Source organism: Pseudomonas sp. PICF141, assembly GCF_002286815.1.
GTDB lineage: Bacteria > Pseudomonadota > Gammaproteobacteria > Pseudomonadales > Pseudomonadaceae > Aquipseudomonas.
The window spans coordinates 1-54,831 of sequence record NZ_MUNM01000068.1; the positions used below are offsets into that span (position 1 = coordinate 1).

A 54,831-nucleotide genomic window follows, 5' to 3' on the forward strand; every position below is an offset into this window, starting at 1 on the left:
AAGGGTGATTAGCTCAGCTGGGAGAGCGTCTGCCTTACAAGCAGAATGTCGGCGGTTCGATCCCGTCATCACCCACCACTTACTTTCAACGCTACGCGCAGCGGTAGTTCAGTCGGTTAGAATACCGGCCTGTCACGCCGGGGGTCGCGGGTTCGAGTCCCGTCCGCTGCGCCATATTCGGTATCTGGAACGCTGAACGCCAGATCACCACAGAAAGCCCGCTTAATGCGGGCTTTTTGCTGTCTGGGATTTGGCTTTGTGCTGACCTTTCACTGAAAAGCGATCTGTTCGGTCATGCCAGTTTTTCCATCATGCCTTACGCCTCAGGCCTCACGCCTTGTAGCAGCTGCCGAAGGCTGCGTTCGGCTGCGTAGCAGTCGTAAAGCAGACCTCGGTGTGTCAGGCAGACTTCGTCAGCCGATTTCACGACTGCTTCGCAGCCGAACGCAGGCTTCGCCAGCTGCTACAGATCTCATTCCGGCTTAAGTGTCTTGTTCATTGTTCGGCATTGCGACTGTGCCGATAGTCGCTGACGGCCTCATACACCGCTTTGCGCAACCGGTTGATCCCGCCAATCGGCCTATGGGCTTCAAGGCCGAACCATGGATTGAACGACAGGTTGTCGCATTGCAGGTTCAGCGCCGGCGTGTCGAAATCCTGAGCAGGCAGTTTGATCCGGGCTACGGTTTCATAGGGCGCGTCGCTTTCGCTCCATTCGATACTGGTATCTTCAATGGGCATGTACTTGCCCGCATCCTGACGCTGGATCTGTAAGACGAAACACGCTGGCACCCGATCGGTCGATAACTGCTGGTTCAGCGCACTGCGCAGAAAGTTTGGCAAGTTTTGATTTTGTGTGGGTAGCGCGTAGGCCGGGCAGCTATCGGGATCCGGCATCACACGGAATTTAGCGTTGGCATCACCGAACTTGTACGGCGAAACCGAAAAGTAAGTGGTCTGCGTCGGGCTTGTCGGGGCAGGGGAGAGCGTCGCCAGCGCAATGAACAGATGGCGAACCTGCCACGTGCGTGGGTCCCAGCCCGGGAAGAACGCCATCGCCTTTTTGCCATCAGCTTGAGCGGCCACATTCTGACGATACTCAGCGACATCGCTGACAAAGAAATTCGGATGGTTGAACATCACGAAGTCCTGTTCGCTGCGCCCTTGTCGGTCACTCAGCAACTGTTTGCCAGGCACATCAAGCAGTTTGATCGCCATGCCCCGAGCATCGCGGATGCTATCGAACTGCGGATACGCATTGCCGTTGGACAGCCGGATCGTCGCTTGCCAGGTTTTGCCCGGTTCGCTGAACACGCCTTGGCGTAACTCAGCCGTCAAATCCGACAGCACCTGTACCTCGGCCTTCACGCAGCCATGGGCCTTGGCATGGGCATCGCGCAGGTAACGGGTGCTTTCACGGTGTTGATCGACGATACGCACGGCCGTCTGGATGATGTCCTGGGTCATTGCTGCTTCGCCGTCCGGAATCAGTTCTTCAGCCGATACCGGGCCGCGATGCTGCCAGGCAGACCAGGCCATGATCAGCGCCCAGCCGAGCAGGCCCAGACCCAACAACCACAGCAGGGTTTTGCCCAGGAAGGCGCCCAGGCGCAACCAGAGAGTGATCAGCATGGGTCAATCCTTTTGACTGAGGCGGCGATCGGGCAACTGCGACTCCATCGGGCCGCCCAACACTTTCAGGTATTCCAGCAGCGCCCAGCGTTCCTCCGGCTGCAGCAGGCGACCAATGACGCCATTGCCGCGATCACCTGCGCGGAACTCGTGGCCGGTGTTGTGATTACCGGTAATGCGCGTGTCGAATACAAAACCGTTGGTGAAGGCTTCGGTGCGATAGCCCAGATGTTTAGGGTCATATTCGAAAGTGCCCTTGTAGAACGTGGTAGCGCGTTCACTTTGTGGCGAGAGCAATTGATAAAGGCTGGGTACCGAACCGTTGTGCAGGAATGGCGGCGTGGCCCAGACGCCCGCCAAAGGTCGGGCTTTGTAGCTACGCAACTCCTGCACGCCGATCGGCAGGCCGAATCCATCCAGGTCCGGGCGCTCTGCGGGTGTCACATTGGCTGCGCGGTAGGCCTGGTTGCCCACGAAAGCAGTGACGTAAGCCAGTCCCTTGGCCACGGACAATTGGCTCATATCCAAGGGTTCTGTGGGTTTGGGATGCAGTTGTACGTCCAGTTGCGCAAGCTCCGCCGGGTCCCACTGTAAAGCCGTCAAATCGAAGCGGTGATCGGCAATGTTGTTGGCGGCGCCGGGGTCTGTGCCGATGACCTCCACAGGCAGCAACTTCAAATGTTGCACGGGTCTGCCGTCGCTTTGGGTCACACGGGGGACATGACATCCTGCGCAGTTTTCAGCGAACAGTTCGCGGCCTTTTGCGGCCAGGGGCATGTCAATGTGGCCCAACAGGGCTTCCGGCCAGACGGGCGGTTTGAGTCGCTGCAAGGTTTGCTCGATCCGATGCAGATCGCGCACCCGGACGCTGGAGGGGTAGCGGTCGTCGCCCTTGAGCGGCTGTCCGCTGCTGTCGAAGAAATTCAGCGTGGCGCCCACACCCAGGGCCTCACCGATATTACGGGCCATCGGTTGCTGCGCCGAACCGTTCCACTGCACCCAGTCGAAGGTCCACATGTCCCACAGTTGCGGGTAGTCCACCGGAGCGTTGGCCACCCGGTAGTTGGCGGGTGAAATCGCGTCGCCAAAGCTGGCGTTGGCAATACGCCCGAAAGCATCGGTGCGGCCCGGGCCTTCTTCAGTGGGATAGAGGCCGCGATGGGTGTCGTTCCAGGCCACTTTCAAGAAAGTATCGAGTGAAACTTTGAAATCCTGGCGCAGTTGTTGATGCCGTGCCTCGTAGTCCTGACCCAAAACGTTGCGGGCGAAACGTTCGAATTTCCAGGGGTTGTAGTAAGTCGAGGCGAGACTGGCCACCAGTGCCTGACCGAAACTGCCACCCCGAAGGGTCGGGACACTGGAGGGCAATACATGCTGGGCCGAGCCGCCATCGATGCGCACAGCCTGGCCATTGAAGCGTAGTTCGCCGGTATGGCAGGCGGCGCATGTGATGTCCAGGAATTCGTCCTGGCTGCCGGGGTTTTGATGACGGGCAAAACCGACGGGCAAGTTACCGGGATTGCTCGACGTGGCTTTCTGGCTCGGGTCGATCAGAAAACCAAAGCGTGCCAGGTATTCAGGAGCGGCGAATCGTTCTTGTGAGAAGGGCAATTCCAGGGCGTTGAACCAGTCATAGCGCAAGCCTTTGACCTGGGTACCCTGAGGGGTGAAGTAGTAAGCCTGTCGGTCGGCGGCACTCCATTGCTCCAGGTAATTTACCTGTTGCGCGGGTGACCAGGCTGGCAATTTCGGGTTGGCGACGTAATACAGCACGACGGCGAGGCCCAGCCCCAGCAAGACTGCGATCAGAATCAGCAAGCGGAATATGAGGCGCACGATAAACATCCTTGTCAGTTTGTTAGCTCCCTTATGCCTCAGCTCACGAAGTGCGGCAAGAGGCCATTACGCCAGAGTCTGTGGGAACCGGCGCTTGAGTCCGTAAGAGCGAAATGACAGAAGCTTCATCCTTCTATAGCTAAAATGCGTTTAAACACCTGAACTTATCAGACGTTTCCTGCTCTCATGCCGGTAGCCATTGGTCGTGGCGGCCTGATAAGCTCGCGGCTTTACTCGATTGCCCTTTAGGCGCATGAACAAGGAAATAGCATGAAACAGCATCGGTTGGCGGCGGCGGTGGCCCTGGTTGGCCTGGTACTTGCGGGTTGTGATTCGCAGACCAGCGTAGAGCTGAAAACCCCGGCGCAAAAAGCTTCCTACGGTATCGGCCTGAACATGGGCAAAAGCCTGGCTCAGGAAGGCATGGATGACCTGGATTCCAAAGCGGTAGCCCAGGGCATCGAAGATGCCGTCGGCAAGAAAGAACAGAAGCTGAAAGATGAAGAGCTGGTTGAAGCCTTCGCTGCATTGCAAAAGCGTGCTGAAGAGCGTTTGGCCAAGATGAGCGAAGAGTCGGCAGCCGCTGGCAAGAAATTCCTCGAAGAGAACGGCAAGAAAGCGGGTGTCACCACCACAGCTTCCGGCCTGCAATACGAAGTGATCAAAAAAGCCGATGGCGCTCAGCCTAAGCCGACTGACGTAGTGACTGTTCACTACACCGGTAAGCTGACCAATGGCACCGTTTTCGACAGTTCCGTCGAGCGCGGCAGCCCGATCGATCTGCCGGTCAGCGGTGTGATTCCGGGTTGGGTCGAAGGCCTGCAACTGATGCACGTTGGCGAGAAGTACAAATTGTACATCCCTAGCGAACTGGCTTACGGCGCTCAAAGCCCAAGCCCGGCGATTCCAGCCAACTCGGTGCTGGTATTCGACCTGGAGCTGCTGGCCATCAAGGATCCAGCCAAACAAGACGCCCCTCAGTAATTCGCGTCTGCTTTACAAACAACGCCTCGCTTATGCGGGGCGTTGTTGCATCTGGCGTTCAGTGGAGGTAAACAAAGCGAACGGATGCGGTACGCTGAAGTCATAGCCAGTGAGAGCGCTCGAGCTAGACGGGCCAGAACGCCAAGTCAATGAAATCTTGGGTTTTTTTATGTGAGTAAAAAACGCCCGATCTGAGTCAGGCCCTTATGAAACGGGGCTTTCAGCGTAGAAATGCAGCTCTGTTCACAAGGTTATCCACAATTTGTGTGGATAACATTTCAGTGGGAGTAATAAATGAAAACGCCCTGGAATTTTGCTCGTTTCCTGCCTCTGGCTGGACGCCTGCTCGCCCGTGGTCGTTTGCCGACCCTGCTGTTCGCGGTTGCCAGCAAAGGTGCCAGTCAGGGCAATCGTCTGGGCAAGCTCAAAGACGATCTGCGCCTGTTGCAGGCTCTTTGCCTGGCTTACTGGCGTGGCGAATACCGGGCCATCAGCCCGAAAGCACTGGTTTCAGTGGTGGCCGGCCTGATGTATTTCCTGAGCCCCGTCGATGCGATCCCGGATTTACTTCCCATGTTTGGCATGCTCGACGACATTGCCGTGCTGGCCTGGTTGATGAAAGTCCTTGATGACGAGCTCAATGCCTTCCGCGCCTGGCGCAAACGTCAGCCGCCGGAGAAGCTCGCGGTCGTCGAACGCTTGCCTGATACCTCTGAACAATTACAGCTGCAGGGACCGAAAAAAAACTGAGTCCATTCAGAATCCTCCACATATTCATACCGCCCCGCGACCTTGGTCGCTGTTAGGATTACACTTCTAAGGAAAAGCGCCGACTCGCTAAGTGTCGTTGTCCTACGGGGTGGTCATGGATATTCAGATAATTACACGCGAAGGCGAGCCCGAATATGCGGTTCTGCCATGGGCTCAGTATCAGGCTCTACTGAAAGCAGCAGGCATCAAGCAACAACCACCGCGTGACGCCACAGTGCCTCCCGCGGCGGCACCAGACCAGATTCTTCCGGGTCTGGATCAACTACGCAATTTGCGCGAAGGGAAGGGCATCGCCATTGAGGCGCTCGCCCGCACGGTAGGCATCAGCCCGTCATATCTCGCCTTGATCGAAAGCGGAGAGCGTCAACCTGACGCTGCTATTCGCCGCAGCCTCGCCTGGGAATTGACGGTGCCAGGATGGAGGGATGAATCGTGAGCGTACGCATCAGTCGTCAACATTGGGATGGATTGTTGGGGGAGCTGGATCAGGCGCGTCGTCAGCGCCATCTTTTGACTTATCGGGCGTTGCTGGAGCGTTTGCAGCTCCCCACGCCAGCCATGCAAACTTTGACCGCAGCCCTTGAGCATTTGGCCGCGCTGGATGCCAGAGCCGAGCAGCCGTTGCGCAGCTCGTTGGTGATCAGCCAGGGCGCCAGCCGCTTGCCGCGCACCGGCTTCTTTGAATGTGTCGAGCGACTCGGGCGCTTCTCCGGACCGTCCGATGGCGTGGCTGCCGCATCCTGGCATGCCTCGGAAGTGGTGCGAGTGTTCGAATACGAGTACCCCGAATCGGCGGAAGCCTGAGTGTTTTTACGACTCAAGGCGCGGGCTGGTTACTGGCTGGCCCGCCGGTTGTTCCACTGGTCGTGGTTTGTGCGTCAACCGCGAGGCTGGAGCTGGCTCGAGGGCCAGTTTGCGCGTATGGCGAACCTGGGTGATGTCGGCGCCCAGAGCTTCTATGGCCACATTCTGACCTTTCGCGGCGTCGGTCTTTGGGCACGCGAGGAAGGTGTGCGATTACTGCGCCTGGCGGCGTTGGCGGGGGATGGCAAGGCGGCCTATCAGGTGGGCGTGATCTGCCTGGCCGGCACGCCGAGCAAGGCGCCGGATCCGGTGGAAGCGGCTCGCTGGTGGGAAATGGCGGCGAAGGCCGGGCATCCGTTGGCTGAACTCAAGTTGAAAGAGCTGGCGTCTCGTGGTGCTGCGGATTAAGCAATCAAGTGTCTGACAAATGAACGTGGCGAGGGGGGAAACCTACCGCCACGTTTGCGTTTCTGCCTGCTCGTAGATGGCGTAGCCACTAAAAGAATCGCCCTACATCAACATCATCCTTTCCCGACTTCTTTCCTGATTGATCCCCCGCAAAGTCTCGCGCGTTTATTGCCGTGTAGATCCATCGGAGATTTCCTTCAAGTTGTAGCGGATTGCATGAACTGGTGCGCGATGCGCTCCATCGATAGTCTTGGGGGTGTCACTGCAAATTCAGTGACAGGGCGTGGAAGCCCTTCTATCGTTAGGCGCATCAAGCGCCACCAGTGCGGCGTTTTTTATCGTCTGTGTTTTATGGTGGCTGTGCGCGGGGCGCTTTCGAGTGCGCCAGGTGCCTAACGTCCTGGTCTTCCACACCTGCGTACAGCCGCCACCTATTGCGTGGAAGTGATTTCTGGCGGCTCCAATCCATACGTTAGGAGCCAAACAATGACAGCAATTACCCCTGATCCACCCTACGAAAAACCAATTCCCCATCCCAAAAACCGCTTTATGGCGCTCACCAGCAATTGCAGTGACATGCCTACCCTGTTCGTCGATACCCATGCGCCGCTCGATGTTTTGTATGACGCTGCCGGCTATCGAATTCGTGCCGTCACCCAGGTGCTTGAGAACCTGTCCATGCGCGGCTCAGTCGAGTGTGATTCGATGATTCTCAGCGACTTTGCCTTGCTCTGTGCCATTCCATTGCGCGATGGGTGTGATGTGCTGGATGTGATTGGGCGGCGGTTGCGGGCTCGGCCTTCGGGCGATGTCTAGTGACGGATTAGTCTTGGAAATTTGTGGTGCCTGAGCGGGTCTCTTCGCGGGCAAGCCTCGCTCCTACGGGTTTTGTGTCGTTTGTAGATATGCGAACGACACAAAACCCGTAGGAGCGAGGCTTGCCCGCGAAGGCGTCAGATCAATCAGCGATGCCCAATGAGCAGTTCTTCTTCAGGTCCGGACACCGCCAGGCTATCAATCACATGCACGCTGTACCCTGGCACATTCTTCGCGTGATGCTTGGCTTGCGATGCCATCTCTGCCAATCGACTCGCATCGAGCCGTGCACAGGCTTGTGGTTGTAAATGCACCACACCGATGGACAGTGACAGCAGGGCAAATTCCTGTTTTACGCCCTGGCGGTTGGGGGCGATGAAGCAGCCGGCTTCCAGGTGTTCACTGCGGTAGAAGCGTCGGCATTGGCTGTGGAAGTCGTCCAGCAGTTGGTTCAGGCGTTTGCGCCAGTCTTCCGGGCCGAGTACCAGCAGGAAGTCGTCGCCGCCGATATGGCCGACGAAGTCGCGGGAAGGGTCGACGCGGTCGTTCAGGCATTGCGCCAGGCACAGTAGGACTTCATCCCCGCGACCGTAGCCGTAGATGTCGTTGAAGGGTTTGAAGCTGTCGATGTCGACGTAGCAGATCACCGATTCCCGTTCCTGTTGCAGCAGCCGTGTCAGGCATTGCTGGATGGGTACGTTGCCCGGTAGCAGGGTCAGCGGGTTGGCGTAGCGGGCTTGCTGGATTTTCAGTTCGGTAATCAGCTTGAGCACGTCGATTACCCGGCCCAGCCCCAAGTAGCCACCGTTGAGGGTGATGATGAAGTCTTCTTCGATGCGCTGGCGGGCGCGGCTGGTGATCAAGCGGCTGACCTGTTGCAGCGACTGGCTCAATTCCACAGCGAGGAAATCGTCGCTCATCAAACGGCTGATGGGCTTGCGGGCGAACAGGTCGGTGGCGAAGGGCTTGAGCAGGGCATCCGAGAGCGAATGACGGTGGACGATGCCACAGGGCTGGCCCTGTTTGTCGAGCACCGCCAGGGAGTTGAGGTTGGCCTGGCGGCGGAAGGCTTCCAGAACGGTGGCGGTCGGGGTGTCGCTGGTCACCGCTGGTTGGTCGTTGAGCAGGGCGCTGAGGTCGCTGACTTCCTCGCTCAGTATCGTGGCGACGCTGTTGGGTTTGGGCATCAAGGTCTGGGCATCGCGGGGCGGCTGCTCCTGGGGCCGGCAAAGCAGATAACCCTGGACCAGATCGACACCCATTTCGGTCAGCACGGCGAGTTCTTCCCGCAATTCGATGCCTTCAGCGATCACTTTTGCCCGGGAAGCCTTGGCGATCTGCAAGATTGAGCCAACGAATTCACGCTTGAGCGCGTCCTGATGAATGCCGTCGATAAAATGCCGATCGATTTTGACGTAGTCCGGGCGCAACTCAGACCAGAGTCGCAAGCTCGAATAACCGGCACCCAGATCATCCAGTGCAATGGAAAAGCCCATTGCCCGATAGTGATGCAGGGCGTTTTGCAGCAACTGGAAATCGTCGGTCGGGGTCTGTTCGGTGAGTTCGATGACCACCTGGCTCGGTGGGATGCCGAAATCCTGCAGCAGTTGCAGGGTGCGCCCAGGTTGGTGGGCGGCTTCGAGCAGGGATTCCGGGGATACGTTGAGGAAGAGTTTGCCGGGCAGTTGCTGCTCATTGAAACGACGGCAAGCATTTTGACGGCAAGCGATCTCCAGTTCGCTGAGACGACCGGCCTGGCGGGCTACCGCGAACAGGGCGACGGGGGAGTGCAGCGGACTGTTGGAAGGGCCGCGGCTGAGGGCTTCGTAACCGACGATACGTCGTTCAGAGAGGGAAATGATCGGCTGGAACAGGCTGTGCAAACCGCTTTGAGTCAATATCGAACTCAAGGCACTCAGCTGTTCGGTCGTGGTCATGGCGTTCTCTGGCGATAAAAAAAGGACCGGGTGCAAGCTGCACCCAGTCCTTTATTTCACGACAGAATGATGTCTGTTTGATGACGCTCCGGGGAGCGTCAGCATTAAATTGCCATCATCCTGACTGTAGCCACTTAGTGCTTGGCAACAGCGGTGTTGAGTTTCAAGTAATCCAGCAGAATCCGCCCGGTCTCGCTCAGATAAGCATCGTCTTCTGGCTTGGTTTTGTCCGGCTCGCCCGCGAGGGCATCTTCGTCTTCTTTCTTCAGCTCTTTGAGGGGTTCTTCGCCCTTGGCCTTGCGACGCAGGTTTTCCATGGCCAGTTGCTTGGCTTCGATATCGGCATGTTGTGCGCGACGCTCGGCTTCATTGAGGCTGACGGTTTTTTCGCTCATCAACTTCTGCGCCAGGGCCAGTTTGTCGCGGATATACACAAACTCCGCGTCCTTGGCTGTACGCATGTCATGCTCGGACTTGAGCTGCGTGATGTACGGTTTGAACGGGTCAAGCGCAGGCTTGATGGCCGCACGGATGGTGTCCCACGGCATGGCTTCCGGCAGGGCGCTTTCGCCGATTTCCTTGGTGTCGATGATCGACGGGTAATCGATGTCCGGCAGCACGCCCTGATGCTGGGTGCTTTGGCCGGAAACCCGGTAGAACTTGGCCAGGGTCAGTTTCAGTTCGCCATGGTTCAGCGGCTGAATGGTCTGCACGGTGCCTTTGCCGAAGGTCTGGCCGCCGATGACCAGCGCGCGGTGGTAGTCCTGCATGGCGCCGGCGAAAATCTCCGAAGCCGAGGCAGACAAACGGTTGACCAGCAACACCATCGGGCCTTTGTAGAACGCGCCCGGGTTTTCATCTTCCAGCACATCGACCCGGCCGTCGGCGTTCCGCACCAGTACGGTCGGACCTTTGTCGATGAACAGGCTGGTCAGCTCGGTGGCTTCCTGCAAGGAACCGCCGCCGTTGTTGCGCAGGTCGATGACCACGCCGTCGACCTTGTCTTTCTGCAACTCGGTCAGCAACTTCTTCACGTCGCGAGTGGTGCTCTTGTAGTCCGGATCGCCAGCACGGAAAGCCTTGAAGTCCAGGTAAAAGGCCGGGATCTCGATGACGCCGAGTTTGTAGTCCTTGCCATCCTGCTTGAGGTTGAGGACTGACTTTTTCACCGCCTGATCTTCGAGCTTCACCGCTTCGCGGGTAATCGGCACGATCTTGGTGGTCTGGTCGTTTGGCGCATTGCTGGCCGGAATCACTTCCAGGCGCACCACGGTGCCTTTGGGGCCACGAATCAGCTTGACCACTTCATCCAGGCGCCAGCCGACTACGTCGACCATTTCCTTGTTGCCTTGAGCCACGCCGATGATCTTGTCGGCCGGTGCAACCTGTTTGGTCTTGTCAGCCGGGCCGGCAGGTACCAGGCGCACGACTTTCACTTGATCGTTATCGCTCTGCAACACAGCGCCGATGCCCTCCAGGGACAGGCTCATGTTGATGTCGAAGTTTTCCGCGTTATCCGGCGACAGATAGTTGGTGTGCGGGTCGTAGGACATGGCGAAGGTGTTGATGTACGCCTGGAAGATGTCTTCCGCACGGGTCTGGTCCAGACGCGACAGCTGATTCTTGTATCGCTTGGTCAGGGTTTCCTGAATCTGCTTCGGCTCTTTGCCGGAGATCTTCATCCGCAGCACTTCGTCTTTGACGCGTTTGCGCCATAGATCGTCCAGCTCGGCGGTGGTCTTGAGCCAAGGGGCGTCCTTGCGATCGACCAGCAAGGTTTCCCTGGCGGTGAAGTCGATCTTGTCGACGCCCTTGTTCAGTTCGGCAAGGGCAAAGTCCAGACGCGCCTTGACGCGGTCCAGGTAGCGCTTGTAGATGGTGAACCCGGCGTTCAGGTCGCCGCTTTTGAGGTAGTCGTCAAACTGGGTTTTCCATTTGTCGAATTCGGCAATATCGCTGGCCATGAAATAACTGCGCGATGGATCCAGCAGCTTGATATAGCTGTCGTAGATGATCACGGAGCGCGCATCGTCGAGCGGTGGTTTGCTGTAATGGTGACGCTTGAGCAATTCGACGACGTTCAGACTGGCGATTACTTCGTCACGATCGGGCTGAAGCTTGTCCCAGCTGTTGGCTGCGAACGAATGGCTCGACATCGGCAAAAGACCGAGACCAATGACAAGAGCTAGGGCGGTGCTGGGGAGCAGATGCTTCATGCTGATTCGACGCGGGGACAATTGATAACGCATATTAGGCCGTCTTTGAAGTCGCCGGATCCACAAGGACCGGTCGCATAATGCAAAAAGCCCGGTGCTACAAGCTTCGGGCTCAGTCCAGACTCACTATGGAGGCACTGTGAAAGCATTGCAAGGCGTTGAGGGGCGAGTGGAGTGGGTTGAAGAGCCGAGTCCTACGTGCGATGTAGGACAAGTTCGCATTCGCGTGGCGGCAGCAGGACTTAATCGCGCCGATTTGTTACAGAAGGCGGGACTATATCCGCCCCCGCCGGGGGCCAGTCAAGTACTGGGTCTTGAGTGTTCGGGGGTGATCAGCGAGGTCGGTCCGGGCGCTTCCTGGAAGGTTGGCGATCGGGTTTGCGCCTTGCTGGCCGGGGGTGGGATGGCCGAAGAGGTAGTTGTCGACGGACGGCACGTGTTGCCGGTTCCCGACGGTTTGTCCCTGGCCGAGGCGGCGGCATTGCCGGAAGTGTATGCGACCGTTTGGCTGAATTTGTTTCAATTGGCTGCGCTCAAACCGGGTGAGAAAGTTCTCCTGCACGCCGGGGCCAGTGGAATCGGTTCAGCTGCCATTCAGCTGTGCAAGGCGTTTGGTAATCCGTGCTGGGTCAGCGTCGGTTCTGCCGAGCGTCTGGCCTATTGTGAAGCGTTGGGCGCGCAGGGCGGAGTGGTGCGCAACGGCGATCTGGACAGCTTGAATGATCTTGCGCCGTTCGACGTGATCCTCGATCCGGTGGGTGGCAGTTACGCGGCGTTGAATCTCAAGCTGCTGGCTCGCGATGGTCGTTGGGTGCTGATCGGTTTGATGGGCGGTCGTGAAGCGCAGCTGGATCTGGCGCAGGTACTGGCCAAGCGGTTGCATCTGCTGGGCTCGACCTTGCGCAACCGCGACGAGCAGTTCAAGGCCGATTTGTTCAGCGATCTTGGCCAGCATGTCTGGCCGCTGTTTGCCGAAGGGCGTTTGAGCCCGCAACTGGCCAGGACCTTTGCGATCAAGGATGCCGAAGCGGCGTTTGCGGAACTGGCGACCAATAAGGTGTCGGGCAAGTTGGTGCTGTTGATCGACGAAAGCCTGACCTGACATCGGGTTGGCAGCCAAAAGATCGCAGCCTCGCTTCGCTCGACAGCTCCTACAAATGGATTGTTTACACCTGTAGGAGCTGTCGAGCGAAGCGAGGCTGCGATCTTTTGCTTTTACTTCCAGATATGGATCGGCCAGCCGGCCTTTTCGGCGTGCTCGAGCAGCACCGGATCCGGATTCACCACATGCGGAAAGTCCACCTTCAGCAGCAGCGGCAAATCGTTGCGTGAGTCGGAATAGAAGCTCGCGCCTTCCAGGTTTTCCTCTTCGGCATCCAGCCATTCCAGCAATCGGGCGATCTTGCCTTCGCGGTAAGTCAGGGTGCCAACAGTGTTGCCGCTGTACACCCCATGCTGCAGTTCCAGCTCGATGCCGAGAATCTCGTCGATGCCCAACCGGTCGGCAATCGGCTTGACCAGATGCGTACCCGAGGCCGAGATCACCAGGATCCGGTCGCCAGCCTTGCGGTGGGCGGCGATGGCTTTGGTGGCGTCGCTGAAGATGATCGGTTCGATGAAGTCCTCTACCCAAGGCCCCACCAGATGCTCGAGTTCTTCCGGCGTGCGACCGATCATCGGTTCGAGGCTGAAGGTCATGTATTCCTCCATGCGCAACTTGCCGTGACTGTAAGCGTCCATCAGTTCGTTGTTCCGACGCATGAACGACTCGGGATCGACCCAGCCCAGGCGACCCATTTGCTCGCTCCAGAGGGTGGCGCAGTCGCCGTGGATCAGGGTTTCGTCCAGATCAAAAATTGCCAGGGCCATCGGGTTCTCTCTGAGAACAGCTGCAAGCTTCAAGCTTCAAGCTGCAAGAAGTGGATTTTGGTGATCAGCAGTCTACAACTTGAAGCTTATGGCTTGTAGCTTGCCGCTGCTTTCAAGCGACCTCCCGCAGGGCCTTCGGATCGATGGAAAGCGCCAGGCGTTGACCATCGGGATGCAAATCGGCCGCCGAGCGGTTCAGCACATCCACCACCAATTCCACGCCCCGGGCCTCGACCCGGTAGCGAATCACGTTGCCCAACAGGCTGTGGCTGCGGATCTGCGCGTCGAGTTCACCGTTGAGGCTCAGCTCGATGGCTTCCGGGCGAATGGCGAGGCGATGGGTGATCGGTCGTTGCAGCAATTTGCTGGCGCTTTCGGCGTCCAGCAGGTTGTAGTTGCCGATGAAGCCGGCGGCAAACACATCGACTGGCGCGGTGTAGAGGGTTTCGGCATCGCCGCTCTGTACGATCTTTCCCTCGTTCATCAGGAAGATTCGGTCAGACATGGTCAGGGCTTCTTCCTGATCGTGAGTGACGAAGATCGTGGTCAGGCCCAGTTCGCGCTGGATCTGGCGGATCTGTTCGCGCAGGTGCTTGCGAATCCGCGCATCGAGTGCCGACAGCGGTTCATCCAGCAACAACAACCGGGGTCGGGTCACCAACGAGCGAGCGAGGGCAACACGCTGGCACTGGCCGCCGGACAATTGATGTGGGTAACGCGCGGCGAAGTCTTTGAGCTCCACAAGTTGCAATACTTCGGCAACGCGCTTGTGGCTATCGTCGGTGTTGACCTTTTGCATGCGCAAGCCGAAGGCGACGTTTTGTTCCACGGTCATGTTCGGGAACAGCGCGTAACTCTGGAACACCATGCCGATTCCGCGTTTTTGCGGGCTCAGCGGGACGAGGTCCTGATCTTCCAGCAGGATCTTGCCGCCGTCCACCGAGGTCAGGCCGGCGATGCAACGCAGCAAGGTGGACTTGCCGCAACCGGACGGGCCGAGAAGCGTGACGAATTCACCTTTCTTGATTTCGCAGTTGATGTCGCTGAATACCGTGGTTCCAGAATAATTTTTCTGAAGGTGTCGGACGCTGACATAGCTCATTCGCTTTTGTCCTTGTTCAAGATATTGGCCGCCCAGGTCAGAACCAGCACAAAGAAGAAGTAGGAAATCACCACCGCACTGGTGAAATGGCCGCTGCTGTTACGCATGTTGTTGAGGTAGACCTGCAGGGTTTCGTAACGGGTGCCGACGAGAATGTTGGCGAACACGAACTCGCCGAACAGGAACGAGAACGACAGCAGCAACGCCACCATCAGACCCTTGCGCAGGTTCGGCATCACCACCAGGAATGCCGCTTGCCACGTGCTGGCGCCGAGCAGTTGCGCGGCGTCCATCAGGTCCCGCAGGTTGATTGCTTGCAGGTTATTGGTGATCGCCCGATACATGAACGGCAACGCCACGGTGAAGTAGCAACCGATCAGAATCCAAGGCGTACCGACCATCGCGATCGGCCCCGAGCCATAGAGCTGCAATAATCCCACCGACGACACCACCGGCGGCACCGCGAAGGGCAGCAGGATCAGAATGTTCATCAAGGCATCGAGTTTCGGGAAGTGGTAATGCACAACAAACAACAGCGGCAGAATCAGCACCACCGACAGAATCAACGAGCCGACACAGACCAGCAAGGACTGCCCGAACGCATCAAGAAAGCGCGGATCGCTCCACAGCTGGAGGTACCACTTGACGGTAAAACCGCTGGGCATGATCGTCGCGGACCAACTGCTGGAAATCGAGTAGATCAATGTCCCAAGCAGCGGCAGCAGCAGAATGGCAAACAGCAAATACACCACGACGCGGTGGTAAATACCGACGGGGCCCAGTTCAACGCGAGACATGGTAGCTCCTCTTCAACAGCAGCTGATGCACGATAGTCACCAGGGTCATCAACGTCACCAGCACCACGGCCAAGGCACTGGCCAGGTTCGGGTCCAGGGAAATGTCGCCGGAGACCATCGCCGCGATACGAATCGGCAATACGTTGAAGTTGCCTGTGGTCAGGGCGTAGACAGTGGCGTAGGCGCCGAGGGCGTTGGCCAGCAGGATGACGAAAGTACCGAGTAGCGCCGGGGTCAATACCGGCAAACCGATATGCCGCCAGAACTGCCAGCCATTGGCGCCGAGCAATTGCGCGGACTCGCGCCAGTCTTCGCGTAAGGCGTCGAAAGCCGGGTAGAGCAGCAGCACGCCCAAGGGAATCTGAAAGTAGGTGTAGAGAATGATCAGACCGGTTTTCGAGTACAGGTTGAAATCCTGAATGATCCCGGCCTGTTTGAGCATGATGGTGATGCTACCGTTGAACCCCAGCAAAATGATGAACGCGAAGGCCAGGGGTACGCCGGCGAAGTTGCTGGTCATGTTGGCGAAGGCGTTGACGAAGTTGCGCAGTTTCGAGTCGACCCGGCGCAAGGAGTAGGCGCCGAGTACGGCGATGATGATGCCGAACACGCTGGACCAGAAACTGATCTCGAGGCTGTGCTGAATGGCCTGCAAATAGAATTTCGAGTTGAAGATTTTGCTGAAGTTGGCCAGGCCCCAGCCGAATTCTTCCGATTCCAGGCTATTGATCATCACCCAGAGCAGCGGGGCGATCTGGAATATGAAGAAGAAAATCGCGAAGGGCACCAGGCACAGGGCGGCCAGCCATTTACCGCGGGTCATGGCGTTCAATTGAGCAGCTCCCGGCACACAGGTTTGTCGTGGGGCACGCCCAGCAGTTCACAGACGGTGCCACAGATTTCGGTCTGTTTCGGTGCGGCTTTTTGGTTGAGGCTGAAGGCATCTCCGAGGACGAACAGCGGCACTTCACGTTCTTCGGGCAGCAAGCCGTTGTGCGAGCGGTCGTTGTTCATGCCGTGGTCAGCCGTCACCATCACCTGATAACCGGCGTCGAGCCAGCCTTGCAGATAGTCGGCCAGAATGATGTCTGCCGAGCGGGCGCTGTTGCGATATTGCGGGGTATCGAGGCCGTGCTTGTGCCCGGCGTCGTCGATGTTCATGGGGTGGATCAATAAAAAATCTGGTGCATGGCGCAGGCGCAGGTTTTCCGCGTCGGCAAACAGGTGCGAGTCGGGGTAGTGATCGTTCCAGTAGAAGTGACCGTGCTGGATTGGCAGTTTGGGGTCGTCGGTGTGCCGATCCCGGGCGGCGACGAACGGCGAACGGTTATACAACTCGCTGACCCAGTGATACGCCGCAGCCGCGGTTTTCAGGCCGGCGTCGGTGGCGTAATGGTAGATGCTGCGCTGGGTGGACAGGCGCGAGACGTTGTTGTGAACGATACCGCTATCGATCGGCGTAACGCCGGTCAGGATGCATTCATAAAGCGGTCGGGACAGGGCCGGCAGCTCGCACTCCAGTTTGTAGAGTGCCGCGCGTCCTGCGCCAACGTAAGCCTGCAGATGCCCCATGGCGTGGCGCGCGACTTCGTAATTGAGGCCGTCGAGCACGACAAGGATGACGTTGTGTTTCATAGGGGCTGGGACTCCGCAAATATCGTCAAACCTGTAGGAGCGAGGCTTGCCCGCGAAGAGGGACTGACATTCAACATTGATGTTGGCTGACAGTCCGCCTTCGCGGGCAAGCCTCGCTCCTACAATCTGATCTCCATCAGATCCCCCGAATGGGATCTACCGTGTTACGGCATATTGATAATGACTTCTTCCTGCCACTTCTGCGGCAGCGACTTGGAGGTCTTTTCCCAGGCATCGGCGTCTTTGATCGGCGTGACCTTTTTGTACTGCTCGTTAGGCAGCAGTTTGGCCTTGACCTCTTGCGGCAATTTCAGATGCTCGGCGCGGATCGGACGGGCGTTGCCTTTCGCCAGATTGATTTGGCCGGCGTCGCTGAAGATGTATTCGCGAGTCAGCTTGGCGGCGTTCGGATGCTTCGCGTATTTGTTGATGATGGTGGTGTAACCGGAAATCACCGAGCCGTCGGATGGAATCAGCACGGTGTAGTCATCCGGATTCGCCATCTTGGCCTTGTAGCTCAGACCGTTGAAGTCCCAGACCACACCGACTTCGATTTCACCCTTTTCCATGGTGGCGATCGTCGGGTTGGCCATGGACAGGCGGCCTTGCTTGGCGATGTCGGCGAACAGCAACAGGGCTGGCTGAATGTTTTTTTCGTCACCACCGTTGGCGAGGGCGGCGGCCAGTACACCGTTGGCCGCCTGGGCCGCAGTGCTCACGTCACCGATAGAGACTTTGTACTTGCCAGTCTTGAGGTCGGCCCATTTGGTCGGTGCTTCAGAACCGTGCAGCAGTTTTTTGTTGATGATGAAGGCGATGCTGCCGGTATAGGCCAGTGCCCAGTTACCGTCCTTGTCCTTGGCCCAGTCCGGAATCTGTTCCCAGGTGGTGGGTTTGTAAGGTTGCACGACACCTTGCTTGACCGCGATCGGGCCGAACGCGGCACCGACGTCGCCGATGTCCGCCGTGGCGTTGTCTTTTTCGGCAGCGAACTTGGCGATTTCCTGGGCCGAGCTCATGTCGGTATCGATGTGTTTCAGGCCATATATTCTGGCCAGGTCTTCCCAGGTGCCTTTCCAGTTGGCCCAGTCATCGGGCATGCCGACGCTGTTGACTTCGCCTTCCGCTTTCGCAGCGGCTTCGAGGGTTTTCAGATCATCCGCCGCCATGGCGGCGGTGCACAGGGCAATGGTCGAGCCTAACAGTGATGCCAGGAAAAACTGTTTCATCCGAAGCTCCTTTGGGCGTTTTCAACGCTGCGATTGCGGTTATGTTGGTCTAGGTCAGCAATACCTGAGCCAATTTAGGCAGGCTGGATGACATTTTGATGTCGACAACCGGTCAGCCCGAATTTTCTGTGCTCGGATACGCGGCGTGCGAGATAAGCGTAGACCATGGCTAAAGAGCTGATATGAAAGGGACTTGGTCATAAAATTGCAGGTGTCTGGCGCAACCGTTCGGCGGCTTTGTCATCTGTCAGTCATGTGCAGTGCCTAGGCTTGCAGGCAGTTGAAGGAACCGATTTGAATCACGGTTCTGCCCTGAATCAGTGCTGGTCTAGTCCAGATAGGTAACGTTGATGCGCATCGAGACCACCAAAGCGGTGACCGCCATCGGGCAGGTTCTGCAGGAACAGCTCGACCATGGTCTGTTGGCGCCCGGGAGCAAACTGCCGGCAGAGCGCAAGCTCAGTGAGTTATTCGGTACCACGCGGATCACCGTGCGGGAGGCGTTACTGCAACTGGAGGCCCAGGGCCAGATCTACCGCGAGGAACGACGCGGCTGGTTCGTGTCGCCACCAAGGCTGGCTTACAACCTGATGCAGCGCAGCCACTTTCACGCGATGGTCAGTGCACAGGGGCGAGTGCCGTCCACCGAGGTGATTTCGGCCCGTTTGCAACCAGCGTCGGCGGCAGTGTGTGCCTGGTTACAATTGCCGGCGTTGTCGAGCGTGATCCAGATCTGCCGCTCGCGACGGATTGACGGGCGACTGGTGCTGTATGTGGAGCACTACCTCAACCCGCAATATTTTCCGGGGATTCTGGACTTCGATCTGAATCAGTCAATCACTGAACTGTATGCGCGGCATTACGACTTGCATTACGGGCGGGTGCGTTTCGAGATTGTGCCGACGGCCTTGTCGGTGGACGCCGCGGCGGCTTTACGGGTGTCGGTAGGCAGCCCGGGATTGCGGATTGCCCGGGTCAATTACGATCAGCACGAACGACTGATCGATTGTGACCTGGAGTTCTGGCGCCATGATGCGATTCATGTCGGGGTGGATGTGGTTTAGATCGCACATTCAACGGCACAGCCACTGCAACTGTGCAGACTGTACGCGAGCGAACACGGTCAACCCTGGATGAACCCATCAGCCAACATCAATGCGAGCCAGGCGCGAGGATTTATTCGTTGAGTTTGGCGAGGATCTTGTAGATCACAGTGGCGAGGATCATCAGCATGCCAACCCACATCGCGAACACACCGGCGTTCTTGTCGCGAAAGTTGAAGCCGATGGCCAGCATGATCATCCCGGAAAGAATCGGGATCAGCATGGCGTGGAACGAAGACAACGAGATCATGGTGACAGCCTTGTCGGAGAGGGTACTGCAAGTCTAGGCGGCTTTCGGACGAGCGGAGGTGATGCGTGTGTAGGAGCTGCCGAAGGCTGCGATCTTTTGATCTTTTTCAGCGCATGTGAAGACGCCAAAAGATCAAAATCAAAAGATCGCAGCCTTCGGCAGCTCCTACAGGGGGGCGTTCATCCTGTAAGGAGCTGATCTTTGAGGGCTAGGGCAATTCGCGGCAGGCGTAAAACGCGCTCAGCACTTTGACCAGATGCGCCAGGTCATGGCTGCCGCACAGCTCACGGATCGAGTGCATGGCGAACGTCGGCAAACCGATGTCCACGGTGCGCACGCCCAAGTGGCTGGCGGTGATCGGGCCGATGGTCGAGCCGCAGCCCATGTCGCTACGCACCACGAAGCTCTGCACCGGTACTTCTTCGGCCATGCACAAATGGCGGAAGAACCCGGCGGTTTCGCTGTTGGTGGCGTAGCGCTGGTTGCTGTTGACCTTGATCACCGGGCCGGCGTTGAGTTTCGGGCCGTGGTTGGCATCGTGCTTGTCCGCATAGTTGGGGTGCACGCCGTGGGCGTTGTCGGCCGAAACCAGCAGGGATTTCTGAATGGTCCGTACGAACTCATCTCCTTCGGGCAACAGACGACGCAGGGTTTGCTCAAGCATTGGACCGTCGGCGCCGCAGGCCGAGCAAGAACCGACTTCTTCATGATCGTTGCAGACCAGCACGCAGGTTTCATCGGTTTCGGCCGTCAGCAAAGCTTGCAGGCCGGCGTAGCACGACAGCAAGTTATCGAGGCGCGCCCCCGCAATGAAATCACCATGCAGGCCAATGACCGCTGCGCTTTGGGTGTCGTAGAAGCTCAGCTCATAATCGAGCACCACGTCAGCGTTCAGGCCGTGTTCGCGGGCCAGTTGGTCAGTGAGCACGGCGCGGAAATCCACGCGCTCGTCACCGGCGAATTGCGCGAGGATCGGCGGCAGTTCGGTCTGGGCATTGATCGCCCAGCCCATATTGGCTTCACGGTTGAGATGAATGGCCAGGTTGGGAATGATCGCGACCGGTGCCTTGAAGTCGATCAACTGGCTCTCGACCTTGCCGTCGCGGCGGAAGGTTACGCGACCGGCCAAAGACAGGTCACGGTCGAACCACGGTGCCAGCAGTGCGCCGCCATAGACTTCGACACCCAGTTGCCAGAAGCCCTGGCGTTGCAGTTCTGGCTGGGGTTTGACCCGCAGGCACGGGCTGTCAGTGTGCGCGCCGACCAGGCGGATGCCGCCGTGCAAGGGCGAATGACGGCCCATTTTGAATGCGACGATCGAAGAGTCGTTACGGGTGACGTAGTAACGACCATGGGCTTCGGTGGTCCATGGCTCGCGCTCGTCCAGGCGCATGAAACCGGCCGCTTCCAGACGCTGAACAAGACTGGCGGTGGCATGGAACGGGGTAGGGGAGGCCTTGAGGAAGTCGATCAGGCCTTGGTTCAACTCTTCGCGCATAAGTAGCTCCAGACAGCAGTGGCGCCAGTTTAACGTATTGAAAGCGCAAAGTGCGGTGGGCCTGTTCTTGGTGGCGTATGAGCTTAATGTGGCGAGGGAGCTTGCTGTGGCGAGGGGGCTTGCCCCCGTTCGGCTGCGAAGCAGTCGTAAATCCTGCAGATGCGGTTTAGCTGGTTTCAGGAGTGCTTCGCACTCCAACGGGGGCAAGCCCCCTCGCCACAAAAGCACGCTCATTGACTGTTAAAACGGTGCGGGGCACTCGAAGCGCAGGCGTTCGCCCGTCTGGGGATGAGTGAAACTGAGCATACTGGCGTGCAAACAAAGTCGTGGCCAGGCAGCCAAGGCTTGCTCATGGGCATAGAGCCCGTCACCCAATAGCGGGTGGCCGATGGAAAGCATGTGCACCCGCAACTGGTGAGAGCGGCCGGTGATCGGCGTCAGTTCGACGCGGCACCAGTCGCCACAACGCTCCAGCACCCGCCAGAAAGTCAAGGCATGCTTGCCAAGCTCGTGGTCCACCACATGGCGTGGCTTGGTCGGTGGGTCGTAGCGCAGGGGCAGGTCGATGCTGCCGCTGTCCAGTTCCGGTTGTCCCCAGCACAGGGCGGTGTAGGCCTTTTCGGTTTCGCGGTCGTGAAATTGCCGAGACAGCTCGCGATGCGTGTCCGGGTCACGGGCCAACAGAATGATACCGGACGTTTCCCAGTCCAGCCGATGGACGATTCGCGCTTCCGGGTAGCCGTTTTCTTGCAGGCGGGTAATCAGGCAATCCTTGTTGTCATCGGCCCGGCCGGGGACGGAGAGCAACAGGGTCGGTTTGTCCACCACCAGTACGGCGGCGTCCTGATGAATGATGCGGATGTTGGACAACGGCATTAAAACAGCCTCGTAACAAACGCCAACGGCGGCTCAGGCCCACGTCCCTGTAGGAGCGACCTGTGGCGAGGGGGCTTGCCCCCGTTGGGCTGCGAAGCAGCCCCAAAACTTCCGGTGTACCGAAGGTCCTGTGAGTGCTGCGCACTCAAACGGGGGCAAGCCCCCTCGTCACAGTTCGCCCCCAAACAGGAGCTGGAAAGCCTGAGCCGCCGTGGCTCCCGCCGGATCGACTCAGCGATCTGGCAGGGTGATATTGAGTTCCAGGATCGAGCAGCTGCCCTGGTTTTCCAGAGCGACGTGCACGTCATCGGACCCGATATTGACGTACTTGCGGATCACTTCCACCAGTTCCTTTTGCAAGGCTGGCAGATAATCCGGCGTACTGCGCTGGCCGCGTTCATGCGCCACGATGATCTGTAGACGCTCTTTCGCTACCGACGCGGTGCTGACCTTTTTACTGGCACGAAAGAAGTCAAAAAGGTTCATTACCTACCTCCAAAAAGTCGCTCGAAGAATCCCTTCTTCTCGACATCGAGGAAACGATGGTCCACGGTTTTACCCAGCAGACGATCAACGGCATCGCTGTACGCCTGACCGGCGTCGCTCTGGTCGTCGAGAATCACAGGGACGCCCTGGTTGGATGCCTTGAGGACGGCTTGCGATTCCGGAATCACACCCAGCAGGGTCACTGCGAGGATTTCCTTGACGTCTTCGACGCCCAGCATTTCACCGTTACTCACGCGTGTCGGGTTGTAGCGGGTCAGCAACAAGTGTTCCTTGATCGGGTCTTCGCCGTTTTCGGCGCGACGGGACTTGCTGGCCAACAGGCCCAGCATGCGGTCCGAGTCACGTACGGAGGAGACTTCCGGGTTGGTCACTACAATCGCTTCGTCAGCGAAGTACATGGCCAGGTGGGCGCCTTTCTCGATGCCCGCCGGAGAGTCGCAGACCACGAATTCGAAGTCTTCCTTGAGCTGCATCAGGACCTTTTCGACGCCTTCGACAGTCAGCGCGTCTTTGTCGCGAGTCTGACTGGCAGCCAGTACGTAGAGGTTTTCCAGACGCTTGTCTTTGATCAGGGCCTGTTGCAGGTTGGCTTCGCCGTTTACCACGTTGACGAAGTCATACACCACGCGGCGCTCGCAACCCATGATCAGGTCGAGGTTACGCAAGCCGACGTCGAAGTCGACGATAACTGTTTTGTGACCACGCAGAGCGAGGCCGGTACCGATAGCGGCGCTGGTGGTGGTCTTACCCACACCACCCTTGCCGGATGTAACCACGAGAATCTTGGCCAAGGTGTTTTACCCCTAAGGAAAAAGGACGTTTAGCCCCTGAAAAACATCTCTTGAAAAACTACTGCAGTCGGACAGCCTTGGCTGGAATCCGGTTCTGAGCGGCGCTTACCCCCGGTAAACACTGCTTTTGGCCTTTTTCCTACTTCGTTTGAGCCGTTTTCGCTACGTTTTAGAGATGCTTGGAAAATGCGGCAGTATCCGTTAAAGCCGAATGATGTTCAACACGTCGCCCGACAGGCTGACTTGCACGCCCGCGCCCCACAATGGATCACGACGCAAATCCTCGGAAACCTTGTAATGGCCGGCGATGGAGACCAGTTCAGCGGTCATTTGCTGGCAGAAAATCCTGGCTTTCGTGTCACCTTTGACGCCGGCCAAGACACGACCGCGCATCGCGCCGTATACATGGATGTTCCCGTCGGCGAGAAGTTCCGCCCCCGGGCTGACCGATGAAATCACCACCAGATCGCAACCCTGGGCATAAATCTGCTGGCCACCGCGTACGGGCGAGGTAATGATTTTGGTCGGTTTGATGGTCGGTTCCGGTGGTTTTTCCGGTTTTTTCACAACAGTGCCTTCGTGCGGGTCGAGCGGTCGCTCACGGGCGCCTGACGGCGGCAGTACCGGCAGATCGACGGCGATGGCGGCGGCAATGTCCTCGATGCGGCTGGCACGGATTGCCAGAGTGCGCAGGCCATGCTGGCGGCAGATGCGCATCAGCCCCGGAAGATCGACCGAGCCTTCACTGGCCGGAAGTTTGTCCAGGGCCAGGACCAGCGGCGCATTGCTGAAGAAGTTGGGCGCCTGGGCGACCTTGGCGGCCAGTTGTCGATCAAGGTTCTCGAGGTCGTTACGGGCCAGTTCCAGCACCGTAATGGCGAGCATGCTGCCCTTCAACTGGAACACGGGATCTTGGTCTAGCGGTTCGGTTTGGCTCATGGTCGGCATACAACGACTTGTCACTAAAAGTGCCGAGACTTATAACGAGAACGCCCGCAGGCCGCAAGCCGGGTCGAACGATGTAGAATGCGCGGCCACTGTCTTGACGGAACCTTTAATGGATCGCCCGCGTTTTCGAACAGCATTTCTTTCTCCACGTTTCTGGCCGCTATGGGGTGGCTTGGGGCTGTTATGGCTGATTGTGCAGTTGCCATATCCGGCATTGCTGTCGGTCGGTCGCGCCCTGGGTGCATTGATGTACCGAGTGGCGGGCGACCGACGGCGCATTGCCAAGCGCAATCTTGAACTGTGTTTCCCTGAAAAGTCCGCTGCCGAGCGCAAGCGTTTGCTCAAGGAAAACTTTGCCTCCACCGGTATCGCTTTCTTCGAAATGGCCATGAGCTGGTGGTGGTCTCGCAAGCGTCTGGCGAAACTGGCCCATATCGAAGGCCTGGAGCATTTGAAGAAGGCCCAGGCGCAGGACAAGGGCGTGATTCTGATGGCCGTGCATTTCACTACGCTGGAAATCGGCGCGGCGCTGCTCGGTCAGCAACACACCATCGATGGCATGTACCGCGAACACAAGAATCCGCTGTTCGACTACATCCAGCGTCGTGGCCGGGAGCGGCACAATCTCGACTCGCTGGCAGTGGAGCGCGACGATGTGCGTGGCATGCTCAAACTGCTGCGTTCAGGCCGGGCGATCTGGTACGCGCCGGATCAGGATTACGGCGCCAAGCAAAGTATCTTCGTGCCGTTGTTCGGGATTCAGGCGGCGACCGTCACCGCCACCAGCAAGTTTGCGCGACTGGGCAAGGCACTGGTCGTGCCGTTCACTCAACAACGCCTGGCGGACGGCAGTGGTTATCGGTTGGTGATTCATGCGCCGCTGGAGGGCTTTCCCGGCGAGACGGAAGAGGCTGACTGCATTCGGATCAATCAGTGGGTCGAAAGCACGTTGCGCGAATGCCCGGAGCAATACCTCTGGGCACATCGCCGCTTCAAGAGCCGTCCACCGGGCGAACCGAAGTTGTACGCCAAGCGCGGTTGAGTCACCGATCTTTATGCACCATGGAGTGTTGCGATGAGTTCTGCTGAACCGGTTACAGGGTTGATACTTTCCGGCGGCGGGGCTCGGGCGGCTTATCAGGTGGGCGTGCTGGCGGCGATTGCCGAGCTGCTGCCGGTGGGGGCGGCGAATCCGTTTCCAGTGATCGTCGGTACTTCGGCTGGCGCGATCAACGCGGTCAGCCTGGCCAGTGGGGCAATGGACTTTCGCGGCGCGATTCAGCGTCTGACTGCCTTCTGGCAAGGGTTTCGCAGTCATCTGGTATTGCGCAGCGACTGGCCGGGGGTGATCCATCAAGCCACCCGTTTTATCAGTCACAATCTGATGGGGATTGGCGCTCCGGTGCCCGTGGCCCTGCTCAACAGCTCGCCACTGCGCGGTTTGCTCAACGACAAACTGCACATGCCCGGGATTGCCGAGGCCATTGCGCAAAAGCAATTGAAGGCGGTGGCGGTCACGGCGTTTGGCTACGAGTCTGGTCAGGCCGTCACGTTTTATCAGGGGGGCGGCACCATCGAGTCCTGGTTGCGCCATCGGCGAATCGGCGTGCCGACGCAATTGAGCGTCGAACACTTGCTGGCCAGTTCGGCGATTCCATTGCTGTTTGCGCCGGTGAAAATCGGCGAAGAATATTTCGGCGATGGCGCCGTACGCCAATCGGCACCCATCAGCCCGGCCCTGCACCTGGGAGCCAGCCGCGTGCTGGTGGTAGGTGTCAGCGGCAACCCGCGCGGGGTCGACCCGCAACAGCCGCTGCAACGTGCCTATACCGGTCAGCAGCCGACCTTGGCGCAAATCGGTGGGCACATGCTCAACAGTACGTTCATTGACAGCCTGGAAAGTGACATTGAGTTGCTGCAGCGCTTGAATCAGTTCAGCCATCTGCTGCCCGACGGCGCGCCGAGTCGTGCATTGGGCGCTGCACCGGTGGAGGTGCTGGTGATTTCGCCCAGTCAGCCGATCGATGAAATCGCGGCGCGGCATCGCCAGGAATTGCCGGCAGCCTTGCGTCTGTTTTTGCGCGGGCCGGGGGCGACCAAGACCAGCGGAGCGGGGGTGCTGAGTTATCTGTTATTCGAGGCGGGGTATTGCAGCGAACTGATCGATCTGGGGCGGCGCGATGCGTTGGCCAAGCGGCATGAATTGTGCCGGTTTCTGGGGGTGTCATAAAGCAAAAGATCGCAGCCTGCGGCAGCTCCTACCCCGGATGCGCACGTCCGTAGGAGCTGGCGAAGCCTGCGATCTTTTGACTTTAAATCAGAAGTGGAACTTCACCAGCAAGCTCGTGTTGCTCTGATCGGTCTTGAAGTACTGGCTGTCCTTGATCCCGTACTTGTCTGACCAGTAGTCGTACTCGACACCGACGTACAACTGCTTCTCGCCGATGTTCAGGGCTTTGCCCAAGTCGTATTTGATCTGCGGGTTGAAGTGCAGGTTGGCGTGGTAGGTGCCTTTGCTGTTCTGGTCGTTATCAACGACCCAATCCATGAAACCATCGATCAGGATGTTGGAGTCGCCCACGGGAATGGTGTAGGACCAGACCGGTGTGATCTGCCAGACGTTATCACCTGCGCGGCTGCCTTCGGTGTGACGCTGGTAGAAGTTCAGCTGGAAGTAGTCGAAGCCGGGAATCGCCAGGTCGAAACCCGGACCGATCAGGTAGGACTCGGTATCGCCTTCACCGAACTCGTACGTCATGGCCAGCAGCACATCCTTGATCGGGCCGAATTCGATCTTCTGGTCGAGAACCTTGCCCAGCGAAATACGTGGCTGGAACTCCCCGTAATAGGTGTTCGGGCCGGCGTTGAAGTCCTTCTCGCCGTTGTAGAAGATCTTGTCGAGGAAGAAGAAGTTATCCCCGTATTTCCAGGCATCGGCGTGCTCGAAGGTGACGGTTTGCTGAATGCGCGGGTTGACCTGGAAGTCCTTGCCGTAGAGATAGGTCAGGCTGTTGTTCTGCCATTGCAGCAAGTCGCCGGCCATTGCCTGGCCCCCGGCCAGCAAGGATCCCGCGAGCATCAGGCTGGTGCGCGTACGTTTCATTCGGTTGCTCCCAAAAAGTAGGTGGTTCCACGTTATTTTTCTAAGGTTGGCGCTCTGGTGTGGCGCCTTTTCTTTGCTGTAAAAAACAATCCATTCGGTCAGCTTTAGTGCTGTTAGCAAGAGCTGAGCCAAGGCTTCCAAAAAGAAAAAAACGCCCGTTCGGCTGTTCGAAAACAGTCGATTGAGCGTCAATTCGAGGGGCCTTGGTGCTGCCCAGAGCCGGGATAAGTTGGCTTTCTGGTCAGGAACTGAATCCGCGCTTTTTTTTAGAGCGGATTCGGGCGGGCGCGGAGAATACTGACTCCTTGGCCAGGTCTCAAGTGCCCCGCAACAGAGCACCGGTGACAGCTGTGGGGCACGGTTGCGGGCCATTTTAGAAGTGCACCTTTACCAGCAGGCTGGCGGTGTTTTGGTTAGTGTCAAAGCTGGCGCTGTTTTCGATTCCGTACTTGTTTTTCCAATAGCTGTATTCGGTGCCGACGTAGACGAATTTCTCGCCCCAGCCCAAAGCCTTGCCCAGGTCGTATTTGATCTGCGGATTGATGTGCAGGTTGGCGTGGTAAGTGCCGCGTGCATTGCGATCGTTGTCCACCACCCAGTCCAGATAGCCATCGATCAACAGGTTCGAATTGCCCAGCGCAACGCTGTAGGACCACGTGGGAGTGATCTGCCAGACACCATCGCCAGGGCGTGGGCCCTCGGTCTGGCGACGATAGAAATTCAAGGTGAAGTAGTTGAAACCCGGTACCGCCAGATCGAACCCCGGGCCGATCAGATACGCTTCGCTGTCGCCTTCGCCGTACTCGTACGTCATGGCCAGCAATACGTCCTTGATCGGCCCAAGTTCGAAGCGACGGTCGAGCATTTTGCCAAACGACAGGCGTGGGCTGAATTCGCCATAGAAGGCGTGGGGGCCTTTATTGCGATCTTCTTCGCCGTTGTAGAAGATCTTGTCGATGAACAGGAAGTTATCGCCGTACTTCCATTTGTCGGCGTGCTCGAATGTCACCGTCTGCTGGATCGACGGATTGATCACGAAATTCTTGCCGTACAGGTAGCTCAGGCTATTGGTTTGCCACAGCAGTAAATCACTGGCCATAGCCTGGCTCGCGGCCAACAGGCCGGTGCTCAACAGCACGCTGGTTTTTATCTGAATCATCTGTTGCTCCCTTTTGTTTTTATTGTTTGAGGCGCAGGCAGCCACCCACTGTGGGGGCGAGCAGGCTCGCTCCCACAGTGGGTGTGTCTTTTAACGGGTCAGTGCGGTTAGGCGTGGCAGCCGGCTTCGTGAAGAAGCTTGATTCCGGTGGCGGTAACCATGCCGAACATCGCTAGCGCTGCGCGGCCCGGTACCGCAGGTGGAATCGACGCCACGGGAACGCTGCTTTCGGTAGTTGCAAGAGGGGTAAACGCTGAATGACGGGTGCGTCGGGAATGCGGGCTTCGGATAGCTCGGACATGCAACACCTCGGATCTTTTTTATTCTTGTGATTTTGTATCAGGTGAACCTGTGGCGAGGGGGCTTTGTATGGTCACAAAAGCCCCTTCGCTACAACGGTGTGTTGCTTATTGGGTTTGGGCTCCCTGAACAATCCACGCACCGATCAGGTCGCGCTCTTGCTGGGTCATCTGGGTGATGTTGCCCAATGGCATGATCTGGCTGGCAACAGCCTGGGCCTGGATGCGCGGGGCCTGGAGCTTGATCTGCTCGGGGGTATCGAACATCACGCCCCCCGGCGCCGTGCTGAACAGCGGGCTGGTGGGTTTGGCCGAATGGCAGACCGTGCAGCGTTCCTGGATCACGTCGTGCACTTTATCGAAGGCAGGGCCGGCATTGGATGCCTGGGCGGGTGCAGTTTCAGGAGCCGCCGCCGGTGCAGCTTCAGCCGGTTTCTTGCCACCGCCCAGGGCGGTTTCCGGCAGCGGCTGATACTCAATGGTGCCAGGCGCCTTGGCCACTTCAGGTGCGCTGGACATCGGCGCCGGGCCGGTCACGTAGGCCAGACAAATCATGCCGACCGCCGCGGCGGGCAGGGTCCAGGCAAACTTGTGGCTGTCATGACGGGTGTTGAAGTAGTGACGCACCAACACCGCCAGCACCGCGATCCCGGCCAGGATCAGCCAGTTGTATTGGCTGCCGTAAGTGCTCGGAAAGTGGTTGCTGATCATGATGAACAGCACCGGCAAGGTGAAGTAGTTGTTGTGCCGCGAACGCAGCAAGCCTTTGGCCGGCAGCGCCGGATCGGGCGTGCGGTTCTCGGCGATCGCCGCCACCAATGCCCGTTGGGCCGGCATGATGATGCGGAACACGTTGCCGACCATGATAGTGCCGATGATCGCGCCGACGTGCAGGTACGCACCACGGCCGCTGAACACTTTGCTGAAGCCGTAGGCAGCGCCGATGATCAGCACGAACAGGATGAAACCGAGCAGGGCAGGGCGTTTACCCAGGGCCGAGTCGCAGAGGAAGGAGTAGACAAACCAGCCGACGAACAGTGAGCCGATGCCCAGCAGAACACCTTCAGGACCGGTCAGGCTGCTGCCCGGAGCGAGCAGGTAAAGGGTCGGGTTGGAGTAGAACACCACGCACAGCAGCGCGACCCCCGACAGCCAGGTGAAGTAGGCTTCCCATTTGAACCAGTGCAGGTTGTCCGGCATGGTCGGTGGAGCCAGTTTGTATTTTTCCAGGTGATAGATACCGCCGCCATGGATCGCCCACAAATCGCCCGCCAGCCCGTTTTTCGGGTTGACCCGGTTGAGGTTGTTTTCCAGCCAGACGAAATAGAACGACGCGCCGATCCAGGCCACGCCAGTAATCATATGAACCCAGCGCACGCTCAGGTTCAGCCATTCCAACAGATGTGCTTCCACAGTCTTTACCTCTCGCCTGTCACTTTTATTGTCAAGTGATCAGACCTTCTCTTATTGGTGGGGGGCGAGGATCAAACGCTCATCCTCTTTGAAAAAATGCTCATCGCAGTTATTGCCTGTGCCACTGCGATCAACCACCAGGAAGTCATCCCGCTTTTCGATCGTCAGCACCGGGTGGTGCCAGACGCCGCGATGGTAATTAATGCCCTGCCTGCCGTTGGTGACGAAGGCGCGGACCAAGCCTGATACAGGTTCATCGCCAAGTGGCGCGACCACGATCAGAAAGGGGTTGCCGAGCAGCGGGATGAAAGCCTGGCTGCCCAGCGGATGACGCTCCAGCATGCTCACGGTCAGCGGCATGTCCTGCGCATCGGCGCGGAAAATGCTGATGATCGCTTTGTCCTCTGGCATAGCGGTTTGCACCGTCGCCAGTTTGTGAAAGCGCATGGTCGAACCGTTGTTGATCATGAAGTGATCGCTGCCGTCGGTTTCGATCACGTCACCGAAAGGGGCGAAGGCTTCTTTGGTCAGCGGTTCAATCGTCAGTGTGCGCATGCTGGTCTTCTTTTCCGAATTCTGTGTTGTTTGTTCTATCGCCATCGCGGGCAAGCCCGCTCCCACAGGTTTTGTGAACGCCACAATTCCTTGTGGGAGCGGGCTTGCCCGCGATTGGGGACGACGCTTATTTTGCTACCTTGCCGAGGACCCGCAGGCGGCTCACGCCACCGTCCGGGAACACGTTCAGGCGGATGTGGGTGATCGGGCCCAACGCCTTGATCTGCTCGGCGAAGGTGTGTTCGGCGTGCATTTCCAGCTTCTGGCTTGGCAGCAGTTCGCGCCAGAACAGCGACTGGGTTTCGATCTGGCTATCGGTGCCGCCCTTCACGAATGCGCCCTGGATCGAGCAGCTGTCCGGGTAGTTGCCCTTGAAGTGCAGGGTATCGACGATGACTTTTTCGATCTCGCCGGCATGCCCCAGCGCGACGATTACCCAGTCATTGCCCGGGGTGCGACGGCGTGCAGTTTCCCAGCCATCGCCCATGTTGATGCCACGACCCGGGTTGAGGATGTTGCTCATGCGGCCGAAATGTTCGTCGGAGCAGGCCAGTGCCCGGCCGCCATTGAGGGCTGCGGCCAGATCGACTTGTTCGTTGTCGCCCACAGCGGACCAGTCGCGGTACGGAACGCCATAAACACGCAGACGGGCCACGCCGCCATCGGGGTAGATGTTGAAACGCAGGTGGCTGAACGCCTGGTCGTTGTTGATTTCGTGGTAGTGATGGCTGTTGCCTTGCAGCTCGACGGCTGACAGCACTTCAGTCCACTGAGTGTTTTCGTCCGGTTCGCCCGAAGTCAGGAAACAGGCTTCAAGCGAAGCAGACGGCGGGTAATTGCCGGTGAAGAATGAAGTGTCGATGTCCACGCCCTTGATCGAACCCGGTACGCCAAGACGGATCACCGCGCTGTCGTAGCCTTCGAAGCGCTTGCGGCGCGACTCCCAGCCGTCCATCCACTTGCCGTTGTCATCGAACACGCCCTCCTTCCACACAGCCGGTGTCGGTTGGAACAGACGGTTGGCGTCTGCGAACCAGTCATCGGTGACCGAGATGATTTTAGTGCCCAGGCGGGCGTCGGCCAGGTTGACGAATTTCTCGAAAGGTACGGCGTAAGCTTTCATTCTTCTTGTCTGCCTTTAATAAGTTGGCTTGGGATGCTCGCAGGGCCCGCTCGGGTTTTCCTCAGGGGCTGTTCGCTAAAGAGTCAGTAATCGGAACAACGCGATCTTGTTGATCTCCGCCAGCGCGCATTTGAATTCGGTGTCGACCGAGTTGTGAATGCGCGTTTCGAATGCCGCGAGGATCTGATGCCGGTTGCTGCCTTTTACCGCCATGATGAAGGGAAACTTGAACTTGGCTTTGTAGGCGTCGTTCAGCTCGGTGAAGCGCTGGAACTCATCGCTCGAGCATTGGTGAATACCGGCGCCAGCCTGTTCATTCGTGCTGGCTTCGGTCAGTTGGCCCTGGACGGCGGCTTTGCCGGCCAGGTCCGGGTGAGCGTTGACCAGGGCCAGTTGGCTTTCATGATCGGCGCTCAACAGGATGTCGCTCATGCGCTGGTGCAGGGTTTCGATCTCGTCGATCGACGCATCCTGGCCCAGGTCGAAAGCCTTCTCGGCCACCCATGGCGAATGTTCGTAAATGTCGGCGAAGGCGGCGACAAAGGCGTCGCGGCTCAGGGTCGATGGTTTCAGGGTTTGGAAGCGGCTCATTTCGCGGCCCCTTGATACGGGTGGGTTGCATGCCAGTGACGAGCAATGTCGACGCGACGGCTGAACCACACCTGTTCATGACTTTTAGCGTATTCGATAAAGCGTTTGAGCGAAGCCAGACGCGCCGGACGGCCGATCAGGCGGCAATGCAGGCCGATCGACAACATCTTCGGTGCTTCGGCGCCTTCGGCATACAGCACATCGAACGCGTCTTTCAGGTAATCAAAAAAATCGTCGCCCTTATTGAAGCCCTGGACCTGGGTGAAGCGCATGTCATTGGTGTCCAGGGTGTACGGGATCACCAGATGCGCCTTGCCGGTCGGGTTGTTCGGTTCCCAGTAGGGCAGGTCGTCGTCGTAGGTGTCGCAGTCGTAGAGGAAACCGCCTTCTTCCATCACCAGCCGACGGGTGTTCGGACCGGTGCGGCCGGTGTACCAGCCAAGAGGGCGCTCACCGGTGATTTCGGTGAGGATGCGGATCGCTTCGAGCATGTGCTCGCGTTCCTGCGCTTCGTCCATGTACTGGTAGTCGATCCAGCGGTAGCCGTGACTGCAGATTTCATGGCCAGCATCGACCATGGCGCGGATCACGTCCGGGTGGCGCTGGGCGGCCATGGCCACGGCGAAGATAGTCAGCGGGATGTCGAATTCCTTGAACAGTTTCAGAACCCGCCAGACGCCGGCCCGGCTGCCATACTCGTAAAGGGACTCCATGCTCATGTTGCGCTCGCCTTGCAGCGGCTGCGCCGAGACCATTTCCGAGAGGAACGCTTCGGATTCTTTGTCGCCGTGCAGGATATTGCGCTCGCCACCTTCTTCGTAGTTGAGCACGAAGGACAGCGCGATGCGGGCATTGCCCGGCCAGTGTGGGTGAGGAGGGTTACTGCCGTAACCGATCAGGTCGCGTGGGTAGTCAGCGCTCACTGCAGTCTTCCTTCTTGTTCGTGTCGACTTATTCAAAGTCAGGGTGTGGCGGCCTGATGATGAGAGGGCAGGCTGGCGTCACAGCGATGGGTTGATTGTATACAACTTTATATTCACTTTGTAAGCCTGATTTTTTGCATTTTTTACTGACGGTCCACTTTGAAGGGGCCTGCAAGAAATCTGCCTGATTGGTCAGCTAATGGAAAGCGGGATCTCTGATCCTATGGTTCGGCGAAAGATTGGCTGGCCAATCCTTGATGACGGCGGTAGCGGTAAAAATGTCGTTTTTATTGTGTACAATTTTTATGAAAAATGTCTTAATCAGTCGCTCGCCGCAACTTTTCGTGTTCCGAAACGGTGCGGTCTCCTTTTCAACTGACTTCGGGAGGCGCGAGGTCTGACTGCTCCACGCAGGCAGGCGCGCAGAATCAATGGGACGTTTGACGACACACGTTTTGGACGCTGCACACGGTTGCCCGGGCAGCTCGATCAAGGTCGAGTTGTACCGCGTTGAAGGTTCGCAGCTGGAATTGGTCTCCACTGCAATCACCAACAGCGATGGCCGGGTCGATGCGCCGCTGCTGCAAGGCGATGACTATCGGTCCGGGGTCTATCAGCTTCAGTTTCATGCGGGGGATTACTACCGCACCCGTGGGGTTCAGCTGCCCGAGCCTGCGTTTCTGGATGTGGTGGTGCTGCGTTTCGGCATCTCTGCGGAACAGGATCACTATCACGTGCCGTTGTTGATTTCGCCGTACAGCTATTCCACGTACCGAGGCAGTTGATCCCCCAAGCCGCTGCCTCCTCCGAGAAGCGACTGCGCATATAGCTTCTTTGGTCTTTCGCCCGCTCACACTGCGGGCTTTTTTTTGCTCTGAGAAATGGGGTGCATGGGAGGGACCCTTCGCGGGCAAGCCTCGCTCCTACAGGATTTGCGTCGTTCATGTCATGCAAGAACAACAAAATCCCTGAGGAGCATGGCTTGCCCGCGCAGCTTTTAGCGGCTCAACTAGCGGCTCAACAACGACGCGGCACCCGCACCACTGAACAACCCCGCACTCACCCGGTTAAACCAGCTCTGCCCTTTGCCGCTGCGCAAATACCGGGCAGCACCGTGAGCCCCCAGCCCATAAGCCAATTTGCACAGCAGATCCAGCACCGTCCAGGTCACAATCATCACCAGCAACTGCGGCAAGAAGGGTTGCTCGGCGCTCAGAAACTGCGGCAGAAAAGCGGCGAAGAACAAAATGTCTTTCGGATTGCTGGCGCCGAGCATGAACGCGCGCCCGAACAGTGCGCGAAAGCGCGGCACTGGTGCAGCCTGGGGCACTTCGGTGCCATGGGAGGGCTGACGCGATTGCTGCCAGCTCTGCCAGGCGAGGTAGAACAGGTACAGCGCGCCGACGATTTTCAGGATGCTAAACAACTGTTCCGACGCCAGCAATAAGGCACCCAGACCCAAAGCCGAAGCACTGAGCAGGCAGATCGACGCAATCACACCGCCCAGAAACGCCGGATAGGAACGGCGCAAACCGTAATTCAGACTGTTGCTGATCATCAGCAACGACAGTGGCCCCGGAATCAGGATCACCACCAGCGCAGCGCCGCTGAACAGCAGCCAGGTTTCCAGACTCATCACTTTCTCCCTATGTGCAAAAGCCCCACCCGACGGGGTGAGGCTGTTTTGAAACACTGTTTTTGAAACGTAGACGGCTTACAAGAAAATGAACTTGGCGATGAAGATCGCGCAGAGCACCCACAGACTGACGGAAATTTCCTTGTGCTTACCGGTGAAAGCCTTCAGCACCACGTAAGTGATGAAGCCCAGCGCGATACCGTCGGCGACCGAGAAGGTCAGCGGCATCATGATCGCGGTAACAATCGCCGGAATGCTGTCGGTGGCTTCGTCCCATTCAATGTGCGCCATGCCGCCCATCATCAGCATCGCCACATAAATCAGCGCGCCAGCGGTTGCATAAGCGGGGATCATGCCAGCCAGCGGTGCGAAAAACATCGCGGCAATAAATAGCACACCTACGGTCACAGCGGTAAGACCAGTCCGACCGCCCGCGGCGACACCGGCGGCACTTTCCACGTAGCTGGTGACGGGCGGAACACCGACCACCGCACCGAATACACTGGAAGCACTGTCGGCTTTGAGCGCACGGGAAAGGTTTTCGATCTTGCCGTCAGCGTTTACCAGACCGGCGCGTTGGGCGACGCCCATCAAGGTGCCAGCGGTATCAAACATGTGCACAAAGAGGAAGGCCAGCACCACGCTGATCATACTGATATTGAATACACCGGCGACGTCCATGGCCATCCATGTCGGAGCCAGGCTCGGCGGGGCAGACATGATGCCCTCGTAGTGCACCAGGCCAAGGCCCCAACCGGCCAGGGTCACGGTGATGATGCTGATGAGGATCGCGCCGAACACTTTGTGGTAGCTGAGCACAGCGATCATCAGGAAACAGACGGCAGCCAGCAGCGGGCCTGGCTCGCGCAGGGAACCGAGCTTGATCAGGGTGGCCGGGCTGTCAACCACGATGCCCGCGGTTTTCAAGCCGATCAGCCCTAGAAACAGGCCCACGCCGGCGCCCATGGCAAAGCGCAAACTCACTGGAATGCTGTTGAGCAGCCATTCGCGAATCCGGGAAAAGGTCAGGAACATGAACAACACACCGGAGACGAACACCGCACCGAGCGCGGTTTCCCAGTTGTAGCCCATGGTGCCCACCACGGTGTAAGTGAAGAATGCGTTCAGGCCCATGCCCGGCGCGAGGCCGACCGGCCAGTTGGCGTACAGCCCCATCAACAGGCAACCCAGCGCGGCGGCGATGCAAGTGGCGACGAACGCCGCCCCGTGATCGATACCGGCATCGGCCATGATGTTCGGGTTGACGAAGATGATGTAGGCCATGGTGATGAAGGTTGTCAGACCGGCGATCAGCTCGGTCTTCACCGTGGTGCCGTGCAAGCTGAGTTTGAAGATGCGCTCCAGCCAGCCATTGCGTATGGGCGGCGAGAGTTCCAGCGTCGGGGCTTCGGATTTGCGGCTTTCCACAGCGAGTACTCCTCAAGAGTTTTATTGTTATTTCCAGGGCCGGACCCATGAGGGCGGCAGCGACCCTTTGAGGTGCTTGCGGATTTGTTGACTTGTTGGTCAGAAATCTCGCACGAGGCGAATTATGCTTTTGTATACAAATAAAGCAAATAATGTTTTTGATTTTGTAGACGAAAAGTTTGTTGATCGGGATATATCGGCTATAGGACGATCGTTTCCCCGCTCTGCGTGGGAATGCCGCCATGGACGCTCTGCGTCCGCCGTTGATGTGACGCAGAGCGTCACGGGATGCATTCCCACGCAGCGCGTGGGAACGATCAGCTTGGAAAGACCTGGGCTTTACCCAGCGCGAGATTCACCGCCAACCACCCATTCACCGCCGTCTCCCCGGCCTCGGCAAACACCCGCTCCAGTAACTTCACCTGCTCGCGCCGCAACGACTGTTCGAACCGCGCACCTTCTGCGGTCAGTTCCAGCAACCGCTTACGCTTGTCCGTCTCGGACGCGACGCTGTTCACCAAATGCATTTCCACCAACTGACGCAGCGGCATGTTCAGCGCCTGCTTGCTCACGCCCAGCAACGCCAGCAACTCCTTGACGCTGAGGGCAGGGTAGCGGGCGATGAAAAATACGATGCGTTGATGCACCCGGCTCAAACCGCGACGTTCGAGCATTTCGTCGGCTTTGGCGGTAAAGGCCTGGTAGCCGAAGAAAAACGCTTCCATGGCTTGTTGCTGAGTGCTGGGGTTTTTAAGGTCAAGCATGTTGACGTATCCGCTCGGTCTGTCGTAATTTCGGTCAATCAGTTTGACTCATTTTCCTCAGGCCTCGCTACCGGTGACCCCCATGGCTTTTTCTGAACGTGTCTCGCGCCTTAAAAGTTCTTTGATCCGTGAAATCCTCGCCGCCGCCCAGCGCCCGGAAGTGATGTCGTTTGCCGGCGGCTTGCCGGCCGAAGCCATGCTGCCGAAAGTCGAATGGGCGGACATGCCGCTGTCCATGGGGCAATACGGCATGAGTGAAGGCGAGCCGGCGCTGCGTGAGGCGCTGGCAGCCCAAGCCCGAGCGTTGGGTGTGCCATGTGAGGCAAGTCAGGTGCTGGTGGTCAGTGGTTCCCAGCAAACCCTCGATCTGGCGGCCAAGCTCTACATCGACAAAGGCACCGAGATCCTGCTTGAAGCGCCGACTTACCTGGCAGCATTGCAGATCTTCCAATTGTTCGGTGCCGACTGCATCACCGTCCCACAGGAAGCCGATGGCCCGAACCTGGCACAATTGCGCTGCCGTCTGGAAAGGCATAAACCTGCATTCATCTACCTGATCCCGACGTTTCAGAACCCCTCGGCGGTGCGTTACAGCGAGGCCAAGCGCGATGCAGTGGCTGCATTGCTCGACGAGTATGGCGTGACCCTGCTCGAAGACGAACCCTACCGCGAGCTGACCTTTGACGGCGTCAGCGCCACGCCAATCGTCAGCCGCTTGAGCAAGGCCAGCTGGATCTACACCGGCACGGTGTCGAAAACCCTGTTGCCGGGCCTGCGAGTCGGTTACCTGATTGCCAGCCCGGACCTGTTCCCGCATTTGTTGCGGCTCAAGCAATCGGCCGATCTTCACACCAACCGCGTCGGGCAGTGGCAAACGCTGCAATGGATCGGCAGCGAAAAATACCAGCAGCACTTGAGTGAGTTGCGTGCTTTCTATCGGGCTCGTCGGGATGCATTTCAGTCAGCATTGGAAGCGCATTTTTCCGGTCTGGCGCAGTGGAATGTGCCGCAGGGCGGGCTGTTTTTCTGGCTGACGCTCAAACAGCCGCTGGATACGCGCACGCTGCTCAAGGCTGCGCTGGCGGCGGATGTGGCGTTTATGCCGGGCGAACCGTTTTTCCCCGAACCGGACAACAACCTTGGCCATCTGCGGTTGAACTTCAGCCACATTGACCCGGCGAAGCTGGACGAAGGCCTCAAGCGATTGGCGGCCGTGGTGCGCGAGGCCCAGGCAGCAGAAGCGGCCTGAGAGGAGGGTATAAACAACAAACCGGCCAATCGGCCGGTTTATTTTTGCTCAGGATTTGTAGTGCTTGTGCTGACGCCTTCGCGGGCAAGCCTCTCTCCTACAGGTTCGCGGTGTGTGCGAATGGCCACCTCGCCCCCGTAGGAGCGAGGCTTGCCCGCGAAGAGGCCATCAGCAGCACCAGATCATCAGAGCGCAGCAAACCGCTTATCCAGATAATCAATGATCACCTTGGATTCATACATCCAGGTGGTCTGGCCATTCTCTTCGATACGCAGGCACGGCACTTTGATCCTGCCACCTTGCTCAAGCAGCGCCTGGCGATCCTGTTCACTGTTCTTCGCATCACGCAATGCCACTGGAACGTTCAGGCGGCGCAACGTGCGGCGGGTTTTCACGCAGAACGGGCACGCATGGAACTGATACAGGGTCAGGTCCTTGGCGGCTGCATCGACCTGAGCCTGAGCGGCGGCGGGGCGCTGCTTCTTGCCTGGACGGGTGATGAAATCGATGAGGATGATCAGTTGGCCGAGGCCGACACGAAGCGCTTTGACTAACACGTTGTAAGCCTCACGGGGCGAATGAAGAAAGGCGCGCAGCTTACCTGATTTTTCACGGGCGAAAAAAAACCGGCGATCAGTGCCGGTTTCTTCGTGCTGCGAGTTACTTGATAAGGCTGAGAAACTCGCTGCGGGTGGCGGCGTTTTCGCGGAACTCGCCGAGCATCACCGAAGTGATCATCGTCGAATTCTGTTTCTCCACACCGCGCATCATCATGCACATGTGCTTGGCCTCGATCACCACCGCAACGCCCAGGGCGCCGGTGACTTGCTGGACCGCATCGGCGATCTGGCGGCTGAGGTTTTCCTGGATCTGCAGGCGACGGGCGTACATATCGACGATACGCGCGACTTTCGACAGCCCTAAAACCTTGCCGCTCGGGATGTAGGCAACATGGGCCTTGCCGATGAACGGCAGCATGTGGTGCTCGCACAACGAGTAGAGCTCGATGTCCTTGACCATCACCATCTCGCTGTTGTCGGAGCTGAACAAGGCACCGTTGGTGACCTCTTCCAGTGTCTGTTCATAACCGCGGCAGAGGTACTGCATGGCTTTGGCGGCACGTTTTGGCGTGTCGAGCAGGCCCTCGCGGGAGGCGTCCTCGCCCAATTGGCCGAGGATCTCGGTGTAATTCTGTTCCAGTGTCACAGAGGCTGATTCCATAAGGGTTTCAGAGGGGTACTGTTTCAGTCTGTACCAATTTTGTACCAATCCAGCTGTTTTCGAGCTTCCCGAGCTCACCCCGGTCGGTGCCGGAGTTTATCCATCGGGCGTAGGTCGATAGCAGCATCTGAACGCTATGACCGAGCTGAGTGGCAATAAATGCAGGGTTCATACCCGCCATGGGGCACATGGTAGCGTATGTGTGTCGGCAGTTGTATTGCCGACGGGCGCGAAGCTGCAAATCGGTGACGTAGAAATAGCCTTTCGATGCTACACGTTGTTTCGCCTGAAGAGCGAATTCAGATGATGACCGACAATCAAAAGGGGATGGTGGGAGCGGCGGCATCAAGGTTTCTTTGGGGCAGTTGATTGCCGGGGCGGTGGTTCAGTCCGTCCAGCACGTCGATTTGGCAAGACATCGCGCGGGGCCCGGAACTCTGGGCCCCGCGGTGGCAGATCAACTAGCCAATTCTGACAATCGGTCCGTCAGTTGCACCCGTAGTTACCGAAGAAGTAGATTTGAAGGTGAGCGAGACATCGCTCACGGTAAAGGTTTGATGGCCGTACCCGTTATTCGTCATGGTGGCCCACCGGACTTGCTCATATCCAGAAGTGGCGGCAACACCTTTGCCCGCGCTCTTGTTAGCAATCTGTCCACAAGTGAATACCATGGACTGTTGCCCAATGCCCTGACTGTCGTTCCACCACCGCGTATTGACGATCGTGTTGGTGTCCTCTTTTACGTCATTGACTTGGATAGTGAACGTCGCCGATTGGAGGTCAAGGCCCGATTGGTTTGTCAAAACTGGAACGACTTTTGGGGTTGGGTTCGCTTCAGGGGGGTAATACTCCGGGTTGTTCAGGATGAGCGCCACTGGGCTGGGCAGATCCAAGGTGATCAGGATGCCATTCTGGCTGAAGAGGGTGTAGGTTTGAACTTTTCCTAGGGAGTCGTTCGAGATTTTTTCCTTGAGTGCTTCAGACATTTTAATTTCCCTTTTTAGATGCACTGAAATTCTAGAAAAGAATTTCTCCTTGTTGCGCGATCCCGACCTTGGAAGCGCGCCAAGTAATTCTTGTTGGGAAGACTCACTCTGTCAATGTGTGTATTTGGACTGATAGTCTGATTCGTTATTGCTAAAAGAAATGGTTTAAAAAGCCAAAGCTAAAAACAAAGAAGTGCAGTCTTTTGCAATAATGGTAGTTACGAATTCGTCTAACTTGATTAGGCTTTTCAAGCCTGTGTGCGACTATAAAAATAGTTGCGAGCGCTTGCAGATTGTGTTTAAAAGATGGCCGCGAGCCGAAGGGTTCGTCTGTGCTCCTGGAAGGTGCGCTGGTGCCACTGAGGCGCAATGTCTCCGGATCTTCTCGCAAAAACTAAAAGGATTTTAGATATGACGTCTCTTCTAGACATAAAACCTGAGCAGGTCGATGCGCTCAACCAGCGATCACAGGCTGCCTTTGACGAACAAATCAAGCGTATGGCAGAGCTTGCCAGAGCGAAGCCGATGCTCCAGGAGGTCCTCGATCAAAAGGTGCACCCGCAATCGTTGAGTGGATTGGGAGGCCAGCAGACCATTTGCGGCTACTTCAACTTCGTAAATTGCGGTAGCGGTTGTTATCCTCACACCGAAACCATCCAGATTAGTGCTTTATCCGCCGATATCGGACCCAATGCTCAGCAAAAAATCCCAGTGCGATTCGTTGGCCAAGCGACAGGTACGGGTACCGATATTAACTTGTCCGGTATCTACCTGCAGGGCACGGTGCCTGAGGCAGCGAACCTCATCAACATTCAATTGACGCTGCAATTGTCGATACATTCAGGTTCGCTCACCCTGTACGTTTTTGAAGGGCCGCGCCTGCTGGCCGCGCTGGTCCCGCAGAACGGCGTGAACATTGGCGGGGCGTTCTCCGGCAATGGGACCGGCGCATTCCAGCGGACCTGATGTAGTCGATCAGGAATAATCAACCCGGTACAACCGCAGCGGCGCTTTTTATATATTGTGATCAAAGGAAATTCTGAGTTGGCTTGGGCGTTAATTCCCTGTTCCTTGTCCCTTGCAACTCAGAAGCCGGTATAAGCCTGTTTCAGAAACATGCAGGTACCTGTGAGAATTTTACGCAAAGGCGAGGGTGCGGTGAGGACTCGGCGCTGCAAGCATGAAGCGACAGCATCACTCGTCGCGACCTTCCATCATGGTGCGTTTGAGCATCACATAAACCGCTCCGGCGCCGCCGTGTTTCGGTTGGCAGGAGGTGAAGCCGAGTACCTGTGGATGCTGGCGCAGCCATGTGTTGACGTGACTTTTGATCATCGGCCGCTTGCCATCCAGGCGCACCGCTTTGCCGTGGGTCACACGTACACAGCGGATTTCGAATCTGGTTGCTTCGGCCAGAAAGGCCCACAGGGTTTCACGGGCTTTTTCCACGCTCATGCCATGCAGATCGAGGCTGCCTTCGAACGGAATCTGTCCGATCTTGAGCTTGCGCATCTGGCTTTCCTGGACACCGTCGCGGGCCCACATCAGCTCATCTTCGGGGCCCACATCAATGACAAACTGATCGGACAGCCCGTCAACGGTGGTGGCATCGGTGCGCACAGTGGCGGCTTGGCGCAGCTTGGCGATTTGCGCGCGGTCGGCCTTGGGTTTGCCGGTTTCGGCGCGATCGTGCTTGATCGGCTTGACGCCTTGGATCGCGCTTTTGAACAGGGAAAAATCGTCGTCTTGCATATCAGCCTCCGCGAAGGGTGGCCAGTTTACCCAAGTCGAAGCGAATGGGGCGCGACAAAACGTCCGGCGTTGGGCTCAGTCGTGTTTTTTCATCAGGTGCGGTGCCATGTTCAGTTCTTGCGATTGGCGCGAGCGGCGACGGCAGCGGCGCCAAAACCACACGCCGATATACAGCACGAACAGGCCGACGCCCAGAATGATCGCGGCGCCCAGCGGGCTGGCATTCAACTCGCCAAGCGCCGGTGGCCGGCCCAGTAAACTGGCCGCGCCGGCCATCGCCAGCAACACACCGCACGTTGCCAGTAAGGCAGCGAATGCTGCACCGAAGCGAAAACGCCAGTTGCTTTGGCCTTTGGGCCGCAAGCGGCGAGCGTCAAAACCATCGGATAACTTCATTCCGACCTTCCTCAATGGGTATCGGCCCTTCGACCGGAAGTTGACCGGGATGTTCCTGAGGCTAGGGCAATTACAGCAAATGACAGGCTTTTGCGGATGAGCGGCGGCATGAACCGCTCATCGAGGGTCGATCAGATCAGTTCGCGGGTCAGGGCGAGGGTGGCGAAGTTGTCCGCCATGATCGCCATCTCGGTATGCTGAACGTGCTCGGCGCTCAGGACGCCCCCCTTGTAAGGCAGGTCGCGAGTCGCGCAGGCGTCTTCAACCAATGTGCAACGAAAGCCCAGGTTCTTCGCGGCGCGCACGGTAGTACTGACGCTGGAGTGGCTCATGAAGCCGCAGACGATCAGGTCCAGTGAGCCGAGTTCCTGCAGTCGGTCATACAGTTCGGTACCATGAAACGCACTCGGCAGCAGTTTGCCGATGATAATTTCGCCCTTCTGCGGCTCAAGGCCCGGGATGAATTCACCGCGCTCGCCTTGCGGATCGAACAGCCCGCCGACGGTACCGAGATGGCGTACGTGCACGATCGGACGACCGGCTGCACGGGCAGCGGCGACCAGTTGCTTGATGTTCGCGACGGCAGCATCCATGCCGCTCAGGGCCAGGGGACCACTGAGGTATTCTTTCTGGGCATCGATGATGACAAGGGTCGCATGACCCAGATTGGCCGCTGCATAACCACGGCCGCTGAGTTGAAACATCGTTTTTGGAACGGACATTCTGGGGCTCCTTCGAGTGGGGCTTTTGCGACATTGTCCTCTGGCTGAGCGCTTCTGTGAATCGCTACCATCGTAGGCACCGCCGTTGTTGGGTCGCAGCCTTGTCAAGATACTCGTTCTGTTCAATAGCTTGCGAAAAAAATAGAAGAGTCCTACATCTGGTCCGGTGTTTTTCCTGCGTCGTCGTGGCGCCTTTTGGCTGTTAGAATCGTCAGTCGTTTTTTCTGGAGTTTGCCCCGTGATCACTTCCCGACTTCGTACCCTGCGTGACCATATCCGTTGGGCCGTCAGCCGCTTCCATGGGGAGGATCTGTTTTTCGGCCATGGGACCGACAACGCCTGGGACGAAGCCCGTCAACTGGTGCTGGGTGCGTTGCACTTGCCTTGGGAAATTGCCGACAGCTATCTGGACTGCCGTCTGGAAGACGACGAACTGGTCAACTTGCAACGCTTGCTCAAGCGCCGCATCGAAGAACGCATCCCGACCGCTTACCTGCTGGGCGAAGCCTGGTTCTGTGGCATGTCGTTCATTGTCGACGAACGCGTACTGATCCCGCGTTCGCCCATTGGCGAACTGATCGAAAAGCGTTTCGAACCGTGGCTCGGCGCCGAACCTGCGCGCATTCTCGACTTGTGCACCGGTTCCGGCTGCATCGGCATCGCCTGTGCCTACGAATTCCAGAATGCCGAAGTGGTCCTGGCTGACCTGTCGTTCGAAGCGCTGGAAGTGGCGAACCAGAACATCGAGCGTCATGGTGTCGATGAGCGCGTGTTCACCGTTCAGGGCGACGCTTTCGATGGCTTGCCAGGACAACGTTTTGACCTGATCGTGTCGAACCCGCCTTACGTCGATGCGGAAGATTTCGCCGACATGCCGGATGAGTATCAGCACGAGCCGGAGCTGGGCCTGGCCTGTGGCGACGACGGTTTGAACCTGGTGCGCCGCATGCTCGCCGAAGCGGCGGATCATCTGACCGAAAAGGGATTGCTGATTGTCGAGGTGGGTAACAGCCAGGTTCACGTCGAGGCGCTGTACCCGGAAGTCGACTTCGCCTGGCTGGAGTTCGAGCGCGGCGGGCATGGAGTGTTCATGCTGACAGCGCAGCAGTGCCGCGATCATCAGGCGTTGTTCGCGTCCCGCGTCTGACTCTAGAGCCTTCGCGGGCAAGCCTCGCTCCTACGGGGTCTGTGTCGTATCCAAATGATGTGGCACACACAAAACCTGTGGGAGCGTGGTTTGCCCGCGATGGCCGCACCGCGGTCTCAAACCTTCAGCGGTGCGTAGCAATCCAGATCAACAACCCCGCCTGAAACACCGCAAACGCCACCAGACACGTAATGGTAAAACGCAGCCCGGCGTCTTCGCGTTTGTACTTGCTGACTTTTTCTTCGTGCTTCTTCAGTTTGACTTCTTGTTCAGCCAGGTTCTGCTCGGCTTGCTGGAGCATCTGCGCGGCTTCGAGGATTTCTACCTGCTGCAGCTTTTCGCTGTTCCAGTCGCCGAGCAAATCCCCCACCCGCACCTCTTTAACGCTGCCCTTCAAATGCTGGGCGTCGGCGTAGACCACGTCAAAACCGTGCACCCGCAGAAAGTGATCGCGACGCAGGCGAGTGTCTTCGTTCAGCGCATCCTTGTTGTTCAGGTCAGTGCCGTCGACGGTATAAGCGGGCCATCTCTTTTTCGCCCACGTAATGCCCTGAGCAGCCATATAGCGCCCGATACCACGGTTCATCGGCTCGATCTGCAAGCCGCTTTCCGGGCCGAAATGCACGCGTTTGGCAGCGTGATCAACCCAGACATCCAGATGATTCTGTTCTTTGCGCACCCGCTGGCCTGGCAACTTGATGGCCATGCGCAGAAGGCTGTGTTCCTTGCTATTGCGTTCGGCGTAACCGAATTCGACAAAGCGCAACGGCCGTCCACCGGTGTTGCGGTCGGTTTGCAGCGGCGCCAGGCGGAGCATTTTGTGGTGCTCGACGTGGACGTCCGCCCACGGCAGCTCGACCGCTGGCGGTGCGTCTTTTTCAGCGGTGGTGTCGGGTGAAGTCTGGGTATCAGTCATAACGGCGAGATCCTGTCCAAGCCCTGCTTGCCGCCAGCCAGTGGGCTGGCGACAAAGGCTTATCGGCCGTTTTTTTCAGGACTGGAGGGTTAACTGGCGCCAAGTCCGTCAATAAACTCGAGGATTCGCGCACCGAGTTCGGCTGCCAGGGGTAATTGCGGATCTTTATAGGAGGCCAATTGCCGCTTCACGTCGTTGGGCACGATGCGCATCACGTGGTTCATGCCTTCGATCAGCGCCAGTTCGGCATCTGGTTTGGCGGCCTTTAGCGCCTTGGCGTCACCCACGCCGACCTGAATGTCGTTGCTGCCCTGGATGATCAGCGCCGGCATTTTCAGTTTGGCGAAGGCCGCTGCCGGGTCCTGGCGGAACAGCGAAATCAGATACGGCTGCACGCTGGGACGGAAAATCACCTGCAATGGCGGCGGTACGTTGTCGTCGGTGCGGCCGGCCTTGAGGCTGTCGAGCAATTCATTGCTGCGCAGCATCAACGGTGGCGGCAGGCGATTGCTCAATTGCTGGCGCAGTACCTGATCGATCGGCCGGGCGCTGCCAGACATGGAAATCACCGCCGCGGCGTCAACGTTTGGCGCCGCGAGGCTGGCGATCAACGCCCCTTCGCTGTGGCCGAGCAAAATCAGTTTGCCAAAGCGCGGGTCGGTTTTAAGTTTCTGGCCCCAGGCCACGGCGTCGGCCACATACGCTTCCACCGACAGATTGCGTTCGTCCGGCGTGGCCGCGAGGCTCGCCGCCACGCCACGCTTGTCGTAACGCACGCTGGCGATGTTGTGTTTGGCCAGCACCCAGGCCAGCCGTTTGAGGCTGTCATTGCGGCCGCCGTCAGGGTTGTTTCCGTCACGATCCGTAGGACCGGAGCCGGAAATGATCAGGACAACCGGCACTGGCGTGTCGGATTTGGGCAGCAACAGCGAGCCGAAAAGCTCGCCGCTGCCCGTGTCCAGTGTGATGGGACGTTGTAAAACAGTGGCCTGGGCCACATAGGGGAGCAGGCCGGTAAACAAGGTAAGGCTCAAGGCTAGAACTCGCAGCATCATCACGCCATCATCGACAAGGTGCCGGTTGGACTCGCAGGCAGCCATAAGGTTCGAGGATGAACTAGTCGGGTAGCCTGCGTATACTGGCGCGCATTACGTATTTTGGTTTCGATTTCACGGAGCGTCCCGCATGTCCGGCAATACCTACGGCAAGCTGTTCACTGTCACCACCGCGGGCGAAAGCCATGGCCCGGCGTTGGTCGCCATTGTCGATGGCTGCCCGCCGGGCCTGGAGATTTCCCTTGAGGATCTGCAGCGCGACCTGGACCGGCGCAAGCCCGGCACCAGCCGCCACACCACCCAGCGCCAGGAAGCCGACGAAGTCGAAATCCTCTCTGGCGTGTTCGAAGGCCGCACCACCGGTTGCGCCATCGGCCTGTTGATCCGCAACACCGACCAGAAGTCCAAGGACTATTCGGCGATCAAGGATCTGTTCCGACCGGCCCACGCCGACTACACCTACCACCACAAATACGGCGAGCGCGATTATCGCGGCGGCGGTCGCAGTTCGGCCCGTGAAACCGCCATGCGCGTGGCGGCGGGGGCGATTGCGAAAAAGTACCTGGCCACCCAAGGCATCGTCATTCGTGGCTACATGAGCCAGCTCGGTCCGATCGAAATCCCGTTCAAGACCTGGGATTCGGTGGAAGAAAACGCGTTCTTCAGCCCTGATCCGGACAAAGTGCCAGAGCTGGAAGCTTATATGGACCAGTTGCGTCGCGACCAGGATTCAGTCGGCGCGAAAATCACCGTGGTCGCCGAAGGCGTGATGCCGGGCCTCGGCGAGCCGATCTTCGACCGTCTCGACGCCGAACTGGCCCATGCGTTGATGAGCATCAACGCGGTCAAAGGTGTTGAGATCGGCGCCGGGTTTGCCAGCATCGCCCAGCGCGGCACCGAGCACCGTGATGAAATGACCCCGGAAGGTTTCCTCAGCAACAATGCGGGCGGCATTCTGGGTGGCATCTCGTCCGGTCAGCCAATCGTGGCACACCTGGCACTCAAGCCGACCTCGAGCATCACCACGCCCGGCCGCTCCATCGACATCCATGGCAACCCGGTTGAGGTCATCACCAAGGGCCGTCACGACCCGTGTGTCGGCATCCGCGCCACGCCAATCGCCGAAGCGATGATGGCGATTGTATTGATGGATCACCTGCTGCGTCACCGCGGGCAGAACGTCGATGTGCGGGTGAGCACTCCGGTGCTGGGTCAGCTTTAATGGCTGACCTTATGGTCGCCGGGATCTGACGACGTTGGCGGCGCTCCCGTACTGGCGGCTTTCCAGTTTCTATCTGTTCTATTTCGCCTTGCTCGGTTCGACAGCGCCATTTTTGGCGCTGTACTTCGATCACTTGGGGTTTTCCAGTGCGCGCATTGGCGAACTGGTGGCGATCCCGATGCTGATGCGCTGCGTGGCGCCGAATATCTGGGGCTGGCTTGGTGACTACACCGGGCGACGGCTGGCCATCGTGCGGTTCGGCGCGGTCTGTACCCTGCTGACCTTCTCGCTGATTTTCGTCAGCAAAAGCTACGCGTGGCTGGCGATGGTCATGGCCCTGCATGCGTTCTTCTGGCACGCGGTACTGCCGCAATTCGAAGTCATCACCCTGGCGCACTTGAACGGCCAAACGTCTCGCTATAGCCAGATTCGCCTGTGGGGTTCCATCGGTTTCATCATCACTGTGGTCGCCCTCGGTCGGATGTTCGAATGGCTCAGCCTGGACATCTATCCGCTGGCACTGGTGCTGATCATGGCCGGCATTGTGGTCAGCAGTTTATGGGTGCCCAACGCGCAACCGATTCAGAGTGAACGGCTGGTGGGGGAGGGGTTCCTGCAGCAATTGCGCAATCCTGGAGTGTTGGCGTTCTACGGTTGCGTGGCGCTGATGCAGATGAGTCACGGGCCGTATTACACCTTTGTGACCCTGCACCTTGAGCAACTCGGTTACAGTCGTGGGCTGATCGGCATGCTTTGGGCGGTCGGCGTGGTTGCCGAAGTCTTGATGTTTCTGGCCATGAGCAAGATCCTTGCGCGCTTCTCGGTGCGCCGGGTGCTGCTGGCGAGCTTCCTGCTGGCGGCATTGCGTTGGTTGTTGCTCGGTTCGTTTGCCGAATTCCTCTGGGTGTTACTGTTCGCCCAAGTGCTGCACGCCGCCACCTTCGGCAGCTTTCATGCGGCTGCCATCCAATTCGTGCAACGCAGCTTCGGCGCGCGTCAGCAAGGCCAGGGCCAGGCGTTGTATGCCGCGCTGGCCGGCACCGGCGGCGCATTGGGCGCGTTGTATTCCGGTTACAGCTGGAACGCACTCGGCGCCACATTGACCTTCAGTATCGCCAGTCTCGCAGCCTTCGCCGCTGCCGTTATCATTGCCACACGTATGCAAGAGGACCGGCCATGAGCCTGACCTGCGAATATCTCGCCCGAGAAAATCGAGACGGAGCGCGCGCATGAGCGACGCCCTGCGACCGATCGAGGCCTTTGAATTTTTGTTCGAGTGCGAGTTGAAGACGCGCTCACTCTCGAACCATAAAGCATGAACCGTTAAGGAGTTGCCCAGAATGAGCAGCCTGTCCGTTTATCACGTCTCCAGCCCAGAACTACCGAACAAAGTTCTGACCCACCTCGAGGACATCGCCTCGACCCTGGCCGAACAGGGCGTGCGCTTCGACCGTTGGCACGCCGTGGCGAAAATCCAGCCCGGTGCCGGCCCGGAAGAAGTGATCGCCGCGTATCAAGAAAACATCGACAAACTGATGACCGAGCGCGGTTATCTCTGCGTCGATGTCGTCAGCTTGAACAGCGATCACCCGCAAAAAGCCGAGTTACGAGCCAAGTACCTTGATGAACACCGCTACGCTGAAGACGAGGTACGATTTTTCGTCGCTGGCCGTGGTTTGTTCTCCCTGCACATCGGCGATTACGTTTACGCCGTGCTCTGCGAGAAAAACGACCTGATCGTGGTGCCAGCCGGTACGCCGCACTGGTTCGACATGGGCGAGCACCCGCATTTCGTCACCATCCGTCTGTTCAACAACCCCGAAGGCGCAGTGGCTGGCTTCACCGGCGATGACATCGCCCGCCGCTTCCCGCGTCTGGAGGACTGAGTAGAGGCCAATCGCCTGTAAACCACACAACCTGTAGGAGCAGAGCTTGCTCGCGAAGGCGGAGTGTCAGTCAACGTTAATGTCGCCTGACACTCCGCCTTCGCGAGCAAGCTCTGCTCCTACAAGGGTTGTGCAAAGTCAGAAACAACTCAGGCCGTGACGCGGAAGCGCTCACGGCCTGTTTGTTTGTAGCGTGTTTATGTATACCACTGCCGTATTTAAACCGAGTGATAAGTCGGCAAGGCGAACCGTTGCTGGCTTTGCAGCATGGAGATCTGCGGCAGTTCGCTGGCTTGTTCGGCGACGTCACGACGTATCGCGCTGATCACCCATGAAAGCTGATCGCCAGCATGCAATTGCTGGTAGGAAATCGAACGTTTGAAGATTTTGCCGTCTGTACTGCGCAGGGTCAGCAGAATGCCGCCATCAGGCCGTGGCTGGGTGGTCACTTCGAAGTTGGAGAATAGCGACGAAAATTTTTCCTGGATCAGGCTCATGTCTATCAGCTCCGTTTGTGCTTGAAGGGCAACATGGAGAGGTAGTTGCAGTGATTGTGCCAGTACCTGGTTTTTTAAAAATACTTATATATCAATAAGTTAGAGAGATTATGTTCCTACGCTTTCGTGCAATCTGCATGAATGGCCATCGTGCATCCTGCATTTTGCGTGGTCGATCGCGATTCGATGGAACCTATCACGACGCCAGGGTTCCGCTTTTCGATCGCCGGTCCAGACGCTTGGGTCGCGGATACAAAACATTGCAAAAACCGCGTGTACAGCTCAAGAACCGCTGACGTATTTTCGGCCTCAAACAACGCCACCCGACAATAAGAAAATCGAACGGGAGCATCAATGAGCCGTACGCTGAACGACACGATTACCTGGGGCATGATGCTCCGCAAGCTGCCTTCCATTACCAAAGCCATTCCCCGCGTGGTGAAGGGCATGAAAGCTGCCAACGTCAAGGACCCGACCCAACCGTGTGGCCTGGGCTGGAGCTTCGAGCAGGCGACCTTGCGCAATCCCGATGGCCCGGCTTTGCTGCAGGGCGAGGTGAGACTCACTTATGCCCAGGTCAATCAGTGGGCCAATCGCATCGCCCATCACCTGATTGCCCAAGGCATCGGCAAGGGCGATGTGGTGGCGATTTTTATCGAAAACCGTCCGGAACTGCTGGTAACAATATTGGCGGTGGCCAAGGTCGGTGCGATCAGCGCTTTGCTCAATACTTCCCAGACCCGCGATACCCTGGCCCACAGCCTGAATCTGGTGGCGCCGGTGGCAATCGTGGTCGGAGAAGAGCTGGTTGCGGCCTTCAACGCGGTCCGTGAACGGGGGTCCATCGACGCGACACGTACCTGGCTTGTCGCCGATCAAGACACTTATCGCGATCCGGGCAATTCGCCCGATGGCTTCATCAACCTGATGGCGGCCAGCGTTGAAGCGTGCAGCGATAACCCCGTCAGCAGCCAGCAGGTTTTTCTCGACGATCCTTGTTTCTACATTTACACCTCGGGCACCACCGGGTTGCCCAAGGCCGGGGTGTTCAAACATGGCCGCTGGATGCGCAGCTCCGCCAGCTTCGGGTTGATTGCCCTGAATATGCAGCCGCAGGACGTCGTCTATTGCACCTTGCCGCTGTACCACGCCACCGGGCTTTGCGTGTGCTGGGGTTCGGCAATCAGCGGGGCGTCGGGGTTTGCCATTCGCCGCAAGTTCAGCGCCAGCCAGTTCTGGAGTGACGTGCGCAAATACCGGGCGACCACCCTCGGTTACGTCGGCGAATTGTGTCGCTACCTGGTGGATCAACCGCGCAGCGTCGACGACAGTCGCCACAGCGTAACGAAGATGATCGGCAATGGTCTGCGCCCCGGCGCATGGAGCGAGTTCAAGACGCGTTTTGCCGTTGACCATATCTGTGAGCTGTACGCCGCCAGCGACGGCAATATCGGTTTCACCAACATCCTCAACTTCGACAACACCATCGGCTTTTCCCTGATGTCCTGGGAACTGGTGGCGTACGACCACGACAGCGGCGCCCCCACGCGAGATACCCAGGGTTTCATGCGTAAAGTGGCCAAGGGCGAGCAGGGGTTACTGCTGGCGAGGATCGACGACAAGGCACCGCTAGACGGCTACACCGATCCGCAGAAGACCGCAAAAGTCGTGCTCCACGACGTATTCAAGAAGGGCGACCGCTACTTCAATACCGGCGACCTGTTGCGCAACATCGGTTTTGGCCATGCGCAGTTTGTCGATCGTTTGGGCGACACCTATCGCTGGAAGGGCGAAAACGTCTCGACCACCGAGGTTGAGAACATTCTGCTGCAACATCCGCACATTGCCGAAGCCGTGGCCTATGGCGTGGAAATCCACAATACCAACGGGCGTGCCGGGATGGCGGCAATTACGCCGGCCGAATCCCTGGCGACCCTGGACTTCAGCGAGTTGCTGGCTTTCGCCAGGCAGCAACTGCCTGCCTATGCGGTGCCGCTTTTTCTGCGAGTGAAAGTGAAAATGGAAACCACCGGGACCTTCAAATACCAGAAGACCCGGCTCAAGGATGAAGCCTTCGACCCGAACAAAACCGGCGATGATCCGATTTATGCCTGGTTGCCGGGCACTCAGACTTACGTGCAAGTCACCGAGCAGGTGCTGGCGGAGATCCAGGGCGGCAAATACCGCTATTGAATGCGGCGCTTATTAAATGTGGCTATGACCAGGCATGAGAAAAAAGAAGTGACAGGTTCTTGAGCGCTCGGGAAACTATGGGCTTTCCGATTGACCGAATGTGGAGTCACCAATGTCAGACAAAAGCCGCCAGATGACACCCGAAGAGGCTGCTGAATTTGCCGAACAGGTGTTCAATAAAGCGCGCGAAGGCGATGCGGCCATGATGGCTGCGCTGCTGACCAAGGGCTTGCCGGCGAACCTGCGCAACCACAAGGGCGACACCTTGCTGATGCTCGCCGCGTACCACGGCCATGTCGAGACGGTAAAAGTGCTGCTCGAGCACAAGGCTGATCCTGAAATTCGCAACGACAACGGCCAGAGCCCGATTGCCGGCGCGGCATTCAAGGGTGATCTGGCGGTGGTCAAGGCGTTGGTGGAAGGTGGCGCACAAGTGGAAGGTTCGTCCTTCGACGGTCGCACGGCATTGATGATGGCGGCCATGTTCAACCGCGTCGAAATCGTCGACTACCTGATCAGCAAAGGCGCCGATCCGAAGGCCAAGGATGCCAACGGCGTATCCGCGCTGGACGCGGCCAAAACCATGGGCGCGGTGGATACCACCGCACAATTGCAGAAATTGCTTGGCTGATCACATTAAAAGATCGCAGCCTTCGGCAGCTCCTACAGAGCGCACGTCATACCAATGTAGGAGCTGCCGAAGGCTGCGATCTTTTCGTTTTCATGCTTAACCTGCGTTATCCTTCGCGCCCTCAAATCTCCCTCGCTACAGGATCCACCTCATGAAAGCCGCACTCGTCGAACTCATCAGCAAAATCAGCTCCGGGTGCATGAGCGAGGACGAAATCCTGAAAGTCGCTGACGAAGCGGCTCAGGCCTATGCGGATCCAGAAGCTTTTCTGACGGCCAATCCAGACATCAACTACGACGACACTTTCCCGATCCCGTTGGGCGAATGGGTCGTCGTCGGCAGCTTGCCGGAAACCGTGCTGTTCCAGGCCGATACCTACATGGACCTGTTTGCGCAAATCGTCGCTTCGTTCGGCCCCGGCGTCGATTTCAACATCAAACCCAAGCAACTGGCCAAGACCGAAGCCCTGACAGCGCTCAACCGCATTCAGGTGCAGATGAGCAGCCTGAACAAGGAAAACGGCGGTTACACACTGATGAACTTCAGCCAGCTGCTCGACGACGAGTTGCAAATGGTGCTGGTCTACGGAAACGACGTGCCACGGGTGCTGGAGTTGTGCGCCGAAGTCGGCATCGCCGCCGCGCCCTCCCTGGAAGCCCTGAAAGTGGCGATCCACGTCTGAAGCTGTGCAGGACGGTAATAAAACGGAACCCTCGCAAGGCCCGACTATCCTAAGAGGGCGTACCACTCTTCGGGAGCGTCACCATGGGTTCCACGTTCAACAGCCTGGTTGGCCTGATTATTCTTGCCCTGGATATCTGGGCCATCATCAACGTGCTTAAAAGTGGCGCCGAGACCGGGATGAAAATCCTCTGGGTGTTATTGATCCTGCTGCTGCCGGTCCTGGGCCTGATCATCTGGGCCATCGCCGGGCCAAGGGGTGACGTGCGGATCTGATTGGTTTGGCCTGTAACACTGAACCTGTGGGAGCGTGGCTTGCCCGCGATGCAGGCGCCGCGGTCTGTCAGCTGTAACGCGGCGATCCTGTCGCGGGCAAGCCACGCTCCCACAGGATTGGGCCGAGCCATGACGTGAGGTTCGACCTGTATATTCAGTCAATCCATCTGTCGACTTCGCGAGCAAGCATCGCTCAGGTTCTGGGTTTTTTCATGCCGACACGCGGTAATCCGTTGAACGATCAGTCAGGGGTAAAGTCCAGATAGAAGTAAGCCCATCCATGGGTTTATCGAGGAGGCACCGATGCAAAAGTGGAAAATCACTTTCGTGGATGATCACGGTGAAACAGTGGACGAACTCTTCGAGTGCGAGGAATGCCCGAATAGCGAGCAGGCCGCCAAACTCATTCGCGCCCGGTGCCTGCCGGTCGCGGCCGAACTGGATCTCAATGATCTGGAGGGGCGTACCGATGATCCGACCGTCAAAAGTCTGAAATCCCAGAACAGCATCGAAATCATCAGTATTACCCCGATCTGATACATCTCTTGTCACATTCACACCCAGACCTTGGCAGCAGCTCTGTCTTGAGGCTACTCTGCAAGCGAGATCAGCGAATGACTCGCTAAGGTCTGGTCTTGTCAGCTACATGCTTGTTTCCCGTCGGCAACCTCTGTTGCCGTATCGCTTTCACTAATCGGTTGAAAGTGCAGGGAATACGGAAAGTCTATCCATCAGTCTGAGGGGGACGTTTCATGAGCACAGCCTATCAAGAAGACATCAGCAGCAGCGTGCTGCGCCGCATGAAAGAAGGCGGTTTCGACTTTTCACGATTCCATCCCATCGAGTTCTACGCCATTTTCCCGGACGAGGAGCGGGCACGCAGGGCGGCAGGTCATTTTTGTGGTGAATCCTTGAATGCCCAGATCAGCGTGCGCGATGACGGCGCATGGCATCTGGAACTGAGCAAAGTGATGTATGCCACCTACGACGGGATCGGC

The 54,831-nt window shown here is 58.0% G+C and carries 58 protein-coding genes, 2 tRNA genes and 3 pseudogenes (1 of these 63 only partly in view); 26 read left to right on the forward strand and 37 right to left on the reverse strand.

The window, feature by feature from the left end; translation table 11 throughout:
* Nucleotides 1-2: 2 nt before the first annotated feature.
* Nucleotides 3-78 (forward strand) — tRNA-Val (locus BZL43_RS19065).
* 19 nt (nucleotides 79-97) lie between these two features.
* Nucleotides 98-174 (forward strand) — tRNA-Asp (locus tag BZL43_RS19070).
* A 321-nt stretch (nucleotides 175-495) separates the two neighbouring features.
* Here the strand turns inward: BZL43_RS19070 and BZL43_RS19075 are convergent.
* Both BZL43_RS19075 and BZL43_RS19080 read right to left on the reverse strand, forming a co-directional pair.
* Nucleotides 496-1,632 carry a catalase family protein gene (locus BZL43_RS19075; protein WP_095633736.1) on the reverse strand — a complete coding sequence of 379 codons (1,137 nt, stop codon included), beginning with the start codon at nucleotides 1,630-1,632 and terminating at the stop codon, nucleotides 496-498.
* Nucleotides 1,633-1,635: 3 nt separating this feature from the next.
* Nucleotides 1,636-3,468: a di-heme-cytochrome C peroxidase gene (locus BZL43_RS19080; protein WP_095633838.1), complete on the reverse strand. Its 1,833-nt coding sequence runs from the start codon at nucleotides 3,466-3,468 to the stop codon at nucleotides 1,636-1,638.
* A gap of 270 nt (nucleotides 3,469-3,738) precedes the next feature.
* Here BZL43_RS19080 and BZL43_RS19085 point away from each other — a divergent pair, with 270 nt between their 5' ends.
* The 6 genes from BZL43_RS19085 to BZL43_RS19110 all read left to right on the forward strand — a co-directional run bounded on the left by BZL43_RS19085 (nucleotide 3,739) and on the right by BZL43_RS19110 (nucleotide 7,251).
* The gene (locus BZL43_RS19085; RefSeq protein WP_095633737.1) at nucleotides 3,739-4,452 is read left to right on the forward strand and encodes an FKBP-type peptidyl-prolyl cis-trans isomerase; all 714 of its coding nucleotides are present in this window, start codon (nucleotides 3,739-3,741) and stop codon (nucleotides 4,450-4,452) included.
* 294 nt (nucleotides 4,453-4,746) lie between these two features.
* The gene (locus tag BZL43_RS19090; RefSeq protein WP_095633738.1) at nucleotides 4,747-5,202 is read left to right on the forward strand and encodes a YkvA family protein; all 456 of its coding nucleotides are present in this window, start codon (nucleotides 4,747-4,749) and stop codon (nucleotides 5,200-5,202) included.
* Nucleotides 5,203-5,317: 115 nt separating this feature from the next.
* A complete protein-coding gene (locus BZL43_RS19095) occupies nucleotides 5,318-5,659 on the forward strand; it encodes a helix-turn-helix domain-containing protein (protein ID WP_030131674.1) in 342 nt (113 codons plus the stop codon).
* Nucleotides 5,656-6,027, forward strand: a complete 372-nt coding sequence (locus BZL43_RS19100; protein WP_007898892.1) for a hypothetical protein — start codon at nucleotides 5,656-5,658, stop codon at nucleotides 6,025-6,027. The genes BZL43_RS19095 and BZL43_RS19100 overlap by 4 nt, the downstream gene beginning before the upstream one ends.
* Nucleotides 6,028-6,435, forward strand: coding sequence for an SEL1-like repeat protein (locus BZL43_RS19105; RefSeq protein WP_095633739.1), 408 nt, complete (start codon nucleotides 6,028-6,030; stop codon nucleotides 6,433-6,435).
* A gap of 486 nt (nucleotides 6,436-6,921) precedes the next feature.
* The gene (locus BZL43_RS19110; RefSeq protein ID WP_095633740.1) at nucleotides 6,922-7,251 is read left to right on the forward strand and encodes a hypothetical protein; all 330 of its coding nucleotides are present in this window, start codon (nucleotides 6,922-6,924) and stop codon (nucleotides 7,249-7,251) included.
* A 146-nt stretch (nucleotides 7,252-7,397) separates the two neighbouring features.
* Here the strand turns inward: BZL43_RS19110 and BZL43_RS19115 are convergent, their stop codons facing one another.
* Together BZL43_RS19115 and BZL43_RS19120 are read right to left on the reverse strand one after the other, a co-directional pair.
* Nucleotides 7,398-9,188: a bifunctional diguanylate cyclase/phosphodiesterase gene (locus BZL43_RS19115; protein ID WP_095633741.1), complete on the reverse strand. Its 1,791-nt coding sequence runs from the start codon at nucleotides 9,186-9,188 to the stop codon at nucleotides 7,398-7,400.
* A gap of 134 nt (nucleotides 9,189-9,322) precedes the next feature.
* Nucleotides 9,323-11,404 (reverse strand): carboxy terminal-processing peptidase, encoded by a 2,082-nt coding sequence (locus tag BZL43_RS19120; RefSeq protein ID WP_168185111.1) that lies wholly within the window; start codon nucleotides 11,402-11,404, stop codon nucleotides 9,323-9,325.
* Nucleotides 11,405-11,543: 139 nt separating this feature from the next.
* Between BZL43_RS19120 and BZL43_RS19125 the strand changes: the two genes are divergently transcribed.
* Complete coding sequence (locus BZL43_RS19125) at nucleotides 11,544-12,506, forward strand: zinc-binding dehydrogenase (protein ID WP_095633743.1); 963 nt, start codon at nucleotides 11,544-11,546, stop codon at nucleotides 12,504-12,506.
* 113 nt (nucleotides 12,507-12,619) lie between these two features.
* On the opposite strand, the gene BZL43_RS19130 is transcribed toward BZL43_RS19125, so the two are convergent.
* The 6 genes from BZL43_RS19130 to BZL43_RS19155 all read right to left on the reverse strand — a co-directional run bounded on the left by BZL43_RS19130 (nucleotide 12,620) and on the right by BZL43_RS19155 (nucleotide 18,036).
* Nucleotides 12,620-13,273: an HAD family phosphatase gene (locus tag BZL43_RS19130; protein WP_095633744.1), complete on the reverse strand. Its 654-nt coding sequence runs from the start codon at nucleotides 13,271-13,273 to the stop codon at nucleotides 12,620-12,622.
* 112 nt (nucleotides 13,274-13,385) lie between these two features.
* A complete protein-coding gene (locus BZL43_RS19135; protein WP_095633745.1) occupies nucleotides 13,386-14,375 on the reverse strand; it encodes an ABC transporter ATP-binding protein in 990 nt (329 codons plus the stop codon).
* On the reverse strand, nucleotides 14,372-15,172 hold the full coding sequence (locus tag BZL43_RS19140; RefSeq protein ID WP_095633746.1) for an ABC transporter permease: 801 nt from the start codon (nucleotides 15,170-15,172) through the stop codon (nucleotides 14,372-14,374). The genes BZL43_RS19135 and BZL43_RS19140 overlap by 4 nt, the downstream gene beginning before the upstream one ends.
* The gene (locus tag BZL43_RS19145) at nucleotides 15,159-15,995 is read right to left on the reverse strand and encodes an ABC transporter permease subunit (protein WP_168185115.1); all 837 of its coding nucleotides are present in this window, start codon (nucleotides 15,993-15,995) and stop codon (nucleotides 15,159-15,161) included. Before BZL43_RS19145 ends, BZL43_RS19140 begins: the two co-directional genes overlap by 14 nt.
* A gap of 5 nt (nucleotides 15,996-16,000) precedes the next feature.
* A complete protein-coding gene (locus BZL43_RS19150; protein WP_095633748.1) occupies nucleotides 16,001-16,807 on the reverse strand; it encodes an alkaline phosphatase family protein in 807 nt (268 codons plus the stop codon).
* Nucleotides 16,808-16,971: 164 nt separating this feature from the next.
* Nucleotides 16,972-18,036, reverse strand: a complete 1,065-nt coding sequence (locus BZL43_RS19155; RefSeq protein WP_095633749.1) for an ABC transporter substrate-binding protein — start codon at nucleotides 18,034-18,036, stop codon at nucleotides 16,972-16,974.
* A 350-nt stretch (nucleotides 18,037-18,386) separates the two neighbouring features.
* Here BZL43_RS19155 and BZL43_RS19160 point away from each other — a divergent pair, with 350 nt between their 5' ends.
* Nucleotides 18,387-19,100, forward strand: coding sequence for a UTRA domain-containing protein (locus BZL43_RS19160; protein ID WP_095633750.1), 714 nt, complete (start codon nucleotides 18,387-18,389; stop codon nucleotides 19,098-19,100).
* 112 nt (nucleotides 19,101-19,212) lie between these two features.
* Here the strand turns inward: BZL43_RS19160 and BZL43_RS28310 are convergent, their stop codons facing one another.
* From BZL43_RS28310 to minC, 6 genes are all read right to left on the reverse strand, one after another.
* Complete coding sequence (locus BZL43_RS28310; protein WP_007898847.1) at nucleotides 19,213-19,389, reverse strand: hypothetical protein; 177 nt, start codon at nucleotides 19,387-19,389, stop codon at nucleotides 19,213-19,215.
* A gap of 208 nt (nucleotides 19,390-19,597) precedes the next feature.
* Entirely contained in the window at nucleotides 19,598-20,887 is a 1,290-nt protein-coding gene (locus BZL43_RS19165; protein WP_095633751.1) for a M18 family aminopeptidase, read from the reverse strand.
* Between the two features lie 240 nt (nucleotides 20,888-21,127).
* Nucleotides 21,128-21,763, reverse strand: coding sequence for an RluA family pseudouridine synthase (locus tag BZL43_RS19170; protein WP_095633752.1), 636 nt, complete (start codon nucleotides 21,761-21,763; stop codon nucleotides 21,128-21,130).
* A 231-nt stretch (nucleotides 21,764-21,994) separates the two neighbouring features.
* Nucleotides 21,995-22,249: a cell division topological specificity factor MinE gene (gene minE, locus BZL43_RS19175; protein ID WP_007898843.1), complete on the reverse strand. Its 255-nt coding sequence runs from the start codon at nucleotides 22,247-22,249 to the stop codon at nucleotides 21,995-21,997.
* Nucleotides 22,249-23,061, reverse strand: coding sequence for a septum site-determining protein MinD (gene minD / locus BZL43_RS19180; RefSeq protein ID WP_007898841.1), 813 nt, complete (start codon nucleotides 23,059-23,061; stop codon nucleotides 22,249-22,251). Before minD ends, minE begins: the two co-directional genes overlap by 1 nt.
* A 201-nt stretch (nucleotides 23,062-23,262) precedes the next feature.
* Nucleotides 23,263-24,000 (reverse strand): septum site-determining protein MinC, encoded by a 738-nt coding sequence (minC, locus tag BZL43_RS19185; protein ID WP_030131658.1) that lies wholly within the window; start codon nucleotides 23,998-24,000, stop codon nucleotides 23,263-23,265.
* Nucleotides 24,001-24,118: 118 nt separating this feature from the next.
* Between minC and BZL43_RS19190 the strand changes: the two genes are divergently transcribed.
* Nucleotides 24,119-25,051 carry a lipid A biosynthesis lauroyl acyltransferase gene (locus BZL43_RS19190; RefSeq protein WP_095633753.1) on the forward strand — a complete coding sequence of 311 codons (933 nt, stop codon included), beginning with the start codon at nucleotides 24,119-24,121 and terminating at the stop codon, nucleotides 25,049-25,051.
* A gap of 33 nt (nucleotides 25,052-25,084) precedes the next feature.
* Nucleotides 25,085-26,239 (forward strand): patatin-like phospholipase family protein, encoded by a 1,155-nt coding sequence (locus tag BZL43_RS19195; RefSeq protein WP_095633754.1) that lies wholly within the window; start codon nucleotides 25,085-25,087, stop codon nucleotides 26,237-26,239.
* A gap of 87 nt (nucleotides 26,240-26,326) precedes the next feature.
* Here BZL43_RS19195 and BZL43_RS19200 read toward each other — a convergent pair whose 3' ends face one another.
* From BZL43_RS19200 to puuE, 8 genes and pseudogenes are all read right to left on the reverse strand, one after another.
* The gene (locus BZL43_RS19200) at nucleotides 26,327-27,112 is read right to left on the reverse strand and encodes an outer membrane protein OmpK (protein ID WP_095633755.1); all 786 of its coding nucleotides are present in this window, start codon (nucleotides 27,110-27,112) and stop codon (nucleotides 26,327-26,329) included.
* Between the two features lie 373 nt (nucleotides 27,113-27,485).
* Complete coding sequence (locus BZL43_RS19205) at nucleotides 27,486-28,271, reverse strand: outer membrane protein OmpK (protein ID WP_095633756.1); 786 nt, start codon at nucleotides 28,269-28,271, stop codon at nucleotides 27,486-27,488.
* A 122-nt stretch (nucleotides 28,272-28,393) separates the two neighbouring features.
* Nucleotides 28,394-28,506, reverse strand: a pseudogene (locus BZL43_RS28880) (hypothetical protein); the annotation flags it as partial.
* Between the two features lie 172 nt (nucleotides 28,507-28,678).
* Complete coding sequence (locus tag BZL43_RS19215) at nucleotides 28,679-29,983, reverse strand: urate hydroxylase PuuD (protein WP_095633758.1); 1,305 nt, start codon at nucleotides 29,981-29,983, stop codon at nucleotides 28,679-28,681.
* A 51-nt stretch (nucleotides 29,984-30,034) separates the two neighbouring features.
* Nucleotides 30,035-30,538 (reverse strand): ureidoglycolate lyase, encoded by a 504-nt coding sequence (locus tag BZL43_RS19220; RefSeq protein WP_095633759.1) that lies wholly within the window; start codon nucleotides 30,536-30,538, stop codon nucleotides 30,035-30,037.
* A 127-nt stretch (nucleotides 30,539-30,665) separates the two neighbouring features.
* Nucleotides 30,666-31,661 (reverse strand): allantoicase, encoded by a 996-nt coding sequence (gene alc, locus BZL43_RS19225; RefSeq protein WP_095633760.1) that lies wholly within the window; start codon nucleotides 31,659-31,661, stop codon nucleotides 30,666-30,668.
* Nucleotides 31,662-31,736: 75 nt separating this feature from the next.
* Nucleotides 31,737-32,252, reverse strand: coding sequence for a 2-oxo-4-hydroxy-4-carboxy-5-ureidoimidazoline decarboxylase (uraD, locus tag BZL43_RS19230; RefSeq protein ID WP_095633761.1), 516 nt, complete (start codon nucleotides 32,250-32,252; stop codon nucleotides 31,737-31,739).
* A complete protein-coding gene (gene puuE, locus BZL43_RS19235) occupies nucleotides 32,249-33,175 on the reverse strand; it encodes an allantoinase PuuE (protein WP_095633762.1) in 927 nt (308 codons plus the stop codon). Before puuE ends, uraD begins: the two co-directional genes overlap by 4 nt.
* Before the next feature lie 431 nt (nucleotides 33,176-33,606).
* Here puuE and uraH point away from each other — a divergent pair, with 431 nt between their 5' ends.
* Nucleotides 33,607-33,960: a hydroxyisourate hydrolase gene (uraH, locus tag BZL43_RS19240; RefSeq protein ID WP_095633763.1), complete on the forward strand. Its 354-nt coding sequence runs from the start codon at nucleotides 33,607-33,609 to the stop codon at nucleotides 33,958-33,960.
* Nucleotides 33,961-34,184: 224 nt separating this feature from the next.
* Here uraH and BZL43_RS19245 read toward each other — a convergent pair whose 3' ends face one another.
* The 3 genes from BZL43_RS19245 to BZL43_RS19255 all read right to left on the reverse strand — a co-directional run bounded on the left by BZL43_RS19245 (nucleotide 34,185) and on the right by BZL43_RS19255 (nucleotide 37,003).
* Nucleotides 34,185-34,811 carry a LysE family translocator gene (locus BZL43_RS19245; protein ID WP_095633764.1) on the reverse strand — a complete coding sequence of 209 codons (627 nt, stop codon included), beginning with the start codon at nucleotides 34,809-34,811 and terminating at the stop codon, nucleotides 34,185-34,187.
* 78 nt (nucleotides 34,812-34,889) lie between these two features.
* Nucleotides 34,890-36,239, reverse strand: coding sequence for an NCS2 family permease (locus tag BZL43_RS19250; protein WP_095633765.1), 1,350 nt, complete (start codon nucleotides 36,237-36,239; stop codon nucleotides 34,890-34,892).
* A 317-nt stretch (nucleotides 36,240-36,556) separates the two neighbouring features.
* Nucleotides 36,557-37,003 (reverse strand): MarR family winged helix-turn-helix transcriptional regulator, encoded by a 447-nt coding sequence (locus tag BZL43_RS19255; RefSeq protein WP_063342984.1) that lies wholly within the window; start codon nucleotides 37,001-37,003, stop codon nucleotides 36,557-36,559.
* Between the two features lie 82 nt (nucleotides 37,004-37,085).
* Between BZL43_RS19255 and BZL43_RS19260 the strand changes: the two genes are divergently transcribed.
* Entirely contained in the window at nucleotides 37,086-38,252 is a 1,167-nt protein-coding gene (locus BZL43_RS19260; RefSeq protein ID WP_095633766.1) for a PLP-dependent aminotransferase family protein, read from the forward strand.
* Between the two features lie 185 nt (nucleotides 38,253-38,437).
* On the opposite strand, the gene BZL43_RS19265 is transcribed toward BZL43_RS19260, so the two are convergent.
* From BZL43_RS19265 to BZL43_RS19280, 4 genes and pseudogenes are all read right to left on the reverse strand, one after another.
* Nucleotides 38,438-38,809 (reverse strand): glutathione S-transferase N-terminal domain-containing protein, encoded by a 372-nt coding sequence (locus BZL43_RS19265; RefSeq protein WP_095633767.1) that lies wholly within the window; start codon nucleotides 38,807-38,809, stop codon nucleotides 38,438-38,440.
* Between the two features lie 103 nt (nucleotides 38,810-38,912).
* Nucleotides 38,913-39,458: a GTP cyclohydrolase I FolE gene (folE, locus tag BZL43_RS19270; protein WP_218228037.1), complete on the reverse strand. Its 546-nt coding sequence runs from the start codon at nucleotides 39,456-39,458 to the stop codon at nucleotides 38,913-38,915.
* Between the two features lie 22 nt (nucleotides 39,459-39,480).
* Nucleotides 39,481-39,714: pseudogene (locus BZL43_RS28600) on the reverse strand (site-specific integrase); the annotation flags it as partial.
* A gap of 220 nt (nucleotides 39,715-39,934) precedes the next feature.
* Complete coding sequence (locus BZL43_RS19280) at nucleotides 39,935-40,459, reverse strand: hypothetical protein (protein WP_095633769.1); 525 nt, start codon at nucleotides 40,457-40,459, stop codon at nucleotides 39,935-39,937.
* 411 nt (nucleotides 40,460-40,870) lie between these two features.
* On the opposite strand from BZL43_RS19280, the gene BZL43_RS19285 reads away from it, so the two are divergent.
* Nucleotides 40,871-41,425, forward strand: coding sequence for a hypothetical protein (locus tag BZL43_RS19285; RefSeq protein WP_095633770.1), 555 nt, complete (start codon nucleotides 40,871-40,873; stop codon nucleotides 41,423-41,425).
* A gap of 228 nt (nucleotides 41,426-41,653) precedes the next feature.
* Here BZL43_RS19285 and BZL43_RS19290 read toward each other — a convergent pair whose 3' ends face one another.
* The 3 genes from BZL43_RS19290 to BZL43_RS19300 all read right to left on the reverse strand — a co-directional run bounded on the left by BZL43_RS19290 (nucleotide 41,654) and on the right by BZL43_RS19300 (nucleotide 43,329).
* Nucleotides 41,654-42,211, reverse strand: coding sequence for a Smr/MutS family protein (locus tag BZL43_RS19290; protein WP_095633771.1), 558 nt, complete (start codon nucleotides 42,209-42,211; stop codon nucleotides 41,654-41,656).
* 75 nt (nucleotides 42,212-42,286) lie between these two features.
* Nucleotides 42,287-42,607, reverse strand: a complete 321-nt coding sequence (locus BZL43_RS19295) for a hypothetical protein (RefSeq protein WP_095633772.1) — start codon at nucleotides 42,605-42,607, stop codon at nucleotides 42,287-42,289.
* Between the two features lie 131 nt (nucleotides 42,608-42,738).
* On the reverse strand, nucleotides 42,739-43,329 hold the full coding sequence (locus BZL43_RS19300; RefSeq protein WP_095633773.1) for a cysteine hydrolase family protein: 591 nt from the start codon (nucleotides 43,327-43,329) through the stop codon (nucleotides 42,739-42,741).
* Between the two features lie 238 nt (nucleotides 43,330-43,567).
* On the opposite strand from BZL43_RS19300, the gene prmB reads away from it, so the two are divergent.
* Nucleotides 43,568-44,476, forward strand: coding sequence for a 50S ribosomal protein L3 N(5)-glutamine methyltransferase (prmB, locus tag BZL43_RS19305; RefSeq protein ID WP_095633774.1), 909 nt, complete (start codon nucleotides 43,568-43,570; stop codon nucleotides 44,474-44,476).
* A gap of 124 nt (nucleotides 44,477-44,600) precedes the next feature.
* On the opposite strand, the gene BZL43_RS19310 is transcribed toward prmB, so the two are convergent.
* Together BZL43_RS19310 and BZL43_RS19315 are read right to left on the reverse strand one after the other, a co-directional pair.
* Nucleotides 44,601-45,392, reverse strand: coding sequence for a hypothetical protein (locus BZL43_RS19310; protein WP_095633775.1), 792 nt, complete (start codon nucleotides 45,390-45,392; stop codon nucleotides 44,601-44,603).
* Between the two features lie 89 nt (nucleotides 45,393-45,481).
* Nucleotides 45,482-46,492 carry an alpha/beta hydrolase gene (locus BZL43_RS19315; RefSeq protein WP_095633776.1) on the reverse strand — a complete coding sequence of 337 codons (1,011 nt, stop codon included), beginning with the start codon at nucleotides 46,490-46,492 and terminating at the stop codon, nucleotides 45,482-45,484.
* 85 nt (nucleotides 46,493-46,577) lie between these two features.
* On the opposite strand from BZL43_RS19315, the gene aroC reads away from it, so the two are divergent.
* The 4 genes and pseudogenes from aroC to BZL43_RS19330 all read left to right on the forward strand — a co-directional run bounded on the left by aroC (nucleotide 46,578) and on the right by BZL43_RS19330 (nucleotide 49,555).
* Nucleotides 46,578-47,669 (forward strand): chorismate synthase, encoded by a 1,092-nt coding sequence (gene aroC / locus BZL43_RS19320; RefSeq protein ID WP_095633777.1) that lies wholly within the window; start codon nucleotides 46,578-46,580, stop codon nucleotides 47,667-47,669.
* A gap of 34 nt (nucleotides 47,670-47,703) precedes the next feature.
* Nucleotides 47,704-48,849: an MFS transporter gene (locus BZL43_RS19325; RefSeq protein ID WP_095633778.1), complete on the forward strand. Its 1,146-nt coding sequence runs from the start codon at nucleotides 47,704-47,706 to the stop codon at nucleotides 48,847-48,849.
* A 43-nt stretch (nucleotides 48,850-48,892) separates the two neighbouring features.
* Nucleotides 48,893-48,988 (forward strand): annotated as a pseudogene (locus tag BZL43_RS28605) (hypothetical protein); the annotation flags it as partial.
* Between the two features lie 21 nt (nucleotides 48,989-49,009).
* Nucleotides 49,010-49,555 carry an acireductone dioxygenase gene (locus BZL43_RS19330; protein WP_095633779.1) on the forward strand — a complete coding sequence of 182 codons (546 nt, stop codon included), beginning with the start codon at nucleotides 49,010-49,012 and terminating at the stop codon, nucleotides 49,553-49,555.
* Nucleotides 49,556-49,773: 218 nt separating this feature from the next.
* Here the strand turns inward: BZL43_RS19330 and BZL43_RS19335 are convergent, their stop codons facing one another.
* A complete protein-coding gene (locus BZL43_RS19335) occupies nucleotides 49,774-50,052 on the reverse strand; it encodes a DUF3509 domain-containing protein (protein WP_095633780.1) in 279 nt (92 codons plus the stop codon).
* A gap of 354 nt (nucleotides 50,053-50,406) precedes the next feature.
* On the opposite strand from BZL43_RS19335, the gene BZL43_RS19340 reads away from it, so the two are divergent.
* The 6 genes from BZL43_RS19340 to BZL43_RS19365 form a co-directional block, all read left to right on the forward strand.
* Nucleotides 50,407-52,245 carry a long-chain-acyl-CoA synthetase gene (locus BZL43_RS19340; protein ID WP_095633781.1) on the forward strand — a complete coding sequence of 613 codons (1,839 nt, stop codon included), beginning with the start codon at nucleotides 50,407-50,409 and terminating at the stop codon, nucleotides 52,243-52,245.
* A gap of 112 nt (nucleotides 52,246-52,357) precedes the next feature.
* Nucleotides 52,358-52,876 carry an ankyrin repeat domain-containing protein gene (locus tag BZL43_RS19345; RefSeq protein WP_095633782.1) on the forward strand — a complete coding sequence of 173 codons (519 nt, stop codon included), beginning with the start codon at nucleotides 52,358-52,360 and terminating at the stop codon, nucleotides 52,874-52,876.
* A gap of 151 nt (nucleotides 52,877-53,027) precedes the next feature.
* Entirely contained in the window at nucleotides 53,028-53,558 is a 531-nt protein-coding gene (locus BZL43_RS19350) for a hypothetical protein (protein WP_095633783.1), read from the forward strand.
* A gap of 83 nt (nucleotides 53,559-53,641) precedes the next feature.
* On the forward strand, nucleotides 53,642-53,833 hold the full coding sequence (locus BZL43_RS19355) for a PLDc N-terminal domain-containing protein (RefSeq protein ID WP_095633784.1): 192 nt from the start codon (nucleotides 53,642-53,644) through the stop codon (nucleotides 53,831-53,833).
* Nucleotides 53,834-54,136: 303 nt separating this feature from the next.
* Entirely contained in the window at nucleotides 54,137-54,370 is a 234-nt protein-coding gene (locus BZL43_RS19360; protein ID WP_038979787.1) for a hypothetical protein, read from the forward strand.
* A 215-nt stretch (nucleotides 54,371-54,585) separates the two neighbouring features.
* Nucleotides 54,586-54,831, forward strand: the 5' portion of a protein-coding gene (locus BZL43_RS19365) for a ribonuclease E inhibitor RraB (RefSeq protein ID WP_007902188.1). Its footprint extends 96 nt past the window's final position; only the first 246 of its 342 coding nucleotides appear in the window; its start codon is at nucleotides 54,586-54,588; its stop codon lies beyond the right edge, outside the window.

Bases quoted from the DNA above. Each gene is read 5' to 3' on its own strand.
- BZL43_RS19075 (WP_095633736.1), bottom strand. From the start codon at position 1,632: ATGCTGATCACTCTCTGGTTGCGCCTGGGCGCCTTCCTGGGCAAAACC.
- BZL43_RS19085 (WP_095633737.1), top strand. From the start codon at position 3,739: ATGAAACAGCATCGGTTGGCGGCGGCGGTGGCCCTGGTTGGCCTGGTA.
- BZL43_RS19090 (WP_095633738.1), top strand. From the start codon at position 4,747: ATGAAAACGCCCTGGAATTTTGCTCGTTTCCTGCCTCTGGCTGGACGC.
- BZL43_RS19095 (WP_030131674.1), top strand. From the start codon at position 5,318: ATGGATATTCAGATAATTACACGCGAAGGCGAGCCCGAATATGCGGTT.
- BZL43_RS19110 (WP_095633740.1), top strand. From the start codon at position 6,922: ATGACAGCAATTACCCCTGATCCACCCTACGAAAAACCAATTCCCCAT.
- BZL43_RS19115 (WP_095633741.1), bottom strand. From the start codon at position 9,188: ATGACCACGACCGAACAGCTGAGTGCCTTGAGTTCGATATTGACTCAA.
- BZL43_RS19120 (WP_168185111.1), bottom strand. From the start codon at position 11,404: ATGAAGCATCTGCTCCCCAGCACCGCCCTAGCTCTTGTCATTGGTCTC.
- BZL43_RS19130 (WP_095633744.1), bottom strand. From the start codon at position 13,273: ATGGCCCTGGCAATTTTTGATCTGGACGAAACCCTGATCCACGGCGAC.
- BZL43_RS19135 (WP_095633745.1), bottom strand. From the start codon at position 14,375: ATGAGCTATGTCAGCGTCCGACACCTTCAGAAAAATTATTCTGGAACC.
- BZL43_RS19140 (WP_095633746.1), bottom strand. From the start codon at position 15,172: ATGTCTCGCGTTGAACTGGGCCCCGTCGGTATTTACCACCGCGTCGTG.
- BZL43_RS19145 (WP_168185115.1), bottom strand. From the start codon at position 15,995: ATGACCCGCGGTAAATGGCTGGCCGCCCTGTGCCTGGTGCCCTTCGCG.
- BZL43_RS19150 (WP_095633748.1), bottom strand. From the start codon at position 16,807: ATGAAACACAACGTCATCCTTGTCGTGCTCGACGGCCTCAATTACGAA.
- BZL43_RS19155 (WP_095633749.1), bottom strand. From the start codon at position 18,036: ATGAAACAGTTTTTCCTGGCATCACTGTTAGGCTCGACCATTGCCCTG.
- BZL43_RS19160 (WP_095633750.1), top strand. From the start codon at position 18,387: ATGCGCATCGAGACCACCAAAGCGGTGACCGCCATCGGGCAGGTTCTG.
- BZL43_RS28310 (WP_007898847.1), bottom strand. From the start codon at position 19,389: ATGATCTCGTTGTCTTCGTTCCACGCCATGCTGATCCCGATTCTTTCC.
- BZL43_RS19165 (WP_095633751.1), bottom strand. From the start codon at position 20,887: ATGCGCGAAGAGTTGAACCAAGGCCTGATCGACTTCCTCAAGGCCTCC.
- BZL43_RS19170 (WP_095633752.1), bottom strand. From the start codon at position 21,763: ATGCCGTTGTCCAACATCCGCATCATTCATCAGGACGCCGCCGTACTG.
- minE (WP_007898843.1), bottom strand. From the start codon at position 22,249: ATGAACCTTTTTGACTTCTTTCGTGCCAGTAAAAAGGTCAGCACCGCG.
- minC (WP_030131658.1), bottom strand. From the start codon at position 24,000: ATGAGCCAAACCGAACCGCTAGACCAAGATCCCGTGTTCCAGTTGAAG.
- BZL43_RS19190 (WP_095633753.1), top strand. From the start codon at position 24,119: ATGGATCGCCCGCGTTTTCGAACAGCATTTCTTTCTCCACGTTTCTGG.
- BZL43_RS19195 (WP_095633754.1), top strand. From the start codon at position 25,085: ATGAGTTCTGCTGAACCGGTTACAGGGTTGATACTTTCCGGCGGCGGG.
- BZL43_RS19200 (WP_095633755.1), bottom strand. From the start codon at position 27,112: ATGAAACGTACGCGCACCAGCCTGATGCTCGCGGGATCCTTGCTGGCC.
- BZL43_RS19205 (WP_095633756.1), bottom strand. From the start codon at position 28,271: ATGATTCAGATAAAAACCAGCGTGCTGTTGAGCACCGGCCTGTTGGCC.
- BZL43_RS19220 (WP_095633759.1), bottom strand. From the start codon at position 30,538: ATGCGCACACTGACGATTGAACCGCTGACCAAAGAAGCCTTCGCCCCT.
- alc (WP_095633760.1), bottom strand. From the start codon at position 31,661: ATGAAAGCTTACGCCGTACCTTTCGAGAAATTCGTCAACCTGGCCGAC.
- uraD (WP_095633761.1), bottom strand. From the start codon at position 32,252: ATGAGCCGCTTCCAAACCCTGAAACCATCGACCCTGAGCCGCGACGCC.
- uraH (WP_095633763.1), top strand. From the start codon at position 33,607: ATGGGACGTTTGACGACACACGTTTTGGACGCTGCACACGGTTGCCCG.
- BZL43_RS19245 (WP_095633764.1), bottom strand. From the start codon at position 34,811: ATGAGTCTGGAAACCTGGCTGCTGTTCAGCGGCGCTGCGCTGGTGGTG.
- BZL43_RS19255 (WP_063342984.1), bottom strand. From the start codon at position 37,003: ATGCTTGACCTTAAAAACCCCAGCACTCAGCAACAAGCCATGGAAGCG.
- BZL43_RS19260 (WP_095633766.1), top strand. From the start codon at position 37,086: ATGGCTTTTTCTGAACGTGTCTCGCGCCTTAAAAGTTCTTTGATCCGT.
- BZL43_RS19280 (WP_095633769.1), bottom strand. From the start codon at position 40,459: ATGTCTGAAGCACTCAAGGAAAAAATCTCGAACGACTCCCTAGGAAAA.
- BZL43_RS19285 (WP_095633770.1), top strand. From the start codon at position 40,871: ATGACGTCTCTTCTAGACATAAAACCTGAGCAGGTCGATGCGCTCAAC.
- BZL43_RS19290 (WP_095633771.1), bottom strand. From the start codon at position 42,211: ATGCAAGACGACGATTTTTCCCTGTTCAAAAGCGCGATCCAAGGCGTC.
- BZL43_RS19295 (WP_095633772.1), bottom strand. From the start codon at position 42,607: ATGAAGTTATCCGATGGTTTTGACGCTCGCCGCTTGCGGCCCAAAGGC.
- BZL43_RS19300 (WP_095633773.1), bottom strand. From the start codon at position 43,329: ATGTCCGTTCCAAAAACGATGTTTCAACTCAGCGGCCGTGGTTATGCA.
- BZL43_RS19310 (WP_095633775.1), bottom strand. From the start codon at position 45,392: ATGACTGATACCCAGACTTCACCCGACACCACCGCTGAAAAAGACGCA.
- BZL43_RS19315 (WP_095633776.1), bottom strand. From the start codon at position 46,492: ATGGCTGCCTGCGAGTCCAACCGGCACCTTGTCGATGATGGCGTGATG.
- aroC (WP_095633777.1), top strand. From the start codon at position 46,578: ATGTCCGGCAATACCTACGGCAAGCTGTTCACTGTCACCACCGCGGGC.
- BZL43_RS19330 (WP_095633779.1), top strand. From the start codon at position 49,010: ATGAGCAGCCTGTCCGTTTATCACGTCTCCAGCCCAGAACTACCGAAC.
- BZL43_RS19335 (WP_095633780.1), bottom strand. From the start codon at position 50,052: ATGAGCCTGATCCAGGAAAAATTTTCGTCGCTATTCTCCAACTTCGAA.
- BZL43_RS19340 (WP_095633781.1), top strand. From the start codon at position 50,407: ATGAGCCGTACGCTGAACGACACGATTACCTGGGGCATGATGCTCCGC.
- BZL43_RS19345 (WP_095633782.1), top strand. From the start codon at position 52,358: ATGTCAGACAAAAGCCGCCAGATGACACCCGAAGAGGCTGCTGAATTT.
- BZL43_RS19350 (WP_095633783.1), top strand. From the start codon at position 53,028: ATGAAAGCCGCACTCGTCGAACTCATCAGCAAAATCAGCTCCGGGTGC.
- BZL43_RS19355 (WP_095633784.1), top strand. From the start codon at position 53,642: ATGGGTTCCACGTTCAACAGCCTGGTTGGCCTGATTATTCTTGCCCTG.
- BZL43_RS19360 (WP_038979787.1), top strand. From the start codon at position 54,137: ATGCAAAAGTGGAAAATCACTTTCGTGGATGATCACGGTGAAACAGTG.